Below are 57671 nucleotides of genomic sequence, written 5' to 3' on the forward strand. Positions count from 1 at the left end.
CCACCCGCCCCGACGCCTACACCCCCGACCTCGCCGGCGCCCTGAACAACCTCTCCAACCGGCTGGCCGACCTCGGCCGCACCGAGGACGCCCTGGCCGTCATGGACCAAGCCGTCGCCCTCTACCGCGACCTGGCCGCCACCCGCCCCGACGCCTACACCCCCGACCTCGCCGGCGCCCTGAACAACCTCTCCAACCGGCTGGCCGACCTCGGCCGCACCGAGGACGCCCTGGCCGTCATGGACCAAGCCGTCGCCCTCTACCGAGACCTGGCCGCCACCCGCCCCGACGCCTACACCCCCGACCTCGCCGGCGCCCTGAAGATGCACGGCTATGTCCTGACCCAGTTGGGCCACCACCAAGACGCCCTCGCCACCAACCGGGAAGCGGTGCGCCTGTATCGCGATCTACGCGCTAACCATCCCAACTGGTACCGCGACGAACTGGCGACCGCCCTGCACAACCTGGCGATCGACCTGCGGAACCACAACCTGGATGCTGAATCCGAGGAGGTCGAGCGCGAGGCGGCAGAGCTGACGGAGTGAGGGGGGAGGTCCCGCCCTAGAACACCTTCAAAACTCGTGCGACTCGTCGTGGGAGAGGACGCCGCACCTTGTGTGCACTGCGGGCGACTCGTCGGTGGGCAATCGCCCACGTCGAGGTGTCGAAGTCCCCCCTCGGACACTCCTTTGGGTCGGTTCGTGTTCAAGCGGTCGTAAAGACACGCTGGTCACGAGCCGAAGGAAACCGCATGAGGTTCTCCGCCCCCGTCCCGGCGGCATCTGAGCCGCCCACCTCCGTGGCGTCATCCGAACCGCTCTCCCTGCCTCCCATGCGAGGTCAGGTGTTTGAGGCGGTCGTCGATGCTTCCGGGCGCCTCACGGAGGCGCTTCCGCTGCCGCCTGGTGCGAGGGTCCGCGTGTCCGTGGTGGCACCGTGAAGCTCGAGGAGTTCTTCGTCGACTGCTTCGCCTTGACCAATACCGATGCCACGCAGCGGCTGTACGAGCCGTACTGGGAGCTGCTGGTGAGGCTCCTCGGTGACCAGGAGCTGAAGGACATCACTCCGGGGAACATCCGGATCGCCTCCAAGATCGCCCGGGACCAGCAGGCTGGGAGCCGGCGCCGCAACCACCAGAACGGGCTCTACGCGCAGGAGCACCTCATCGCCGCCGCCCGCATGCTGTTCCGCCGGGCCGTCGAAGAGGGCTACGCGACGAGCAACCCGGCCCTCCAGGTGGAGAAGCCGAAGCGCCCTGACGTCAGCCGCCACGCCCTCTCCCACACGCAGGTCCGAGAGCTGTTCGAGAGCTGCGAGCGGGACGAGGACACAGTCGTCTTGCGGTTCCTGGTAGAGACGGGGTGCCGCCGAGAGGGCCTCCTGAACCTGACGCGTCGAGACGTGCGCCCAGCTCGCCAGACCGTGTGGCTCGACGAGAAGAACAGTGCCCGCCGTGAGCAACCGGTCAGCCGGGCGATGACGCTCGCACTCCTCGCCGAGGACTGCCCCCTGTACGACCTCACTCGCCGACAGATGGACGGAGTCTGGAACCGCGTGCGGCGCCAGGTCCCCTGGGCTGAAGATTTGGGGGTGTCGAGCCACTGGATGCGGCACTACGCCATCTCCAGCATCGAGCAGGTCGCCGGCTATGCGACGGCGGCGGCGTTCGCTGGGCATCGGCTGGTGCGTGGGGCGACCGCCTCGTACGTGAAGGTGGGCCTTCCCGAGGTCGCCACTGCGTTCTCGCACCTTTGGGGCGAGCCGCATCCGTGCGCAACGCCCCACTCGCCCGAGGCACCGGCGTCTGCGCAGGTTGCCGCCGCCTCATGAGCGAAGCCTGTGCCTCTGAGCCGTCCGTTGTGCGCCCAGTCCCCCACATAGATTGCTCGCCGTGGACGTCGTTGTAGAAGTAGGCGGCTGGGAGCACGAGTGCTGTGGGGACGCCATCGAGCGCAACCAGCTCGTGGACTTCCAGTGCATCCGCTACAAGGGGCCGGACGGCCAGATGCGACTCGCCGAGAGCCACCACGGCGGCCTTGACGTCTCCGCAGATGAGCGCGTCCGGGGCCGGGTGACCGAGATACAGGTGGTTCACGACGGAGGGGGCACGCAAGCGATCCTCCGCTTGCCGAGCGGGGAGGCGCTGCGCGGCTTTGACGATGATGACGACGGCCACCTGGAGGACCCGTGGACCGGGGACGTGGTCACTTCGGCCAGCTTGGAGTTTCTTGTGACGGTCCGGACGTCCTCCTAACAGCCGCCTCGAAGCCATCGGGGTGGTGCTGGGCCGTACCGCGAGTGCGCTCGGCATCAGGTCGACTGTCCTCTGTCCTTGCTCCGGCTCAAGATCCCGGCGGCTCGCCGTCCGCGGGTACCTGGGTCACCCACCACGGTCGCCGAACCGGTCCGAGGTCCTCGCCGTCCAGCCCAACGTCCCGTGCCGGCACGAGGATCTGGCTGGGCCGTCGTGGGTCGTCGACTCCGAGGTCTCGAAGGCGGTCTGCGATGGCACGTGTGCGGACGACCCAGAGAACGGCCCGAGCGGCGTGAAGTTGCTCGCAAGCAGCTTGGCAACGGTCGAGCTTGTGACGGAGGACGGGGGTGTGCTTCCCGCTTTCCTCCACCTCCAGCGTGTAGGTGGTCTCAGCCAGGTCGTCGTCATCCGCTGGCGCCCCACCGCAAAGCCGGGCATGAAGGGCAGCGCCGTGAGGGCCGAGCGGGAATGACTGCACCACCAGACCGTCCGGGATGAGGCCTCCGGTGAGGCTGCCGATAGCCCCGTCTGCGTCTCCGCTTGTCCGTAGGGCCGCCCACGCCCGAGCGGTCACCTCTGCGGACCATCGCCGGCAGGCGGCTCCCTGGGTGGACCGAACTGTGATGCCGTGGCCGCCTAGGGTCGCCGCCCGCCGCTGGAGCCATCGGCCGATGGCCGCCGGTGCGGTGGCGTGGGCGACGCTGTCAGCGGAAGGAATGACCTCTCGGCCACTGGCTCTGCCGGTCGCCTGCCAGCCGGTCGCCGTGAGCCACACGACGGGTGCTCCCCCGACGAAGCCGAGCCGTGCGCGCTGCTTGCGGCGCTTGTCCGTCGCGTCTTCGGCGACCAGGTGAGCCACGACGTCACGAGGGGCGCCAGCGGTCAGGAGCCCGTCGAGCGGTAGGGCTCCGTCCGCCTCGGCGAGGATGCGCAGGACCTCAGCAGCTGCGGCATCCATGCTGCGCCGCTGTGCATGGGCGATACGGGCGGTCTCGACCAGAGCATCCAGGTCCGGGGCAACGTCGCTCACGTACCCACCTCTCGGGCGCCGCAGGCGAGCGTCAGGCGCCGTTCGAGCCGACCGGTAGGGGTCCCCAGCCGCCCGCTCCTGGCGGCTGGGGGGACCGGACGACGAGTGAGGCGCCGGGGTCCAGGGGCGCGCCCCTGGTCGGGCGCCGAGGTCGGCCAGGGGTCCCCGGCGGCTGGGCTCCGTCGCGAAGCAGGAGAGCAGCCGTGGGGGTGGGCCGTCGCCGGTGGGCGAGGCGGCTCCACTGCGGACAGTGCCGTCCCGAGCGCCAGCGAGGGCCGAAGAACAATCCGCGTGGAGGTAGTCGGCCCCTCCGTCTCGTGTAGTTCGAGGAGGGGCCGACTACCTCCATGCGCAGCGAGGAGCCGCCGGGGGTGTCGGGGGCTCGCCCCCGATGCGTCCGCGTGAGCGGACAAGGGGCGGGTCCAGGGCAGCGAGCCCTGGCGTCGCGCAGCGGCGGTGCCAGCGCATGGGCCGATCACTGGGCGGCTTCCGGAAGGTCGAGCGCAGCGACGGAGAGGGCCTCGGCAATCGTCATCCCTTCGTCGAGGTAGGCGGCTGCCCGGCGGCGCTGCGGGGTCGTCAGAGCAGCGGCCTCCTCCACGAGCCACAGCACGGTGACCCTCAGGTCGTCCAGTGCGGTGGTGGGTCCGACGGCGTCTCGGAGTGTGCGGACGGCGGCGGCCAGGCGGCGCAGTTCGTCGTCGACCGGGTCGCCGATGGGCGGCTGGGGCGGGGTGGTCCAGGTGTTCAGAGTCATGCCACCCGACCGTCCGACCGGCGGCGGAAATCGCCCGGTATCTGGGGGCGGCCTCATGAGGGGCTGCGCAGGCTGAAGCCGAGGGCCTTCGCCAGCTCTCCCACCAAGTCGCCGACCTCGCCCTGCGGCAGCACGTACGGCTCTCTAGTTCGGGTCCGTGAGTCGCGTGCTGGCGGCACCGCTTCGTGCCCCGTGTCGAGGCGCAGGAGACGCTTGTAGAGCCTCGGTCCAACGTCCGCTCCGCTCAGCGGGATGGCGGTCAGCTCAGCCACCAGGTCCACCGCGGTCCGGACGCCGTCCTCGCGTGGCCGGCTGAGCGGATTGCACCCGGCAAGATCGGTGAGCCGCCAGCAGAAGTCCCACGCTTTCTTCAGCGGCCAGGTGGCCCTGAACAACTCCGCCTCCGCCGACGTAACGCTGGTGAGCAGCAGTGCCAGGACCGGCTCAGCAGCCCGCCACAGGGCATCCGGAACGTCGTCGGGCTGTGTCAGTGCGCCTCCCTCGGGTGATCTATGTGCTGTTCCTCTTCCCGAGAGTGTTGGTGTGCACGTGGCGTCGTCCCCGCCGGTCGCGTGCTGCACCTCATCAGGGCCGGAGATGCACACATCGGCGGCCGCTCGTGCTCGCCCAGCGGCCTTGGCCGCTGCGGATTGGGCGTCCTTGAGCGCTTGCGCTGCGATCTGGCTCGGACTGCCCGGGACGTGCAGCACGTACGACGTCGCCTTGCCCTTGTGCCCCTTCTCGACCCGGGTGAGCCATCCCCCCGACTCGAGGGCGGCCAGGGCGTGGTTGACGCTTCGCCGTGACCAGCCAGTCCCCCGCCGAAGCGTCTCCTGGCTGGGATAGGCCTCACCACGTTTCCCGGCGTAGGTGGCCAGGGTCATGGCGACGTGTCGCGCGAGCGCCGGTAGGTCGGAATCCCGGATGGCTCGGTTGTAGGCGAAGGGGCTGAAGGACGGCGATGTGGTGGTCATGCGGCTGGACCGTCCGGCCTCCCGCCGAAGTGTCAGGAGGCCTGCATCCAGCCGTCGGGCACCATGCCCCTGTGAGCAGTTGGGACCTCCTCCCGCCGGGGCACGAGCCTGAGTCGGACCCCGACACCTCGACGCCAACAGGTCTGCTGGACTTGCTCGACGCCCAGGCGGCCTTGTTGGTCGATGTCGCAACGGGCGGGTCGCGCATCGACGACGTCAACGCCCGGTACAAGCGGCGCCGTCGTCTGCTGGACGCCGCCCTGCGGACGCACGGTGTGCCCAGCCCCTTCCCCTTCGAAGACCTGTGGTCCTGGCGGGGCTACTGGCAGGCACACGACCTGTCGAAATACCAGAGCCGGCGTCAGAGGGTGGCGGAGCTGGCGCGCCCAACCCGTGAGGCGTTGGAGGCTCTCGTGGCCGGCGTGCAGGTGTCTGACCCCGGAACCGGGGGCTTGCCCAGCTGGGCTCAGCTCGACCAGCGGATCAGCGGCATCATCGCCGAGCTGTCCGGGGCGCAGAGCCGGGACGATCTGCAGGACGTCGGACGACGGTGCCGCGAGGTTCTCATCGACGCCTCGAAGCTGCTCGCCAACCCGGACCTGCTGCCCGCAGGCACGGAGGCACCGAAGGCCGCCGACGCGAAGGCATGGCTTGACCTGTTCCTGGCAGCGAATGCGCCGGGGCGGACGCACCGGGAGCTTCGGGCGTTCGTCCCTGTGGCCTGGGACCTTGCGCAGAAGGTGACGCACGGGGACATCGACCGGGTCGACACCTACGCAACTGCCCAAGCCACCGTGCTGATCATCCGGGTGTTGCAACAACTCGCGCCGTAGCTGCCGTGCCCGGCCAAGCGGTAGCTCGCCGATCTCGCGAACCACGTGCGGTGCCACGCCCTAGGGTGGCGTCAGGGAAAACCTCACAAAATCCTGGCGCTACTCGGCACTACCCAACGACGCGTTCTCGTGCTCGATGTGCCGCTCCACGTCGCGGGGCGAGCCCAAGAACCCACAGGTGCACTTGATCTTCTCCGTGCGCTTGTGAGGGTCGTATGTGACGTTGGGATTGATGGCGTGCCGTATGTCCGGATCCATGCCGCCAGCGTGGCCTGTCGCCGGGCGTTGCGCCTGCGGAGACACTAGGTCTTCAGCGTGTAAGGCCACGGCGGCAATGCTGCATGCGCATGAACCAGTTGGCCTGCGACCTCTATGAGGTCAGGCTCCAGGAACCGACCGGGTGGCGAGTCATCGACCGTGCGGATCCCCTGCTTCCCATCGGTGGCAGTGAAGGCGACCGCATGGATGACCTTGTTGCGTCGGTCAACGGCAGGCCGGGCGACGCGAGCGCACCATTCCCGCACGTGGCCTCGGTCAGGCTCGGCGAGCCGGTGGTCCGCGAGCTGTTCAAGCTGCGAGACGACGCCCCCTAGGGTGGGCTCGAAGGGCTTGTCAGAAGGCGTGCCCTTGATCTCGTTGATCGCGTCCCGGACACCGTGGTGCAGTCGCGCAGCTGCCCAGTTCACCCGCCCGATGAACGGTAGAAGCGACTCGTCGCACGGCATCGTCATCGCCAAAGCCGCGTAGTCGGTCACCTCGTCAGTCTGCTGGCCGGCGGCAAGAACCGCTGATTGGAGGCGCCAACCACGCCGGCCCCGAGGTGGCCGCTCAGTGACCTAGGCCAGTGCGTGTCGCCGAGTCCAGCGTGTCGCGCCCCGAACTGTCGGATCTGTTACTCACCATCGCACGAGCACGGTCAATCGGAAGCTGAGTCTGCGGAGGCAACGGGGATGTCGGAGAAGCTAGAAACTGAGTGCCCTGAGTGCGGGGGCAAGGTTCGATTCGCACTGGATGACGTTGCCAAGCAGCGCACGGTGCGCTGCTCCCGCGGCCACAGTGTGAAGCTGAAGGACGAGGGCGGTGGCGCTCGAAAGGCCTCCAAGGCGCTAAATGACCTTGATAAGGCCCTTAAGCGCTTCGGCAAGTAGCGACGCTCCAGCTTGGTTGGCGCAACTGCACCGCAGCGCCTGCAAGCCAGCGGTTTTGAGCCTGGGGGCTCCCCAACAGAGGGCGACTTCTGGATTGGTCATGGACCCGACGCCGATGCACCGCGCTCAGCGCCTGCCGTTGGGGCGGCACCATGTCTCGGGCCCGTGCACTGGGTCGCTGATTTGCGCAGACCCTGTCGATTTACTCTCTCGGCCTCTTCAGCGCAGCAAGCCGCGCCATCAGGCTGTCGTACTGATAGACCGCCTTGAGCAGCTCCTTAGCAACGTCGAGAGCCAGGCGCACTTCGGCGACACCAACCTGTTCGTAGTCGCGAGCGTCCACGTGAGCCGCGTCATTGCCGAGTAGTCGAAGATCGTCGAGCGCTGCCAGGAGAGCAGCCGGAAGCACCGCTCGCTCACCCAGTGCCTGCAACCGCTTCACGAGCGTGCCGCCTCCGGCACCCTGATCCGCACAGACCAACTCCAAAGTCCGGCGGGTCATAAGGGCACTCGCCCGATGGCAGCTGTTGGCTTCGCAGAGGATCGCCTCCTGGAACGCCTCAAGCACTTGGTCCGGCAGGTTGGTGGCGTCCCAATCCACGGTCTCCGGCGGGTATGCGGTGATCAACTCGCCGCCGTCGGAATGTGCGACCACGAAGACAACACCGCCGCACTCCGGTCGAGGGCAGCGGCGCACGCCGTACGCAACCCAGTCCGTCATCGGCGGCATGTTCGACACGGGCTTAGGCCCGACGAAGCCGGCGACCACGTCATGCATGAGGGCTTGCATCAAGACTTGGTGACGGCAGTGTGGGCATCGCATGGCCACCTGAACGGCGGAGGTCATGTCTGCCTGGAACTGGCCGCGTGGAAGGAGGTAGTCCACCTGTTCCGTCATGCGGTCAGTCTGCTGGAAGCTAGCGGACTTGTTCGCAGTCTCTCTAGGGGCCGTTCGCCGATACCGGCGGCCTAGAGCCGCACGATCGGCGTGACGAGGTCCTTAGTAAGGCTCTTCCACTACGACTACCGGACGTCCGTCCGGGAGGCGATAGAGCAAGACGTCCCCTGCGACGTTGCAGTCCTTGCCTTCGTCATGCCGCGCCTTCGCTGCCAGCGTCGCTCTCTCCTCGTCGGGCACCCACTCGATCGTTGGCCCACACGGCCAGCGCCCGAGCAGCGCGTCACTGCGCTTCATCCAGCTTCGGGCTTCCCTGTATGTCATCCGGCGCCCACGCGTGAGCGGTTCGCCGTCCGGTCCTCGAGGAACGAAGTCGCCGCCGTCCGCAGTTTCCGGGGCGCTGGAGCGGTCGCCGGGCTCGCTCATGCCCGGAGGCTAACGTCGGAACGGTCAACAGGGCAGGAAGCACGCACGTCCCATGACCGCCCGCGCCTCTGTCTGCAAGCGGCGGCGCTGTATTGTGCCCCCCGCACCGCTTGGACACCGGCGCCCGATCCGATGGGGTCAAGATCCCCCCTCGGACACCGAGTTGAACCCCCACGGCTTTCGGGCCGGCGGGGGTTCTGCTGTCTCCGGTAATGGCGTACCCGCCGAGTGCCTGAAGGACTGCTAAGGCCGGCCGGCTGGCCTCAGCTCTCGGGGCCTAACGGCTGTCCGCTCATCGGCGGTCAGCTGGGCGCGGGACTTTCCCCTGGAGCCGGATGCCCGCCCCGAGCCCTAGCAACGTCATGGGCGGCGGCTCGCGGTTCGGTCAGGCATCGCCAGGCTGGGATCCGCAGCACCTGCCAGCCGAGTCGCTGTAGCACCAGATCGCGGACGAGATCCTGGCGACGCTGCCGGCCACGGGCGTCAGCGTGCTGTGTTCCGTCGCATTCGACATCAATCTGACGCCCATCAGCGGCGGTCACAGCGAAGTCGAGTTCGTATCCGTCTACGACTGGCTTCAGCTGTACCTCCAGGCCAGCTTCCGTTAGCGCCGCGTACAGCCGCCGCTCAGGCTCCGAGTGCAGACGTCGGTCTTCCCTGTCGGTCGGTGTCGGCGTCGGGTGTTCACGGCTGGCGGCGTCAGCCAACGCCGCCAGGGTCGGCGTCGGCAGCTGCGCCAATGCCAGGGCGTCACCTGCGACGACCAAGGCACGGCGGGCCCGGCTAACAGCAACGTTGACCAGATTGCGTTGTTCTTCCACCCAGCGCGCAGTTCCGTGTCGTGCATTGGAGGAGAGCACTGGGCTGAACAGCACAATGTCTCGCTCGCCGCCCTGGAAGCGATGCGCTGTGCCCACAGCGACCCCACGGGCCTTCCACTGCTCCTCGCCGAGGGCGCGACGCAGCCCGTCCTCGATCAACTCTGCCTGGGCAGCGAAAGGGGTGACCACGCCGAGACTGCCCCGCTCGCCGGGGTGGTCGAGCACCCAGCGGACGATCGCGTCGGCTTCGGCGTGGTTGACCGCGCCGCTGCGCGGGCCGGGCTCGGTATGTCCGGCGACCTGTAGCCAATGGAGTCCGCGGACCGCGCCGTCCTGCCGGGTGACGTCGGTGAGCACGCGGAGGCTGCCTCCGTAGAACGCCTCGTTGAAGTAGGCCGCGATCTCCGGGTGGCAGCGGTAGTGCTCGTCCAACAGGAACGGTGGCCGCCCTGCGCGGCGAGCGAACGCTGTGAAAGCGGAGTCTTGCCCGTAGGAGACGGCACGGGCGTGCAGGTCATCCTGGGTAGAACCGACGGAGGCAGCGATGGTGGCAACGTCGCGCGGCGCAAGGGTGACCACAGGGGTCAGCTGATTGGGGTCCCCGACGACGACCAGCCGCTTGGCCCGGTAGGCCAGAGGCAGCACCTCGGCCACGCCGCATTGGCTGGCCTCGTCGATGACAACGAGGTCGAACAGGCCCGCGGTCAAGGGGAAGTTCCGTCCGGCGGACAGGGCGGTGCAGGCCCATCCGGTCGCTGAGGGGAAGGTCTCGACGACGGCGGCCAGGCGCGCGGCCTGCGCACCGCGGCGCAGGCGGGCCAGATGCATCAGCGCGGTGGCCCCAGTGCTGATCCGTGTCGCGACGGTCTGCTGGACGGCGGTGAGACTGGCCTGCTCCCACACGTGATCAGCGGCGGTGAGCTGGTCCCGCTCCGTCTCAGGGTCTCGTGGGCCGAGCGCGGTGACTGCGGCCTGGAGGGCGTCCCAGCGCAGTTCGGCTTCCGCCCACCCCGCCAGGTCGGCGAGCTGTACCGCTCGATCGATCGACACTTCTGCTGCGGCCAACGTGTGGCGGGTGCGGGCGGCGGTGAACGAGAAGGAGCGCTCGACCCGTCGTGCACGGCGAGCCAGCTGCACGCGGCGGTCGTGCACCGGGGAGGGCCTCGGCTGGCCCCACAACAACGTGCGGCGGGCCTCGAGGTCGAGGGCGAGCTGTCCGAGCTCACCCTCCAGGGCGGCCCGTTGCGCCAGGGCGTCATGCAGCCGGGTCCTAGTGGCGACGGCGACCTCAAGCTGACGTTGGCTGACTGCCGGGGAGACCCCGGGAGGCACCGGACGTCCGGCGAGGGCTTTCAGAGTCGGCGGCAGGGCCTCGCGATGTTCCGCATTGCCCGTTCGAATGAGCAGCCCGTCGTCGATCGCGTGAGCGCGCTCGACGGCGACCTTAACCGCCTCATTGTTGGTAGAGGCGACGAGCACGGTCTCCCCGCGTAGCCAAGCCGCCGCAACGGTCGCCGCGACCAGTTGGCTCTTACCGGTGCCGGGCGGGCCCCTGATGACGGTGACCGGCAGGACGCCGGTGGCAGCCAGGGCCTGCTCCTGGGAGTCGTTCAGCGTCAGCGGCGCGACCTGCGCCGGTTCGTCGCGCAACGAGATCTCGGGAGCTGGCTCCAGCAGGTAACGAGCGGCTGTCCGCGACCAGTCCCGGCGGGTACGTAGCTGGGTGAGCTCCTCGACGAGCCCGGCGGTGGCGCCGTTCGAGGCAACCCGGTAGGCGACAGCTGCGTTATACACGCCCGGAGGGTGCGACCGAGGCGTGGCTGACAGCCGCTGGGGGTCGAGGGCGGCGTGGTCGTCGAAGCCGAGCGCCATAAGCACGTCGGTCAGCTGGACCGCCAGCCCCTCGGCGTCGCCGAAGGCAAGGCCGTCGGCCGCCACGGCGCGTGCCGCCGCGAGCGCCTCGGGTGGGAAGAAGTCTTCGGACAGCAACGTCGGATTCAGGTAGGGCTCCGTGTCTTTCGCAAGCGCGGCCGTCTCCTCGGCGGTGGGTGGCTCCAGCCCGGTGACGGCGAGGGGTGCGACGCGACGAACGCGCCGGCGGTCGAGAACCACGACCAATGGCCAGCCGTAGAAGACGGCCTCCTCGCGCCCTGCGCCGTCGAAGAGCTGCCTCAGCTCGGGCCCCACGGGGACGGAGTCAGCGGTGCCAGCGACGAACTGCTCCGTGGCGAGTGGAAGCATTGCCCACGAGTCGGCGGCGCTGTAGTCGACCGCCTGGGCCAGTCCTGCGCGTTGCACACAGGCGAGGTGGTAGCGGACCAACTCGTCCCACCGAGGGTCGAGCGGGACGGGAGGAGGCACGGGGCAAGCCGCGGCCGGGAGGGGCGGACGAGCGCCGGCGACCGCTCCGCCATGCGCTGCGGCAGCAACCCGGTCATGGGTCTGAGTCGAGCACTGCAAGCAAGCAGTCCACTTGGTGTCAGGATCCCAGCGAGCCCTCGTCCCCGCCGGCAGAGTCCGCCGACAGCGCTGGCACGTCGCCGCGTACTTCAACGAGATGCACCGCTCAGCCACTCGCCTCACCGTCCCCCGCCGCGAAGTACGCAGGCCGACCCGCCACGGCCAAGACTCTCTGTCCTAACGGAACGCTATGGCACGGATCTGACAGATAAGCGGAGGCAGAAGCAGCGACATGCTCATCGCCGTGGCGGCCAGTAGTCGAGGGAGGTGGCTCTTGTGGACCGCCCGCTAGCCGATTCCTGTCAGGGGACGCAACGAGAGTGTCACCCCGTGGCCGCTCCCCCGATCGACTCCGACGCCGTCATGACAGGGATAAAGCGCAAGCTCGCCAGAGCTCGCGCGCTACTCGACGCCTTGTTGGACGACGTTGACAGAGTTCTGACGGCGGGCAGCGAAGGACCAACCCGCCAGAACTCTGATGGCACCTTCAGCTCCTTCTACATCCCCCGGGAGGTGCCCTCTCCCGCTTGGGGCATCTGGGTCGGAGAGGTCGCCCACCACCTCCGGTCCGCGATGGACAACACGGTCACCGTGCTGACGCTGCGCAACGGCACAGCACCCGTCCGGGACAACGCCTTTCCGGTTTGCCTTAAGCCATCCGAGTGGCGCAACCGGGTGGAGAAGAAGTGGCCCAACGCCGGTCCACTGGCCAACGTGAGCCGCACCGACGCCGACCTGATCGAGAGCCTTCAGCCCTACCGAGGAGTCGACCTCAGCACAGACCCGCAGGGAGCAGCCCGGAAGCCGCTCGCCGCACTCACGCAGGTAAACAACGCCGACAAGCACGCAGCTCTACATGGGGCGGTGGCCTGCCTGGCCATGACTGGCAGTCACCGCGTGCTCTCCATCGAGCCGAAGGTGCCCGTCGAAATCTTGTGGACACGCGAGCCTCTGACGCCCTTGGAGGCAGGCATGGAGATGACCCGGTATCAGCTGCTTGGCCCGATCCCGTCCAGGTTCCGCGCCCTCATCAACTGGCCGTTGTCAGTTCGGTTCACAGATCACCTCGGGCGCAGCATCGGCTTCCACGAACTGCCTGACATGTGGGACGCCGTCCTGCATGTGGTCAGCCACTGGGACGAGGAGATCGCCATCGCTCTGAAGTAGCCGGGACCCGCTTGACGTTGCCAGCGTTGACGGCGGACGCCAGCGTTAGTCGACTCACGAGGCGGACCGCACGGGGACGGCGGCGCACAGGTCACGGGACCAGCGGTTGCGCCGTTCCTTTGGCAGTTCAGGACGCCGCGTCTCGTCGAGGCCGTGCGTACCGGGTGCGGCTCCGCACGTCTACGGGGAATCCGTCCGTAGACGCGGGCGCAGGCGTGTGCGTATGTAGCGTGTCGCCCTCGGACACCGAGATGAACCCCACGGCCTTCAGGCCGTTGGGGGTTCTCCCCCTTCTGACGTTGGCGCGTCTCCTTGATGCTTGAAGTGCTTCGGCCTGCCGCCGCTCGAGGGAAACACGAGGCGCCCCGGGCTCGGGGCTCCAGGAGGGCCGTCTGAGTGCGTTACCACCAGGAGCGCAGGGCTGGCCGCGGTGGACTCGTTGCGAACGGAACGGTGACGGCCCTTCGTCCAACCGACCGACAGCCTCAGCCCTCGTTGCACAGGCCGTCGCCGTCGCGGCAGTACCCCTCGCCGCTGCCCTGCCGCCAGCGCCGGTCGTCTTCCTGGGCCCGTCGTTCGGCTTCCTCCAGCCACGTGCGTATGTAGCGTGTCCCTCTCGGACACCGAGTTGAACCCCACGGTATTCGTGCCCGTGAGGCTTCTCCCGTTCATGCCCGCACGGCTCCCGTGACCGCCAGGCGAAGCTCTGCTGGGGGCGTCCGCGGGGACCGGGGAATCGGCACCCTTCCACGGCGGCGCAACGCACGGGCCACCGCCCCTTCCACCGTTGCCGGTGGAAGGTCTGTGTCACACGTGTAGCGCCGTCCAGAATGCCCTCCGGACGCCGCCGGCGCCCCAGGCGTTCGGCTCGATGAGGCGGCTGAACCACAGGTCACGCTCCGCTGGGCGCGCCTCGGGCCGCGCAGGATCTCCGGCCCGAAGCCCGTGACCATGGAAGATCCCCCCGATGTCGGCCACCGCCGCACCGTGCCTCCCGGCGACGCCGCGCAGCGCCTGGTTGAGCTGGTCGATCGCCGCGACTGCATCCGGCCACGGCGGCAGCCCCAGCCTGACGGCGTCCCCCGTGCCGTCGCTCGGGTCGTAGACGGTCCCGACGACGATCCGACCGCCGGGCGCCACAAGACTGGTGAGTTGGGACAGTGCTCCGTCGACGGCCGCCTCCACGCGCGCGATGACCTGCTCAGCGCCGGCGCTGTCCCCGTACACCGACAGCAGGTCGTTGCCCCCGATCGTGAGGGTGACCACCGTGGGCCGGTTCGGCACCGCCCCGAGGCGAGGGAGCTGCACGTCCAGCAGGGTCCGGGTGGTCGCACCATCCATGGCCAACAGTAGGAAGTCGGTCTCGGGGTCGACCGTGAGGAGGTCGCGGCCACGCCAGTCGGGGAAGTCGTCGTCGCGGTTGCGGTAGAGGAGGCTGGCCCCTCCTCTACCGGGGCCGCCCGCGTAATCGTCGATGGAGATTGAGTCGCCCAGGGCGACGTAGAACGGTCGCGCAGCATCGGACATGGGGCCATCCTGCTCGTCATTCCGGGGCGCCACCGCCTGCCGGGCGGCTGTCGCGGACGCCGGAGGCGAGCTCGCCCGACCTCCTGCTCCGGTGACCCGCGCGGCCGGCCGGCGCGGACCGGCCACCCTCCCGCTCACCGCGAGGCGGCAGCGTCCACGGCCTCGGCCACCAGGGCGATGACCCGCTGCGGAACGTCGGCGATGCTGCTGTGGCCGGCGAAGGGCAGCAGTCGGAACCGGGCGCCCGGCACGAGGGCCGCCAAGCACGCCGACTGGCTTCCCGCGATCACGTCCTGGGTGCCCTGGGCGATGACCACCGGGCAGTCGACCATCCGGTAGTCCAGCGTCGCCTCGGGCAGGGCTGCGTACCGCAGCAGCCGCCAGAAGTCCTCCGCGGTCGCGAACTCGCGGACCAGGGCCGCTGCCTCGTCCGCCGGTGTGCGCCATCCCCTGACCCTGAGAAACCCCAGGACGGCCGTGCGGGGGACGGCGAAGCGCAGCAGCGGGCCGGCCACCGGGGCCAGGGCGCGGGTGAGCAGTCGTGCGCTGACGAACATGGCGGCCTGGTACGCCCGCTCCGGCGGGGTCACCGGCCCGGTCGGCGCGATGGCGACCACGGACGCTGGGCGGTGACGGCGGGCCAGCTCCAGGGCGATGCGGCCGCCGAGGGAGACCCCCAGTACGTGTGGCATGGACATTTCTTGCCGATCGAGCTCCCGCTCCACGGCGTCGGTCAGTGTCCTGACGTCGGGCCGCAGCGGCGCGGGCAGCGCTGGGGATCCGCCCTGGCCGGGGAGGTCGAGCGCCAGCACCTCGTACCGCCGGGCCAGCGCTGGCAGCACCGTGCCGAACTCGTGGATGAGACTGGCGAGGCCCGGCAGGAGCAACAGTGCCGGTCCGGTCCCCTGCCGGTGCACGTTGAGTCGTGGAAGCTGTGCCGACTGGTTCATCCACACATTGAACGCGAACCACGAGACGTGCCCGCCGCCAGCCTGGGTAGTGCCAGACGATGCACCTGTCGCTTCCCGGTCCTGCGGACCTGCTCGGTCTCCCGCGTTCTGTCGTCGACTCCTTCCGGTCAGCGGCCGCCGCCCTCCCCCGGGCCGAGGCGCTCCTACCCCGTGCCGACGACGTCCTGACGCAGGCGTTGGCGCTGCTCGACCGCGCGCCGTCCGTGGCCCGGGCGGTGCCACCGCTCATCGACACGGCCGCCGAGCTGCTCGAGAGGCTCGCTGCCGTCCTGACCCCTGAGCGGACCGCCGCTGTGAGCGGGCTGGTCGACCGGCTCGACGCCGCGCTGACCCCCGCCCGCGTGGAGGCGACGGCGCAGGCACTGGACGGCCTGGCGTCGCGTCCGGAACTCGTGCCCCGAGCGCTGGAGGCGATCGACCGACTCGCGTCCTCCCGCCGGCTGGACCGGATGACCGATGCCATGGAAGGGGTGCTGTCCAATCCGGGACTGGACCGGCTGTTGGACATCGCTTCCGACGACCGGATGGAACGACTGCTGGACCTGGCCGCCGACGAACGGGTCGGGCGACTGCTGGACCGCCTCGACTTCCTGCTCGTCGGCGACCGCGCGGGGCGCGTCCTCGACCGTGCCGCCGAGGTCCTGCACGACGAGCGACTGAGCCGGGTGGGCGCGCGCCTGGACCAGGCACTGTCCGCGGCGGGGACCGAAGCGCTGACATCCCTGCTCGAGCGGCTGCCGGTGCTGTTCACCGAGGAGCGGACCGCGCACCTGGCCGCGCTGGCCGACCGGGTGCCGCGGATGATCTCGGCAGTGGACGACGACCTCCCCACCGGCCCGGAACTCCGTCGGATGCCGGCTGACCTGCACGCGATGCTGGAGGTGCTCGACGACCTGCACCAGGTGCTGTCCGGGATGCCCGGTGCCGCCCGCGCTCGGGCACGTGGCGAGGACCCCCACCCGCAGGTCTAGCGATACCGGACGGTCGCGCCACCGTGGCCAGCGGCCGAGTTCCCTGGGATCGCTTCGGCGAGGCTCGCCGAGCACACCCCGGCCACACCAGCCTCGGCTTCCCGACCCGCGGCCCCACGCTCGGCAGCAAGCCAGGCGTCATGAGCCCCCAAGCCGTGTGCGTATGTAGCGTGTCGCCCCTCGGACACCGAGTTGAACCCCCACGGCCATCAGGCCGATGGGGGGTTCACTTGTCTCAACTGTCGGCACGCTCGTCTGATGCCTGAACACCGGCACCGGCACCGGCACCGGCGAGCCTGCTCGCCGGGCGGACGGGGCGTTTCGAAGCGCTTGCCCTGCACGTAGCGCCTGGTGCATGGCACGGTCGCGGTCATGACGTCGCCTGCCACCCCACCGAGCGCCACGCTCACCGCCCGCGCCCATGCTCAACCCGCACCGCGCCCTGAGATCGTGCAGGTCTCGACCGAGGCCCCTGTCGCCCACACGGTCCCGCCGCTGCGGGAGGACGTTTGGACGGTCGCACCGTGACGTCCCCGCTCGGCCCGACCCTCGAGCACCGGGTGAGCCGCGCGACCCGCTACATCGAGCAGCAGCTCGACACCGCGGGCACCGCCACCTGGGAGGACACCCGGGAGCACCTCGCCAAGACCCTCGGCATCGCGCCGGCGCTCACCATCGACCCCGTCCTGCGGGCCGTGATCGACCTCGAGTCGACCGGCGCGCTCGCCCACGACCTCGAGACCGAGGAGTACCGGCGGGCTCGACCGACCGACCCGCGGGAGGCGCCGCTCGCCGAGGTCGCCGATGCCGTGCTCGCCCTCGGCTGGCCGACCAAGGCCGACGGTGGGCACCGGACGATCTACCAGACCTTCGTGGCGCTCGACGGTAGATACCGGCACGCCGACGTCTACCGGGCGATGCACGAGCGGCTCAAGGGGCGCGAGCTTGAGCTGTACGCCATGAAGTGCTGGCGCGCCCGCGGCGAGCTGGCACTCGCAGCGACCCGGCTCGCGGATCCGGACACCACGGTCGCGCAGGCTCTCGCCGATGAGAGGAGGCTCGAGGCCCACCTCGTCGCCTCCTACATCGCGACGCTCGGCTACAGGCCGAGGCTTGAGTACCGGATCGGGAGGGACGGGGGCACGGACCTCGTCGCGGACATCTACGACGAGCGTCGCCGCCTGATCGTCGAGGCGAAGGCCACCGTCGACGGACTGTTCCCGGCGATCGGGCAGGTGCACCGGTACCGATACCTTGTGAACCTCGCCGCCGACCGGACGCTCGTCGACCGAGTAGCCGTACTGCTGCCCGGCGAACCTTCCCAGGACGACCTCTCGTGCGCCGCGTCGATGTACCTGGATCTCGACGTGATCTGGCAGGACGGCGAAGACTTCGAGCACCGGGTGCTCAGGTGACCACGGCGGCACAGTCATCGTTGCCACATGGATCCCTCGGGCGGACTGCTGACCGAGGTTCCGCCGGGCAGCATCGTGCCCGACTACCGGACCGCCGAGCCGCGACACCCGACCGTGCCAGCCGGCCGCACTACGCCGCCGTCAGCGTCATCGACGACTTCGAGCTCGAGCTCGAGCCGCCGTCCAGCACGAGTGACGTGGCCTCGTCGCTTCGTCGGAGTAGGGCTTCCTACCTATTCGCGACCGGACCCGCTGCGGCCCAGCGGCGGAAGCGGCGGGGTCCCGGGACTGCCCATGGTTCGGTTGGCTCAGACCGAGCGCAGGGGTGTGCGTATGTACCGTGTCGCCCCTCGGACACCGACCTGGAACCGCACGGCTCCCAGGCAGTGGGGTTCGTCGTTGATGGGGTCATCGGAACGGTGACGCCATCGCTTGAGCGGACGCTGCGTTCCGTCCCGTTGCTATGCCGCTTCGAGTGAACGCGGCAGCGATGCCCCCCCCCCCCCAGCCAGGGGTGTGCCTGACCGCACGACTCCCGCGCACTCGGTGCCGAGCCGTCGATGAGGCCCGAGGCCTGCCCCGATGGGGTGTCGCGGAACGCGGCATACAACTCTGACGTTATAGGATGCGCCCGTGTGGGAGGTGGTGCTGCTCGACGAAGTCAGCGAGTGGTTCCTGGGTCTCGACGGGACGACCGCCGAACTCGTCACCGCGGCCAACGACCTTCTCGAAGCGGAGGGGCCGACGCTCGGGCGACCTGTGGTGGACAGGGTCAAGGGCAGCACCCAGCACAACATGAAGGAACTGCGACCCGGATCGTCCGGACGCACAGAGGTGAGAATCTTGTTCGTCTTCGATCCCGAGCGGAAGGCGGTCCTGCTGGTCGCCGGGGACAAGTCGGGGCGCTGGAGGGCTGGTACCGCACCAACATCCCGGTCGCTGAGGCGCGCTACGAGCAGTGGCTGGCCGGCGACCGATCAGAGGAGGTCTGACATGACCAGGAATTGGAAGCACGTTCGCTCGGACGCCGTCCGCACTGGTTTGGTGGACGAGGAGCGCGTCAAGCATGCGACGAGGGCCCTCGCCGATGCGGTGCAGGCCCAGCGACTGGCCGACATCCGCAAGGCGCAGGCACTCAATCAGCAGACGCTGGCGAAGCGCATGAAGGTCAGCCAAGCGCGGATCAGCAAGATCGAGCACGGCACGCTCACCCACACCGAAGTGGGAACGCTCGAGTCCTACGTCGAAGCTCTAGGTGGCCGGCTCCGGGTTGTCGCCGAGTTCGACGATCAAAGCATCGCTTTGCACTGACTTCGAAATCGTAGCGGGCTCCTGCAACGGATGATCTGGCGGCGAGAACCAGCCGAGCAGCCATCGTCATCAGGGCCTTGATGAGTAGCCACCAAGCTCAGGCGTTCCATCCTCGACGTCCGATGAGCCAGCGGGGCCCCGTCCGTGGTCGTCGCCAGGAAGGAGCTGCCTCTTCAACTCTTGGTGTTGTGCCTTCGCTGCCGCCATCGCTTCCCGCTGACGGTGATCGGCGGCATCTCCATCTCGCACGAACACGGCCATCCCGCCCCGACCGCTGTTCTGGAAGCGCCCCTCGGACACCGAGTTGACCCCCACGGTCCCCAGGCCGGTGGGGGTGCCTCCCTTACGGGTATCGACGTCCTCCTCGACGGGCTCTGACAGCCAGCGACGCACAGGGGCTTGCCGGGCGAAACGCGGCCCGGAACCCATCCGACTGACCGTAGGCTGCTGGGTGTGGCAGGTATCGCGCGCTGGCGGCGCTGGGTGCCCACTCCCCGGGCGGACTCGGCTCCAGTTCCCTCCCCTGTCGCTCCGCCTCCAGCCACGGACGTGCTGTACGCCGTCCTGCTGCCCGACCCCGGGCCGCACCCGGACCGCGTCGACCTGCTCGCCGGGTTGCTCCGCGAGCACCAGGACCTGTTGGCCGCCGAGCGGCTCGCGGCCGGCGTCGAGGCTCAGACGTTCTGGCTGCAGCATCTGGACGAGGCCGACGTTCTCCTGGTGCACCTCCGTGCCGCCGATCCGTGGGGCGCGGCGCGCGGGCTGGCCCAGCCAGCCGACGAGGAGACGGCGCGGGTCCACGCCCGTGTCACCGCCGCCCTGGGGGCCGATCCCTGGCACGCCGGTGACGCCCTTCCCGTCGAGGTGCGCCGGTTCTCCGCTCCCGGCACCGCAGACGAGTTCCCGGAAGTCATGGCGTTCGCCACCGTGCTCCTGCCGGGGGTTTCCGCCGGCATTCCCGAGCGACGTCGCGCGATCGACCGGTTCGACGACGTCCGCCACGAGCTCACGGGCTCGCGGCAGGAGGCGCACTTCGTCCAGCCCACCCGGATCGGCGAGCTGTACCTGATCTACGCGCGGGGCGAGGTCTCCCGGCTCCTGGAGGTCATCCGGACCTCCGACCACCCGTTGCTCCAGGCCGAGCGTGACATGAGCGTGTTCCTCTACGGGATCGATCTCACCCAGCGGTTCATGCCGATCCCCTCACCACTGCACGCGTGGACCGCACCGGCGCCCCAGGCCATTCCCCGCTCCTGAGCCGGACGCATCGAGGGGCACCATCCGTCCGGATGGCGCCCCTCGGGCGGCACGATCAGTCCCGGCTGCGGAGCAGTTCCCCCTCGGGCTTGCGCGGGGCAGGCAGACTGACGACGGGTGCTGCGTCCGGGGCCACCTCGTGCCGCAGGATGGGCAGCCAGTGCAGCCAGCGTGGCAGGTACCAGTTCGCATCCCCCAGCAGCTGCATCACCGCCGGCAGCAGCACCGCCCGGACGACGGTGGCGTCGAGCAGCACCGCGATCGCCAGGCCCAGCCCGATCTGCTTCATGCTCGTCAGCGACAGGGTCAGGAAGGTCGCGAAGACGAAGACCATGATCACCGCGGCGCTGGTGACCACCCCGGCGGAGCTGGTGATGCCCTGGGCGACCGCTGTCCGGGTGGGCAGGCCGCGGTCGTGACCTTCACGGATCCGGCTGAGGATGAAGACGTGGTAGTCCATCGACAGGCCAAAGAGGATGACGAACAGGAACAGCGGGATCCAGTTCACGATCGCCCCAGTCCGGTCGACGCCGACCAGGCTCAGCCCCCAGCCCTCCTGGAAGACGAGCACGAGTGAGCCGTAGGCCGCCGCGACGCTGAGCAGGTTGAGCAGGATGGCGGTCACGGCGACCACAACCGAGCGGAAGGAGACCAGCAGCAGCACGAAGGCCAGCGCCAGCACGAAGCCGAACACCCACGGCGTCCGATCGGCCATGAGTTCATCGAAGGCCACCGAGTACGCGGTGCTGCCGGAGACCAGCACCGTGGCGTCCTCCAGGTCGCCGACCGTGGCCGGGATGATCTCCCCGGTCAGGATGGCCAGGGCGTCGCGTGAAACCTGCTCCTCCCCGTCACCGACCAGCGGGACGCCGACGACCGCGACCGTGCCGGCCGGGTTGGCCTCGACGGTGATCGGGTCGTTCATCTGCCCGCTGGCCAGCGCCCGCGTGCGCAGATCGGCGATCGCCGCCTGCACCGCGGGAGACGTGACGTCGGGCGCCTCGATCACCACCCGCGCCGGGGACGGCCCTCCCGGGAACGCCTCGGTGATCCGCTCGTAGGTCTGCATCACTGCGAGGTCGTCGGGGATGTCCTCGACGCCTTCGTTACGCAGGTCCATCGACAGTGCGGGGATGGCCAGGCCGATCAGCGCAACCGCCGAGACCACCGCGGCCACCAGCGGACGGCGGAGCACGGCACCGAGCACCGCGGGCCAGAACCGGCTGGGCCGGCCCTCCCGCCGGCGGCGCAGGAACGGGAGCCGGCCCTTCTCCACCCGGTCACCCAGCCAGGCCATCATCGCCGGCAGCACGGTCAGCGAACCCAGGACGGAGCAGGCGACGACGAGGGTCGTGGCCGAGGCGACGCCGGTGAACACCGAGAACCCGGTGAGGAACATGCCGGCCATTGCCACCATGACGGTGATGCCGGAGATGAGCACCGCGCGGCCGGAGGTCGCGGCGGCGATGTCGAGCGCGTCGACCGGCCCGGCGCCCTTGGCCCGCTCCTCGCGTTCGCGCTTGAGGTAGAAGAGCGAGTAGTCCACGCCGACGGCCAGGCCGATGAGCAGCATCACGATCTGCGCGGTCTGGTCGACGTGCCAGATCTGGCTGGTGAGGCTCAGCAGGCCCAGCGCGCCGACGAACGCCGTCAGCGCGAACACCAGCGGCAACACGGCGGCGACGAGTGCGCCGAAGGTCAGCAGCAGCACCGCGAGGGTGATCGGGATCGACAGCAGCTCTGCGCGCTGGAAGTCGGCGTCGATCGTCTCGTTCAGCGCCAGGTCGGCGCTGATGTCGCCGAACTGCTCCACCCGGACGTCGTCGTGCTCGCCCGCCACCGCGGCGACGGCGTCCTGGATCGGACCGATGCGCTCGGCGGCGGTCTCAGCGTCCCCGGCGACGTCCAGCGTGACCAGGGCGGACAGGCCGTCGGCGGACACGAGCGGGGCGCCGTCGAGGGGGCTGACGACGTTCGTCGCCTCGGGGACGGCCCGCAGCCTTTCCACCACGTCGGTCAGGGCCGCGGTGGCGGCGGCCTCGGGCACGCCGTCCGCCCGCTGTACCAGCACCATCTCCGAGGCCGGCTCCTCCCAGCCGTTCTCGTCGAGGATCCGCTGCGCCTGGGCTGCCCCACCCAGCAGCTGCTCGGCCGAGGTGAGTTCCCCGCGCGGCAGCAGGCCGCCGAGGACGACGGCCACGGCCACGAAGGCCAGCCAGCCGAGCACCGCAGTCCTGCGGTGCCGGGCGCTCCAGCGGCCCATGCGGCCGGCGATGTTGCGTGTTGTCTCCACTGTCGTCTCCCGAGGTCCGGATTCGACGACAGAGCCTGCCGACGGGGGACGGCGTTCGCGTCGCCCGGCGGTCTGATCCGCGGGGCGGCCGTGCTGACCCGGCCGGTGTACGACCCACGGGTGAGACCGCACCGGTCGGGTGCTGCGCCGGCCTGGTCTACGCGCCTGCCGATCCGGGCCTGAGCAGCCCGCTCTCGTAGGCGACCACCACGGCCTGCGCCCGGCTGGACAGGTGCAGCTTGGCCATGACGCGGCCCAGGTGGGTCTTCACGGTCGCCTCGCTGACGAACAGCTCCGCGGCGATCTCCTGGTTGCTGCGCCCGGTGCCCACCAGCCGCAGGACGTCGACCTCGCGCTCGGTCAGCTCGGCCAGCTGCCTCCCCGAGGGCCGCGCCGACGGGGCCGGCTGGCGGGCGAACTCGGCGATGAGCTTGCGGGTGATCCCCGGCGAGAGCAGGGCCTCTCCCCTCGCGATGATCCGGACGGCGTTCAGCAACTCGACCGGCCGGGTGTCCTTGAGCAGGAAGCCCGCGGCGCCGGCCCGCAACGCGGCGAAGACGTAGTCGTCGAGGTCGAAGGTCGTCAGCATCATGATCCGCGGCGGCTCGCCGCCGTCGGCCGGCCAGTCAGCGAGGATGGCGCGGGTTGCCTCGATCCCGTCCATGACCGGCATCCGCACGTCCATGAGGACGACGTCGGGCCGCAGCCGGCGGGCCAGTTCCACCGCCTCCTGGCCGTTCCCGGCCTCGGCGACGACCTCGATGTCGTCGTTGCGCAACAGGGCGCTGAACCCGGCCCGCACGAGCTCCTGGTCGTCCACCACCAACACACGGGTGGTCACGACCCGCTCCCGGCGGTCGCGCCCTCGGGCGTCAGGGGCAGCCGGGCGCGGACCCGGAAGCCCCCTCGGGGATCGGGCCCCGCCTCGAGTTCACCGCCGACGGACGTGGCCCGCTCCCGGAGCCCGATCAACCCGTACCCGCCGGAGGCGCTCCGGCTCTCCCGCCCTCCGACCGGGCCGCGCCCGTCATCGCTGATGTAGACCTCCAGGGAATCGCCCCGCCAGGTGAGCACGACCCGGATCTCCGCCGGGCCCGCGTGCTTGGCAGCGTTGGTCAGCGCCTCCTGCAGGATGCGGTAGGCGGCCAGGTCGAGCTGCGGTGGCAGCGCGCTCGCGGTCCCGTTCACGGTCAGGGTGACCACCAGCCCGGTCGCACGCGCACCGGCGAGGAGCTCGTCGAGCCGGTCCAGCCCCGGCTGGGGGCCGCGGTCGGCGGCGGCAGGGGTGGCGACCGCGCCACCGGAGCCGGGACCGTCGTCGACGCGGAGGACACCCAGCAGCTGGCGCATCTCGGTGAGCGTCCGTCGGCTGCTGTCCTCGATCACCCCCAGCGCCTTGCGCGCGGTCTCGGGATCCCGGTCCATGACGTGCCGCCCCACCCCTGCCTGGACGGCGATGACGCTCATGCTGTGGGCCATCACGTCGTGCAGCTCACGCGCGATGCGGAGCCGCTCCTGGGCCACCGCCTCCCGACCGTGCGCCTCGCGGTTGGCCTCGGCCTCCCGGGCCCGCTCCGCCAGAGCCACGGCCTGCAGCCGGCGGGTCCGGGCGGCGTCGCCCAGCGACCAGGCCGCGGCGGCCAGCAGACCGTCCTGCAAGGCCGAACCCCAGGTGTACTCCGCGCGCCACTGCAGGTAGACGACCAGCATCGGCAGGGCTGCGAGGATGAGACCCGGTACCGACAGCCGCCGCGGGCACTCGGCAGCGACCCCGTAGAGGGCGATCAGCACCGCGTAGCCGGAGAGCGAAGGCGGGTAGTCCAGCGCGACGAAGACGACCATCGCCGACGAGGCCAGGAGCAGGACGGTCCACGGCGCCCACCGGCGCACCAGGACCGGCAGCGTGGCCACCGCCGCAAGGAGCCAGGCCAGGGCGTCGATCGGCCGCTCCCCCACACCTGACGGCGAGGCCGCCAGCAGCCGGCCGGCGTGCAGCACGGCGAGGGCCGCCGTGAGCACTCCGTCGACCAGCCACGGCAGCGCGCGGCGCATCCGTTCAGGCGGTCGTCCCGGCACCGGGCCACTGTAGGAAGACCGATGGCCGCTCTGCCTGCCCCGTCAGGAGGAGACCGGCCTACACCTGGAGTCTGACTTCGCGCGCGTGGCCGCTGCCCGCCCTCCCGGTGACGCCGCCGTGGGCTCGAACCTGGCCGCGGACCCGGCGCTCGGATACCACTGCCGGCGCAGCCGCCGGCGTGCTCTACCCCGGCAGGCGGGCCCCGGGGACCCGACCGCTGGGTGATGCCCGACGCGGCCGCCCCGTCCTAGCGTTCCGGCCCGACGACGAACGAGCGACGAGCGGGAGGAGCGCGGCGATGGCGGTCATCGAGGTGGCAGGGCTGACCAAGCGGTACGGGGAGGTGACGGCGGTGGAGGACGTCACCTTCACCGCCGAGGCCGGGCGGGTGCTCGGATTCCTGGGCCCCAACGGAGCGGGGAAGACCACGACGCTCCGCATGCTCATGGGTCTGGTCGCCCCCACCGCGGGGCACGCGACCATCGACGGCGTCGCCGTCCGGGATCTACCCAACCCGGTCCGCACCGTGGGTGCGGTGCTCTCCACGGGAGCCTTCCACCCCCGCCGGACCGGACGGGGTCACCTGCGCGTGCTCGCCGCGATGGCCTCGCTGCCGGCGCGCCGGGTCGACGAGGTCCTGGAGCTGGTGGGGCTCACCGACGCCGCCGATCGGCGGGCCGGCGGCTACAGCTTGGGCATGCAGCAGCGCCTCGGCCTGGCCGCGGCCCTGCTCGGCGACCCCCGCGTCCTCGTGCTCGACGAGCCCGCCAACGGGCTGGACCCTGACGGCATCCGCTGGCTGCGCGGCTTCCTGCGCTACCTCGCCGCGGAGGGGCGCACCGTGCTGGTCTCCAGCCACGTCCTCGCCGAGGTCGAGCACACCGTCGACGACATCGTCGTCATCCGCTCCGGACGGCTCGTCGCCCAGGGGCCCCTGGCCGACCTGGTGCGCACACCGGAGCCGGTGGTCACCGTTCGCACGCCGCAGCCCGACCGGCTCGCCGCGCTGCTGTCCGGCGCCGGAGGAACCAGCACCACGCTGGCCGCCGACCGGCTGGAGATCCGCGGCCTCGCCCAGGAATCGGTCGCCGAGGCAGCCGCCGGCGCCGGCATCCCCCTCTACGCCATCGACTCGACCACTCCCTCGCTCGAGGAGCTCTTCTTCTCCCTCGTGTCCGACCAGGACACCGCCCGAACCGGAGGCATCCGATGACCGCTCTCCTGCGCGCCGAGCAGATCCGGCTGCGCACCGTTCCCGCTCCCCTGATCGCCGTCGCCGTCGTTGTCACGATGACCGGACTCCTGGTCGGACTCGCCTTCGGGCTCGCGCCGGCCGATGTCGCCGAGGATCTCGCCGAGGCCGTGCGCGTCCCCGGCGTCCTGGCGGCGGTCACCATGCTGGTGCTCGGGATCCTGGGCGGCTCCAGCGACCACCAGCACCGGACAGCCGAGTCGACCTATCTCGCCCGGCCCCGCCGTGTCGACGTCTTCGCCACCCGACAGCTGACCTACGCGGTCTTCGGCGGAGTCACCGGCGCCCTCACCGGGCTGATCTCGTGGCTGCTCGCCGGCGCCATCGGCTCCGCCCGGGGACTGCCGGCAGGACCCACGGCCGACACGGTCGGCCTGATCACCGCACCGGCCCTGGCCGCCACCCTCGCCGCCGTCCTCGGCGTGGGCGTCGGCTACGCCGCACGCTCGACGGTCGCCGGGATCATCGGGCTCATGGCCTGGGCCGTGGTCGGCGAGAACCTCGTCGGCCTCCTCGTCCCGTCGGCCTACCTGCCCGTGGGCGCCATCAACGCCACCATGGGGCTCTCCGACGCCGGCCAGCCCCTCCACGGCGCGGTTGCCCTGGCCGCCTACGCCGCGATCGCCGCCGTCGTCGCCGGCCGGCTCGTCCTCCCCAGGGACATCACGTGAACGGGTGCCCCGCCACGTCTCCCATGGCCCAGCCCGACCTGTCCGGGCGGGTGGTGCTGGTCACCGGTGGCACCTCGGGCATCGGGTTGGCCACGGCCGCCGCATTCCTGAACGCGGGGGCAGCCGTCGCCGTCGCCGGGCGCGATGCCGGCCGCGGTCAGACGGCTCTCCGGCAGCTCGAGCCTCATGCCCGTGAGGCCGGCATGGTGATGTTCCAGCCCACCGACGTCACCGAGGAAGGCGAAGTCGAGGAGCTCGTCCGCGCTGTCCAGCGTCGCTTCGGCGGCCTGGACATCGCGGTCAACGGCGCCGCCAACGCCGAAGGGCCGCTCGGGAAGGGAAGGCCTGCTGCGCAACCTTCCCGACGCCCGTCAGCCCTCCTGCGAAGGGACCGATCCCGCCGGACCTCGGCACCGACCTACGGATGCTGAACGGGGCGAGGGGGCCTCACCGCAGCCTTCACCGCCGGAGCGATCGGGTCCACGCCATGAGCCAGGCGGCCTCCAGGACCGCATCCAGGAGATACATCCGGCTGATCCGGTTGCGGCTCCCGTAGTAGATGTCCACGGCAGCCAGCACGAGCGCCGTACCCATGCCGATCCGGCGAGCGGCCGCGATCCCGTCCGGGGAGGGTTCGGCCCGGAGTTGGGCGACACCGTTGACGACCATGAGCCCGCTGACCGTCCGCACCAACCAGCGGTCGACCTTGGGGCCGGTGACCGCCTCAAAGCTGGCCATGTGGACCAGCGGCCAGGAGCCGCCGACCACGTTGAACAGGCCGTGCGCCCGCGCGAGCCGTACGTCCGCCGACGAGACTGCCCTCATTTGTCCTCCCCCTCCCGGCGGGTGCGAGGCCCGCAACGTCCGGCGGGGCTGCCGACCCGCACCGCTCACTGACTCAGGGCTGGCACCACAGCGACGACCGAACTGATGGGCGGGCCAAGCCTTCAGTCATCGGTCAGTTCGGACGACCGGTCGGGATCATCCAGGCGGTGCACACCTGAGTTCGGCCCTCCGTCGAGGAGCTGGCCGTCGGTGGACAAGGCGATGTCCTCCACCCGGTAGTGGATCGTCTGCACGCGGATCCAACCGCGGGTTCCCGAGGAGGGACGCGTCAGGTCTTGCTCTTGCCGGCGGCGCTGGAGTGCTCGTGCCGGTCGTCGCTGTGGGGCACGTGGTTGATCTGCTTCGAGGCGCCGGTGGTCACCCCGGCGGCGCTGGGTGACTTCCCTTCCCTCTTCGCCTCACGGACCGCGGCTCGCTGGGCATCTGCATCGTTGTTCTTGGCCATGGCTCATGGTTTCCCGCAAGAGAGCAAGGCACACCTCCGGGAGGCCGCTGATCGGGGGCCGCGGGCCACTCGTGCACCGCCCAGGCCTCGACCGGGCCGCAGGCTTGCTCACCGTGCGCCGGGGATTCACGCGTTCGTAGACGCCGAGCCGTCGGCGCCCGTCGTAGACCAGCAGCCGCGAGACCACCTCGCCCCGCCTTGTCACTGGCGATCCACCATCCAGACGTCGTCGGCGAGCGGGTCTCCCGGATCCCCGTCGTCGACTCCACGCCCACCATGCGCGGACCGCGCGAGCTCCTGACGTTGATCGAGCAGCTCGCCGCGGACCAAGCTGGTGCAGCTCAACCCCACCCACGGCGTGGTGATGATGAGGATGAGCATGTTCGGCCGGAATCCCGCCCTCGGCGACGTGAAGGACCTCCGTGCCAGGTGGTCCAGGTGCCCACTGCGGACCCGCGCGGCGTTCGCCGCCGGGCTGGCCGGCCAAAGCATGGCCGGGGAGCCGAGCCGGGGTGCCGTCCCGGTCACCATCGTCCGGGGCACCCGCGATCGCGTGTCCCCCGCCCAGCGGAGTGGGTTGATGCACGACCGGCTCCCCTGCGCCGAGCTGGGGCGTCTCCTGTCCCTGGAGCCGACACGTGCGTCGTGCTGATCGCTAGGCCGGTGAGCGTCAACCGTCAGGCGCCGACGACCACGACCTGACTGATTCCGGGCGGCGCCACTCTCGACGAGCACGCGCAGCTGCTGGTCCCCGCGCGGGACTCGCGTTCCCCCGCCGACGTGGTGCGTCTTGGCCCGATGCATCGGAGGAGGCACACAGTGCGGCAACAGCGCCACCCCCGAGACCCGTGCCGGTGCGCCGAGAGCACGGTCCCTGCTGCCCACGGTGAATGGGGCAGCGTCCTGGGGGTAGCGGAGCGGAGGCAGAGCACCAACCCCTAGGCCGATGCGCTGGGAGATGAGGATGACCGCCAACACGGGAGAGCAGGACGTCGTCGACATCCTGACCACCGATCACCACGAGGTACTCGCGCTCGTCAGCCAGATCCCGACGGCTGATCCTGACCAACGGCGGGACATGACCGACACGGTCATCGCCGAGCTGATGCGCCACTCGGTCGCCGAGGAGATGTACGTCTACCCGGCGATGCGTGACCATCTTCCGGACGGGGACGGGAAGGTGCAGCACGACATCCAGGAACACCAGCAGCTCGAGGAAGTCATGAAGGAGCTCGAGGGTCTCGACGCCGCGGACCCGCAGTTCCTGGAGACACTCGCGCGTCTCGATGCGATCCTGCGCGACCACGTCTCGGATGAGGAGCGTGAGCAGTTCCCCATGCTGCGTGCACAGCTCTCCCGTGAACAGCTGGTCGAGATCGGCGAGAAGGTCGAGACGGCGAAGAAGGCAGCCCCGACCCGGCCGCACCCCGCGGCCCCGCACAGCGAGCTGTTCCACAAGCTCGTGGGGCCGGGTGTCGGTATGGTCGACCGGCTCAGGGACAGGCTCACCGGTCGGCAGAACAGCGCCTGACCGCCCGCGACGTCGATCGGCGGTCGAGAGTGGCAGCGGGTCGCTCGGCCGCCTGCCCTCCGACACATCGGCCTGGGCCGGCCGGACCACGAAGATGTGGTCGGCCGGTCCCTGCCGGGCTGAGGCGAGCCGGCGTGCGCGTACGCGGCGGCCCGAGCGGGTCGAGGGCGCTGCACGATCACCGCGCCGGAGGGCGGACCGAGGCCATGGGCGGCAAGGTCCAGCACGCACCCAACGCGCGGTCCAGAGTCCGGTCGAGCACGTCCAGGCCCCCACCGGGATAGGGCGTGAGCTCACCGAACCACACGGCGCCGTCGACGTCGTAGAGGTCCACCCTGATGAAGTCGAACTCCCGGCCCAACGCCTCGGCGACCGCAGTCATCACCGGCAGGGAAGCCGGCGGGGGCGTCGCGCGCCCCAGCGACAGGTGCGGCTCCACGACCGGCAGCGGTGACCAGTCCGGCGTGTACAGCCGTCGCCGGTGGCGGGCCCCGAACCGGTCGGTGTCGACCTGCACGAGCCGCACCCGGCCGCCGAACACGAGAAACTTGTAGTCGGCGAGCGGCTCCCCGAGGAACTCCTCGACCACCAACAGCCGACGGGCTCGGCTGTAGACCCACTCACCCCGGTCGCGGTACAGCGGCTCGTCGAGCCAGCCGGCGGTGATGCGGGCCAGCTGCTCGGCGTCCGGTTCGCCCGACCCGAGATGCACCCGCAAGGTTCCGTGGTTGGGCTTGAGGACCCACCTCTCCGGCAGTTCCGTCTCGGCCAGCCCACGCACGTCCGTTCCCGACCACAGGACCCGCGGCACCGACAGGTCCGGGCAGACCCGCGTGGCGTACTCCTTCATCCGCAGCTTGTCGCCCAGCTGCCCGATCAGCGGCCGCCGGTCGTTGACCACGCGCCAGTTGATCTTCTCCGTGAATGTCCGGGGACGGCGTTCCCGCGGCCAGCACCCGTGCGCCTCCCGGTACAGCAGGGCGCGCTTCGGCCGGTTCGGGAGCCAGCGGAGGACCGCTCGGTAGGCGCGGTGGGCCGCCGTCGACATTTCTCCTCCTGGCTGGCGGGCGGCGTCGACCCGCCGCCCGTACGGTCGGACCGGCAGGGACGTCGCCTCCATGCCCACCGCGCCCACCCGCGAACAGGAGAACGGCCCCTGAGCCCCACCGGAGTTCCCGCGCCCGCCCGGGTGGGCTTCCTCGCCAAGGACCCGTGGCACCCGGCGATCCGGCGCGAGCAGCACATCGCCGGGTAGCTGGTACGGCGCGGATCCCCGGATCCGCTTCGTCCAGGCACCCGCAGACGCCCACCGGCTGCGCACCGACCCGGCGAACTGGCTCCACCACCTGACGAGGGCGCGCTTCCTGCCCGCGGCACCGGGCGTGGATGTCACCGAGCGCTCCACCGTGCTGCCCGGGTCGCGTCACCGACTGGCCGAGCGGCTGGACTCCGCCCTCCTGGGCGGCTCCCTCCGCCGGTCGGGGTGGGAGCAGGACCTCACCGTGTTCACGCATCCCTGGGAGTGGCGCGCGGCCCGACGGCTGGGCGGGCGAGCCGCGTTCGACTGCACCGACGACTGGGCTCGCCCCCTGCCGCACGCACGGGGCCTCCCCGACCAGCTGCGACGGATCGCGGCCGAGGCCGACGAGATCATCGTGGTCAACCCCGCGCTGTCGGCGCTCTTCCCGGGGCGCCGTCCGGTCGTCGTCCCCAACGGCACCGACGAGGCCCTGCTGCGGGCCCCGCGCGCCGCCGGGCGTGTCCCTCGCTCCGCGGTGTACGTCGGCAGCGTCGCCGAGCGGTTCGACGCCGACCTCGTCCGGTCGGTCCTGCACGCGCTGCCCGACTGGACCCTCACCGTGTACGGCCAGCTGGTGTTCCCGCTGCGCGCCCGCCCCGCGGCCGACCGGTTCCTGCGCCTGCAGGCGGAGACCGGCGGCCGTTTCGTCTACCAGGGCCCGGTGTCACGGTCGGCGCTGCCGGACATCCTCGACGCGGCCGCCGTGGCGCTGGTCCCCGACGTCGCAGCCCGGGCGCTCGGGCAGTCGTCGATGAAGCTGTTCGACTACTGCTCGAGGGGCGTCCCGGTGATGGCGACGGCGGGCCACCTGGAGCACTCGGGCGACCTCCCGCCGCACACCTACCTGACTCGAGGTCCGGAGGAGATGGCCGCGGCGATCGTGGCGGCAGCGGACGAACCCTCGGGTTTCCCGGCGGAACGGATCGCCTGGGCGGCCGCACGCAACTGGGAACGGCGGACTGACGAGTGGCTGGTGGCCGCGCTCGGCGATCCGACGACCGCCCCGGTTCGGTTCGCCCGCGCTCGCCCGGGGAGGGCCCGTCCGGCTCCGGATCGCCGTCCGCCATGACGGCGCAGCCCACGGTTCTGACCCCGGCCCGCCGTGCTGGAAGCGGAGCACGAGTGCTGCGTCCTGGCGGCCTCGGCCGGTACGGGTCCGCGCTACCGGCCACGCGGCACGTCAGGGCAGGCTGGGTCCCGGCCCGAGGCGACGGACGACGCGTGCGGGGTTGCCGACGGCGAGCACGCCCGCCGGTACGTCCCGGGTGACGACGGCACCGGCGCCGACGACCGCCTCCGCGCCGACCGTGACCCCCGGGAGCACGACGGCGCCGCCCCCGAGCCAGGCGTTGTCGCCGATGGTGATGGGTGCGGGGGTCTGCCAGCCGGCGCGACGCTCCACGGGGTCGAGCGGGTGGGCCGCCGTCAGCAGCTGCACGTTCGGCCCGAACTGCACGGCCTCACCGAGGGTGATCGGTCCGCTGTCGAGGAAGACCGCACCCCAGTTCACGAAGCAGTAGGCCCCGATGGCGATCCGGTAGCCGTGGTCGCAGCGGAACTGCGGGCGGACCGTCGTCCCCCCGCCGACCGACCCGAGCAGCTCGGTGAGCAGCTCGTGCCGGCGCGCCGGGTCGAGCTCGGCGTTGTACCGGGCCAGCAACCTGGCCGCGCGTGCGCCGTCGGCCGCCAGGTCGGGGTCGTCGGGCCGGAAACGGTCGCCGGCCAGCATCCGGTCCTTCATCTCGCCGACCGGCGACCGCTTTCTTCGCCTAACGGCCCGTCCGGCATCAGCGTCGTCATTGCCACCCGTGACCGGCGGGAGGCGCTGCTGCGGACCCTCGCCCGGCTCGACTCCCCGGGCAGTCCACTGATCATGGTGCTGGACAACGGGTCGACCGATGGCACACCGGCGGCGGTGCGGACCGCCCACCCTCGCGTGAGGGTCCGTCAACTCGGGCGAGAACCGGGGAGCCGTGGCGCGGAACGTGGGGGTCGCGGCGGTGAGCAGCCGCTACGTCGCGTTCAGCGACGACGACTCCTGGTGGGCCCGGGTTCGCTCGAACGTGCCGCCGATGTCCTGGACGTGCACCCCGACGTGGCGGTGCTGGTCGGGCGGGTGCGGCTGGCCGCCGACGGCTCCGACGACGCGGTGTCGTCCAAGATGGCGCGCGCACTGATCGGGCACCGACCGGGCGCGCCGGGGCCTGACGTCCTGGGCTTCCCCGCCTGTGCCACCGTCGTCCGACGGGACGCCTTCCTCGCCGTCGGCGGTTACTCCCCGCTTCTCTTCTTCGGCGGGGAGGAGACGCTGCTCGCCCTCGACCTCGCGGCCGCGGGGTGGCAGCAGGTCTCCGTCGACGACGTCGTCGCCTGGCACGACCCGGCCGGTCCGGCCACGGTGGCGCCCGGTCGGTGGGCGCTGCAGACCCGCAACGACCTGCTCGTCGACTGGCTGCGTCGCCCCCTCCGCACCGCCGCCGCGGGCACCGCCCGGCTCACGGTACGGGCGCTCCGCGACCCGTCGGCCCGGGAGGCCCTCGCGGGCCTCGTACGCCGGTTGCCGGCGGCGTTGCGGGGTCGGCGTCCGGTGCCCCGGGAGGTGGCGGACCGGTCCGCGGCCGCGCACCGTCCCCTCCCCCGGCTCAGCTCCTCAGCTGCTGGGTGAACCAGTCCCGAGCCGTTGCGTTGCCCGCCCTCCCGAGCGAGGCGGCGGCGGATACCGCCCCGGACAGCTCTCCGGACAGGCATCGGTCCAGTGCGGTGTCCAGCGCGGCGGCGGTCAGGTGCTCCCCCGGGAGGACGACCGGCCAGCCCAGTGCTCGCGCCTGGGCCGTCACCTTGGCGCCGCCGGCCACGGGATCGACGGAGATCACCGGTCGGCCGTGCTTCAGCCCCAGGACGAGGGCGTGCAGTCGCATGCTCACCACGACGTCCGCCCGCTGGATCAGCGCCTCGACCTGTTCCGGCCGCCGGCGGTGGGGCTTCTCGTACAGGTCCATGTGAGCTCGAACCAGGGCAGACCGCGGGAGGCCGTCCACTCTTCGATGGTGTCGCGCACCTGCTCGGACCGGCTGCGCCCGCCGTACTCGCCCTGTGCTGGGGCGAACGCCACGGCGACCACCGGCCGCACCGCGCGCTCCCTGCCGGACGCCGCCGTGCCTTCGATGGCGAGGTCCGGCCGGGCGACGTCCGGAGCGTCCCGCTCCCAGACCTGGGACAGGCCGCGGCCGATCTCGTCGACGACAGACGGAGGGCGGCCGGCACAGGTCAGGAAGCCTTCTTCCCGGACTCCCGAGCCTCCTGCACGGCGTCGGCGAGTTCGTCTCGGGTCATCTTCGACCGGCCGGAGACATCCAGCTCCTGGGCCATGTCGTAAAGGTCCTTCTTCGACATGGCCGCCAGGCTCTCGTCCGGACGCCCCCCGGCCTTGTCGCCGCCGGACCCCCGGCGTGCCCGGCGCGTGGTCAGCTTCCCCTCGTCCGTGGCGTTCCCCGGCCGGTGGTCCTTGGCCTTCGCCACGCTGGCCCGCAGAGCCTCCATCAGATCGAGGACGTCCGCCTCGGTCTCGGGCTCCCCTTCCGTGACCACCTCGTCGCCCCGGCGCTTGGCCTCGATCAGCTCGTTCACGCGGTCCCGGTAGGTGTCCCGGTAGTTGCGCGGATCCCACTCGCTGGTCATCGAATCGATCAGTGACACGGCCATCTCGAGGTCGCGCGACTTGAAGGAGTGGTGGACCGGTAGCTGCTCGATCTCCTCCACCGGGTCGCGGACCTCGTCGGCGAAGAACATCGTCTCCAGGGTGAGCACCTCCCCCTGGGGCCGGATGGCGGCCAGGTACTGCTTGGACCGCATGACGAACGTGGCGACCCCCACCCGCCCGGCCCGCTCCATCGCTTGCAGGAGGAGTGCGTAGGCCCGCTGGGCCTGGTCGTCCTGCGGAGCCAGGTAGTACGTCTTCTGATAAAAAATGGGGTCGATCTCGGCGACGTCCACGAAGTCGGAGATGTCGATCACCCGGGACCTCCCCGGCTCGATCTCCTCCAGCTCCTCCGGGGTGACGATGACGTACCGGCCGTCGCCGATGTCCTCGCCCTTGACGATGTCGTCGTAGTCGACCTCTTCGCCGGTGTCCTCGTTGATCCGCCGGTAGCGGATCCGGGACGACGTCCCCCGCTCGAACTGGTTGAAGTGGACGGTCTTGTCCTCGGTGGCGGAGTACAGGCCCACCGGCACGTTGACCAGACCGAAGGTCAGGCCTCCTGTCCAGATGGCTCGCGCCACTGCTACCGCCTCCTCGATCGGCCTGCAGGCGCCCTACCCGCGCGCCCCTGTGTCATGCCCGTCGGGTGGTCACGGACCGCGGCTGGGGCGAGCAGGTCATCCCTTGCCGCCCCCTGTCGAGGCCTTCTCCAGTCGATCCACACGTGCGCGGGCACGATCGCGCACCGCGCCCGCGCGGTGGGCGCTGCGCTCGGCGGCATCCCGCCGCCGCTGACCCTTGCGCAGCTCCGCGGTCAACTCACCGGATTCCTTCTCGGCCCGGCGCAGCTCTTCCTCGAGGTCACCGATCCGTGCACGCAACTCGTCCCGCCGGGTACCGAGGCGGTCCAGCGCGTCCCGCTCCCTCTCGGCGTCGGACTCGGCTTCCGCCGCGGCGGTCTCGGCGTCCGCCAGCTCGTCCCGGGCACCGGCCAACTGCTGCTGCGCAGCCCGTCGCCGCTGGTCGTACCTCGAAGTGCGGCCATCGGTGGTTGGCTCCTCCCCGGCGACCGTAGCGTCATCTTCTCCCGACGGGACGGTGGCGACCGACCCGCGCACGTCCGTCGTGCCGACCCCGGAGTACGACAGCGGCGAGGTCAGCCTGCCCGACAACGTCGCCCGACCGGCGCTCTCGTCAGCGACCGCCGCTCGGAGCGTGTCTTGGATCTGACCGGCCACCGCGTCGCTCACCGGCCGACCCAGCTCCTGCGCCAGGGAGCGGGCCTGCCTGGTCAGGGCCATCACCACTTGCCGGCGCTGCCGGGTCAGCTCCTTCAGCTGCTCACCTTCCAGATCTCGTTGCGCCTCACGGAGGCCGGACCCCAGGGCCACGAGCTGGCGGAGCTCGTCGGGCTGCTGACGCACCAGCATGTTCACCACCCACGCTGCGGTCGACGGCTTCCGCAGCTTGCCGATGGCCTTCGCCAGTTCCCGCGCCCCATCGGCGCGAGCCTCTTTCCGGCGTGCGTCGCGAGCGGCGATGAACTCGTCAGGCGGCAACCCGTACAGCTCGTCCGCGACGTCGGAGAGCCTCACCGTGCCCCGCAGCATCCGGTCGGAGCTGGAACTCCGGCCTCGCTGGGGCGGGGCGGGGGCGCATCGGGCTGGTGGGGCTTCTGCATTTCTCGGTCCTCCCGCCACGGGTTCTGAGCGCGCTCCGCCAGGCAGCCGTGGGAAGGGCGGCCCCTGTCGCGGTGAGGCGGGCCACCATGGCTGCCACCGCAGTATGGAGGGGCTGCCGTGGAAACCGTCTGACCTCGCACTGCTGACGTCCACCCGGTGAAGTAGGACAAGATCGCTCCCGTGACCTCGCCCCGAACGTCGGATCGGCCATCCCAAACCGGGGGCGAGGTGACGGTCGTCGTCATCACGCGGAATCGACGTGCCGATGTGCTGGCGACACTGTCACGTCACGAAGCGCCGGTGATCCTGGTGGACAACGCGTCGACCGACGGCACGGTCGAGGCGGTGAGGGCCGCGCACCCCGAGGTCTCCGTGCTGCCGCTGGATCGGAACGAGGGCGCTCGAGCACGAACCTTGGGCGCCGCACATGCCGACACGCCCTTCGTCGCATTCGCCGACGACGATTCCTGGTGGGCCCCCGGCGACCTGGCCCGCGCGGTCATGATCATGCGGGCGCACCCGCGGCTCGCCCTGCTGAACGCGCGCATCGCCGTCGGTCCGGAGGAGCGGCTCGACACCGTCTGCGACGAGATGTCGGCCAGCCCTCTCGGCACGCTGCCGGACCTGCCCGGGCCCTCCCTGCTCGGTTTCGTCGCCTGCGCAGCACTGGTCCGAACCGAGGCGTTCGAGGCTGTGGGTGGCTTCGACCCCGTCGTCCGGTTCCCCGGCGAGGAGGAGCGGGTCGCACTGGACCTGGCTGCCGCCGGCTGGGGCATGTCCTACGTCGACGAGGTCACCGTCCACCACCACCCCTCACCACGCCGCGAAGCGCCAGAGCGGAGGCAGGCGGGCATCTGGCGCAGCCGGTTGCTCACCGCACTCATGCGGCTCCCGGTGGCCGATGTCGCCCGACTGGCGCTCCGCGCTACGCGGGCCGGCCGGCCCGGGCAGGAAGGCCTGATCCGTGCGCTGCCGCGGGTCCCGGCTGCGCTGTTGCGCCGGCGACCACTCCCATCCAGCGTGCTCGCGGACCTGCGGCTGCTCCTCCGCGATGGCGCATAGCCACGGGCCCTGCAGCTTCGGCGACTGCTTCAGGCGACCTCGTAGCCCTCGGGACCGACCGTGAGCTCGCCATCGCGTGGGTCGTTCGAAAAGACGAGCACCGCCGCCCGTCGGCTCTCCGGCGGGACGTACGCGATCGTTGCCGAGGCTTGCTCGACCTGACGCCCGTCCCGGCTCAGCTGACCGCCGAGTTGCACGGTCTCTGCCGTGGTCCCGCCGTCGTTACGCACCCGGAGGTGCACCTCGTAGCCGGAACCTGCCTGCTCGACCGTGGTGATGTCGACGGCCAGCTCGGGGCCGCTCTCTCGGACGGCGACGGCCTGGTAGCCCAAGAAGGCGATCAGCAGCAGGACCAGCAGTCCACCCAGCCCGCCCATGGCGTACTCGGCCGCTGACGTGCCACCGGAGCCCTGGCCCTGGGAGTTCTCGTCGGATCCGGACACGGGGGTTCCTCTCATCACAGGATGAGCCGGGCCGCCGCGGCGCCCAGGCTCGCGGGGAGGGCCAGGACCACCGTCTCAGTGACCACCATCAGCAGCCCGGTGTCCTCGAAGCGGCCCAGCGTCCACAGGAGGTAGGCCGAGACGCAGTGCGCCAGCGCGTACCCGACGGTCGTGAAGGTGGCGAAGGCCTTGATCGGCCCTTCGTCCTCCTCCTGCCCGCCGAAGCCGACCCCGTAGACGAACGCGTGCATCAGCGCCAGGCTGATGGCGACGAGGACCAGCGTGTGCCAAGGGGGCATCTTCGCCGCGAGCAGCACGATCTCCTCCGTCGGGGCCAGGTTCGCGGCGAAGACCACCGCCCCGGCCACCATCAGGAACAGCTCGCGGCCGTACCCGGGCTTGCTCGGGGAGGCGCTGCTCTTCCCGAGTTGGGCGCGGGCGTAGGAGGCACCGACCGCGGCCGGCAGCAGTTCCAGTCCGAGGATCGAGGTCGCGTCGCGCCAGTCCCGCAGCCAGTCCAGCACGTCGAGGGCGGTGAGGATGACCGCAGCAGCGACGGCCGCAGCCAGGAAGGCCACCCCCGCGTCCACCAGGCCAGGGCGCCACCCGGACGCCCCGGAGCCTCCCAGGTGGCGGGCGAGGCCGATGACCAGCAGCACGGTCCCGACCGCGAGTGCGGCCAGGCGGTAGCGGTCGACAGCCAGACCCAGCCGCCACACCTCCATCGTCATGAGGACCGGCATGGCGAACAGCAGCGCCCCGCCGACGGCCCGGCCGAACCCCTTGATCAGTTGGCGCGCTTCGGTCTGCTGCGGCATCGCGCTCCAGTCACGTCAGGTCACGCACAGTCCGCACGGGTGAGGAAGTTGGTCGGTTTGACAAGTCCTCCGACCAGCGTCCAGACATCCCTGGCAGGAGCGAGACGCTACCGAGAGGTCCGGGATCCGGTCGGGGACGCCCGCCGGGCAGGTCGGAAGAGGGGCAGTCCCGCCCGATCAGCCGCTGCAGTCCTGACGGACCAGAGCGAGCGACCGGCGTCGCTCAATGGGGCGGGGACACAGAAGCGAGCCGGTGGGCCGAGAATCCACGGACGTCTGCCGCACAGCTCAGCGGGATTCGAGTGAGGGTCGGCGTCCGGCCAGGCCGACAGCCTGCCACCCGCGCAGCGGCCCGCCGACAGCTTCCGCGGCCCACTCGTGCAACCGATGAGTGAGCGGGCGTGACCGCCACTGCCCGAGATCGACCCGCTCGCTGCTGGTGAGGTCCTCGTCGAACTGGTCGTCCAGCACATGCGCGACGGCCGGGTCTGCCATCACGAGAGATACCCGCTCGTCCAGCCCATCGACCGAACATCGAGGTTGGCGGTCCCGCCCCTGGCAACAGCGCCGTCAACGGTGATGACGTTCGAGTGCATGAAGCTGGATTGGTACCGCCAGATCTCGATTCCCGCGGCCGGAACTCATCGTAGTCCCGCTCGCCAACAGTGCTCTCCGGCTCCGACCTGACGGCTCCGGCTCCGATGCGGCCTCGCCTGGGGCCTCCACATCGAGGGCGCAGTAGCGCCGAGATGGCGTCATGGAGCAGGTGCGGTTGCGCGGTCCAACCGGCCGACCAACTTCGATCGACCGGGGACGAGGTGCGTATGCGGGAGGGCGTTGGCCCGGGACGGACGGCGGGGGTGGATCGCGGGACGGCTGGCGCCGGGGCTGCCCCCGTCATCCCTGTGGGGCCCCTCCCACCGAGAAAGCCATGCTCCGCCCTGCGGGCCGCCCCAGGGACAGCAACACTCGGCAGGCATCCATCCCCGTATCCAGGAGGACTGCCGTGCCGAGGGTCGACCGCATTGCCGAACCGTGGGGCAGCCGCACCCCGTATGGCCCAGGGGAGATCTGGCCGACCCGCGTGGACTCGTACCTGGCCGACGGGCTCACAGAGGCAGACGTGGACCGCTGGGTGCAGTCGGCGACGATCCTGCACTCCAACGGCGACGGCCTCGACATCGCCGTCAAGGACGAGCGGATCGTGGGTGTTCGTGGCCGTAAGGTCGACCGCGTCAATCACGGCCGGCTCGGCCCCAAGGACCTCTTCGGCTGGCAGGCGAACAACTCCCCCGATCGGCTCACGAAGCCGCTGATCCGCAAGCGGGGCAAACTCGTCGAGACCGACTGGGACACCGCGATGAACGCGGTTGTCGGTCGCGCGAAGGAGCTGCTCGAGGAGAAGGGACCCAGCGCGATCAGCTTCTACACCACCGGGCAGCTGTTCCTCGAGGAGTACTACACCCTCGGGCTGATCGCCCACGGCGGCATCGGCACCAACCACGTCGACGGCAACACCCGCCTGTGCACCGCCACCGCCGCGGCAGCGCTGAAGGAAACCTTCGCCTGCGACGGCCAGCCGGGCAGCTACACCGACATCGATCACGCCGACGTCATCGCGCTCTACGGCCACAACATGGCCGAGACCCAGACCGTGCTCTGGAGCCGCGTCCTCGACCGGCTGGCCGGGCCGAACCCGCCGAAGGTCATCTGCGTCGACCCGCGGGAAACGCCGGTCGCCCGCGCGGCCACCGTGCACCTGGCGCCCCGGCCGGGCACCAACGTGATGCTGATGAACGCGCTGATCCACGAGCTCATCGCGAACGACTGGATCGACCGGGCGTACATCGAGGCGCACAGCGTCGGCTTCCCGGAGCTGGCGAAGCAAACCGCGAGCTACACGCCCGAGGTGGCGGCGGAGGTGTGCGACGTCCCCGCGGAGCAGATCCGGGAGGCCGCCCGCATCATCGGCACCGCGGAGCAGCTGATGTCGTCGGTGCTCCAAGGCTTCTACCAGGCCCACCAGGCCACCGCGGCGGCCGTGTGCGTCAACAACATCCACGTGATCCGGGGCATGCTCGGCAAGCCCGGCTGCGGCGTCCTGCAGATGAACGGCCAGCCCACGGCGCAGAACACCCGAGAGTGCGGTGCCGACGGCGACCTGCCGGCGTTCCGCAACTGGTCGAACGACGCGCACATCCAGGACCTGGCGAAGGTCTGGAACGTCGACCCGATGCAGATCCCGCACTACTCGCCGCCGACGCACATCATGCAGCAGCTGCGCTACATGGAAGAGGGCTCGATCCGCTTCCTCTACGTGACCGCCACCAACCCCGCGGTCTCCCTGCCGGAGCTGCGGCGGATCCGGGACATCCTCTCCCAGCAGCGCCTGTTCCTGGTCGTGCAGGACATCTTCCTGTCCGAGACCGCCCAGCTCGCCGACGTCGTGCTGCCCGCGGCGACGTGGGGCGAGAAGACCGGCACCTTCACCAACGTCGACCGCACCGTGCATCTGTCGGAGAAGGCGGTCGAGCCGCCCGGTGACGCCAAGTCGGACCTCGACATCCTCATCGACTTCGCCGCCCGAATGGGCCTGAAGGACAAGGACGGCGCCCCGCTGGTGAAGTGGTCGACGCCCGAGGAGGCGTTCGAGGGCTGGAAGGAGTGTTCCCGCGGCCGGCCCTGCGACTACACCGGCATGAGCTACGACAAGCTCCGCGGCGGCAGCGGCATCCAGTGGCCGTGCAACGACGAGCACCCCGACGGCACCGAGCACATCTACGTCGACGGGCAGTTCTGGGCCCAGCCCGACTACTGCGAGAGCTACGGCCGCGACATGGTGACCGGCGCACCCGTCGAGGAGACCGAGTACAAGGCGCTGAACCCGACCGGCAAGGCGGTGCTGAAGGCCGCGGAGTACGTGGCGCCCCACGAGGTCCCCGACCAGGAGTTCCCGTTCCAGCTCATCACCGGCCGCACGCTCTACCACTTCCACACCCGGACGAAGACCGGCCGGGCGCCGCAGCTCCAGGCGGCCGCGCCGGAAGTGTGGGTAGAGATGTCGGCGAGCGACGCCACCGACCGCGGTTGGACCGAGGGCGACGTCCTGGAGGTGACCACCCCCCGCGGCCGGATGCAGGGCCGGCTGCGTATCAGCGGCATCCGCCCGGGGGTCCTGTTCCTGCCGTTCCACTACGGCTACTGGGACACCAGGGACGGCTCCCACCCGAGGAAGAAGGAGGCCGGCCGGGCGGCCAACGAGCTCACCCTGACCGACTGGGACCCGGTGTCCAAGCAACCCATCTTCAAGACGGCGGCGGCCACGGTGCGACGGGTGTCGGCTGCGAAGGGGCGCCCGTCACTCGCGCCGACTACGACCGGGTCGGCGCCGGTCACCGGGTCGGTGCCACCGACCACCGGCGGGGACACCGCCCACGCCGAGGAGCTCGTGGAGGGACGGCGATGAAGCTCGACATGGCGATCGAGGAGCTGCACCGCTCCGAGAACCACCTGGTCACCGTGCTGACGTCCATGTCGGACAAGCACAAGACCGACCACGAGGTCTTCTACGTCACCCGCGACATGGCGAAGTGGTCACGGCAGCATGTGGCCGACCTCGCCCACATCGGAACGGACTTCGGCCTGAATCTGGACCCGGAGGCGTCCGAGGACCCCGGCCTCCTGGCGAGCATGAAGCAGCAGGCCGCGCAGCTCATGGGGCGACGGTCGGCACCGGGGCTGCTGCTGCTCGCCGACCTCCGGCACCTCTACCGGGAGGCCGCCGGCACCTCGGTGGACTGGGAACTCCTCGCCCAAGGCGCGCAGGGCGCCAAGGAGAAGGAGCTGCTCGACCTCGCCGAACGCTGCCACCCGGAGTCCCTGCGGATCACCCGCTGGGCGAACGCCTACCTCAAGGTCACGTCGCCGCAGGTGCTCGCCAGCTGATGACCGCGCCCCCCGCCGCCCGCGTCGTCCTCCGACCGCTGGCGACGCCGCTACCGCTCGGCTTCCTCGCCCTCGCCCTGGCGACGACGGCCTTCGCGGCCCTGCAGCTGGGCTGGATCCCACCCACGCAGGGCCGGGTGGTCGCCCTCACCGCGCTCGTCGCCACGGTGCCGCTGCAACTACTGGCCTCGGTGCTCGGCTTCCTCGCCCGGGACCCGGTCGCCGGCACGGGGATGGGGCTGCTCGCCGGCACCTGGGGCGTCGCCGGCTTCACGACCCTGACCTCCCCACCAGGGGCGACCAGCAAGGGCCTCGGCGTGGTCCTCGTGGTCGCCGGCCTCGCCATGGCCGTCCCGGCCGCGGTGGCGGCAGCGAGCAAGGTCGTACCCGCGGCCGTGATGGCGCTGGCCGGAACCCGGTTCATCGTGACGGGAATCTACGAGATCACCGAATCAGCAGCGTGGAAGACCGCGGCGGGGTGGGCGGGCCTCGCCCTGGCCGTCGGCGCCTTCTACACCGCGCTGGCCCTGGAGCTGGAGGGCGCGCGAGAGCGCACCGTGCTGCCGGTCGGCCGACGGGGCGCCGGCGCGGACGCCATGGCGGGACACGGACCCCTGGACCCGGCCCACCTCGTCAGCGAGGCCGGGGTCCGGCCTCAGCTCTGAAAGGGGCCCGGACCGCCAGAGCTTCCGCCGTCGGACAACTGTGCCCGCAGCTCCCGCAGCGCAGCCCTGTCCTACCGACGTCGACGACCAGCCGGGTCATGAGCGGCGCGTCAGGGAGCGGGCTGCTGGCCGATGCGCACGCAGCAGCGCCCATTCCGCAGTCGTTTCCCCCGCCAGCTCCGGACCGCCCTGGGTTGCGGGTGGGCTGCTGACCGTCCGACGTGGCCGACAGGACCCCTCTGGACCCCTCAGGAGGAGGGAACTGCCCGACGACGCCCGTATCGTCAGCATTTCGCCGGCCCGCCAGGCCCGGCCCCGGCCCCCTCGGGGTTCGCGCACCGTGCCCCCTACTGCTTCGCGCCATAGACAATGGCTTGCGCAATGTCGCGGAGTTGCGGTAGGACCGCTGCGACGCCCCGGACAGGATGGCCAAAGCCTCCGCGGCGTCACAGCGACGCTGCGCCATGAGACGGGCCACGGCGTCCAGTTCGGCGAGGAAAGCCTGTCCCGCTGTTCCAGTCACCCGGGCCCGGACGTCACCGGCTACATCCCGGGGTCCATCGCGATGACGGTCACCGCACGGGTGGCATGCTCGCGGTACGAGACCGACGACCTCGCCGTCCTGATGATCACCGTCCCGAGCTGACGCGCCGTCACCCCGTCACCCCGTCTCGCCGGTCCCGGCGTGCGCGACGCCGGGTCAGTTCGGGATGACGGCGCCCGCGCCCGGGTGGTGCGCGCTGCAGCCGAGTTGCAGCACCGCACGCTGCAGGGTGGGTGATGCGCCCCGGAGGGTGAGCTGCCGGTGGTGCCGGGTGGCCCGGCGGTACGAGACGGCGATGGCGCGTACACCGTGGTGGTCGCCCACCGTCACTCGGCTCAGGTCGAGGGTCCACTGCGTGCACGGGGTAAGTAGGAGTGCGGAGATGGCGTCGTGGAGCAGGTGCGCGGTTGCGTGGCCCAACCGTCCGACCAGCTCCAGGCGGCCGGTCACGAGGTCCAGGCGCGCGAGAAGCCGTGAGACGTCGTCGCAGTGGGGATCGGTCGGAGGAGCGGACGGCAGGGCCACTGCGGTCACCTCGAGAACGAGGAGGAGTCGCCGGTGGCGGAAGGGAACGACCGGCACCCGCACCGGTGCGGGCAGAGGCCGCGTTTTCGACCCGTTGAGACGCTAACCCGCCCGCGGCGCAGAAGCCACCGGCGCAGCCGTCGCCGCGTGGCCGGCCGGCAAGCTGCGGCACGCGGGCGGTGTGCTGCACGAGGCTCCCCGCAACGCCGTCCATACCTTTCGGGTACGTCGGTACGCAACGACGGTTGACGCCCTGGGATCCGGGAAGGGGCACGCGCATGCCGAGGACCGTGGAGATCACCCTTCCCCCCGATCTGGTCGACGCCGCGGTGGAGGAGTTGCGCGGTCTCGAGCCGCTGTCGCTGCGTGTGCTGCGTGGCGTGTCGCTGCAGCCGCCGGGCGACGTGATCAGCGTGGAGGTGACCAACCGCCGGCTCGCCGCGGTGATGCGCCTGGCCGACCGGTGCGGCGTCGGTCAGGAGTCCTCGGTCTCGCTGTCCACGAGCAGGCCGGCCAGCGTCATCTCCGCCGGCCGGCAGGACGACGTGCTCCGGGACATCACCAGCGGGACGGCCGAGGAGATCGAGCTCGAGATCGGCCGGGAGAGCACCATGACCGCCGGCAAGCTCGGCGTGATGGCCACCGCCGGCCTCCTGGCGGGGCTCGGCCTGGCCAGCGGCACCCTGCACCTGATCATCGGCGCCATGGTCATCGCACCGGGCTTCGAGCCGTTCAGCCGACTCGCCCTGGGGCTGATCGAGCGCAGCCGCGCCTGGCAGCGCGGCCTCGTCGACATCGCCAGGGGGTACGCCGCCCTGGCCGCCGGCGCCGCCCTCAGTGCCGCCGCCTGCGCCGCCTTCGGCGCCGGCGCGCTGGCGGCGGGGACCGGCAGCTACCTGCCGTCGTCGGCCCTGATCGACTACTTCTCCACCACGTCCTGGACCAGCTGGGCGGTGGCCGTGGTGGCCGGGCTGGGCGGAGCGCTCCTGCTGGTGATCAACCGCCGGGTCCTGACCGCCGGGGTCATGATCGCGCTCGGCCTCATCCCCGCCCTGACCCTGGCGGCCATGGCCCTGGTCGCCGGCGACGTCGAGCTGGCCCTGCGCAGCCTGGGCCGGTGGAGCGTGGACGCCACCGTGGTGACGGCGACGTCGGCGGCGGTCTTCTTCTGGCACCGCAGGCACGACGGCCGAGCCGCCACCGGTTGACCGGCACAGGGACTCGGTCGGGGGCTCCGGCAGTGACACCCGAGCAGGCCGGCGCACTGCCTCGATGAAAGTCTTGGCGACGAGGACAGATGGTCCACGGTCACCGATCGGGCACGAGGCCCCGGTTGACACCCCCCCGGTTGGGACGGCGCTCGGGTCGGGTACCCCCCAGCAGTGCCAGACATCAGGGACGCCCTGCAGCAGGTGGCCGCCGACACATTCGGCTGGCCGGAGCTGCACCCAGAACAGCTCGAGGCGATGGAGCAGGTGATGGCCGGCCGGGACGCCCTCGCCGTCCTGCCCACCGGCGCCGGGAAGTCCGCCATCTACCAGGTGCCCGCACTTCTGCTGGACGGCCCCACGTTGGTCGTGTCGCCGCTGCTGGCGCTCCAACGCGACCAGATGGAGGGCATCGACGACTCGGCCGCCCCCGAGGCCGTGGCGGTCAACTCGGCCCAGCGGGCCGGGGAGACCCGGCACGCCTGGGACGCCGTCCGGGAGGGCGACGCCGAGTACCTGTTCCTCTCCCCCGAGCAGCTGGCCAAGGACGACGTCCTCGACGAGCTCGCCGCGCTCGGCATCAGCCTTTTCGTCGTCGATGAGGCGCACTGCGTCTCGGCCTGGGGCCACGACTTCCGCCCCGACTACCTGCGTCTGGGGACAGCGATCGAGCGGCTCGGGCACCCGCCGGTCCTCGCCCTGACCGCGACCGCGGCGCTGCCGGTGCGCCAGGACATCGTGGAGCGGCTCGGCCTGCGCGACGCGGCCGAGGTGATCGCGAGCTTCGACCGGGCGAACCTGCGGCTGGCCGTGGAACGGGAGAGCGACGACCGGCGGAAACGGTCCGCCGTCGTCGTCCGGGTGAGCGCGCTGATGTCCGACCCGGCCACCCGTGGCGGGCTGGTCTACGTCGCCAGTCGCAAGGACGCCGAGTACTACGCCGACGAGCTCGCCCAGCTGGGCCACCGTGTCGCGGCCTACCACGCAGGCATGAAGGCGGCCGACCGCACCAAGGTGCACGAGCAGTTCCTCGACGGCGAGGTGGACGTGGTGGTGGCCACCTCCGCCTTCGGCATGGGCATCGACAAGCCGGACGTCCGCTTCGTCGTGCACGCCTCGGCACCGGAGTCGCTGGACTCCTACTACCAGCAGATCGGCCGCGCCGGACGCGACGGCGAGCCGGCGGAGATCGATCTCTTCTACCGGGCCGAGGACCTGCACCTGCAGACGTTCCTCACCGCCGGCCGTGCCCCGCAGGAGGCCCTCGAGGACGTCGCGGAGGCGCTCGAGGAGCATGACGAGCCGGTGGGCGCCCGTGAGCTCGCCGAGGAGGTGGACGTGTCCCCGGGCAAGCGCACCCGTGCGGTCAACCTCCTCGAGCAGGCGGGGGCGGTGGGCACCACCGAGGACGGCCGCCTGGAGCTCCTGGACCCGGACGTCTCCCCCGAGGAGGCGGTGCACGAGGCCGTCGAGGTCTCCGAGAACCACCAGCGGCTCATCCGCTCGCGGATCGAGATGATGCGCGGCTACGCCGAGACCACCGGCTGCCGGCGCCAGTTCCTCCTCGGCTACTTCGGCGAGCAGCTCCCCCACCCCTGCGGCAACTGCGACACCTGCGAGGCCGGGACCGCCCAGGAGCACGCGGTCGACGACGCCCCGTTCCCCGTCAACAGCGCCGTACGGCACGCCGAGTGGGGGCACGGTGTCGTCATGTCCGTCGAGCCCGACCGGCTCACCGTCTTGTTCGACCAGGAGGGCTACAAGACCCTCGCCACCGCCGCCGTGGAATCCCACCACCTACTCGAGGCGGCCGAGTGATGAGTGCTCTCAGGCCGGGCTACGAAGTCGCGGCCGGGACCGGTGCACACTTGAGACCTTCTTGGCCTCGACGCCGACGGAACCGGGCACGCTTTCATCAGCTCGGGACCAGTCCGGCGCCCCACACCCAGTCGCGGAGTTGCCGGCATAACGATCCCGGTGGTGTCCGACCGCCGCGCTACGTTCCGACAATGACCACAAAGCCGCGCACACCGCGCTCCTCCCCCGCTGGGGATGCCGCCCGTGGGACGGCTCCGACTTCCCGGTGTTCAAGTCCCCCCCCTCGGCTCGGACACCGAGTTGAACCCCCACGGTCTTCTGGCCGATGGGGGTTCTCCTGTCTCTGACGTCGGGACGTCAGCCGTAGTCACCCTTTCCCGCCGGGGACGCCTACCGCCAGGCCCGATGCGGCTGGACGGTCTCGCGGCCACCGCGGCACGCGTACGGACGCCGTCGCCCCACTACGGGCCGACGCCCGCGCTGGTCGGCTCGACGGTGGGGCCCTGGAGATCGTGCTGGGCGCGATCGGCCGAAGATCGAGACGGGTCTCCGGACCGGCGGGTCTGACTCCCCGCGAGACCCAGGTGCTCGTGCTGATCGCCACAGGAGCGTCCGCCAAGCAGGTTGCTCACATGCTCGGCATCGCACCCAAGACGGCAGCGACGCACATCGAGCGCATCTACGCCAAGATCGCCGTCACCAGCCGTGCTGCTGCGACGCGCTTCGCTATCCACCACGGCCTGATCGATCCCGTCTGCTGAAACTCGCTCCCGGGTTTGCGCATCCAGTCGTGCGGAGTCCGAGGTGGGTTGGTCGGGGCGGATCACGACCGTAGCCGTGTGCGTATGTAGCGAGTCGCCCCTCGGACACAGCAGAGAGCCCCCGCGGTCACCGACCGTGGGGGCTCTGTCGTCGTGAAGCGCTCCCCCGTTCCGATCGCCTCTGCCGCCGAGCTCGGCATCTGGTGGGCCGAAGTGCTCTCCGAGCCCAATTCACCCGAGCAGGCGTTGTCGTTGCTCTGGTTCGACTCCGCCGGCCACCGGCTCGGTCGCGTGCTCTCCATCTCAGGGGTGGCCCCGCGGCCCGACCGGAAGGTCACCGGCTTCGTGCGCCAGTTGCACGACACACTGGTCGGCGACTCCGGCGACCCGGCCCACCTCGCACTCGCGCTCTCCCGACGGGGCCGCCCCTCGGTTACGACGGCCGATCGCGAGTGGGTGAGCACACTGCAGGCGTCGCTCGACTCGGACGACGGATCGACCTGAAGTCCGCACGTGGCGACGAGCCGGTAGATCACAACTGTCGTCGCCCCGCCGGCCGGTCGCTTCGATCCCCACCGCGTCGCCCGGCGGGCTCCCGCAGCACTTCTTGACCGCGGTTCGTTGGATGTCCAGAATTGAGGTCATGACGACACAGTCACTGGCGGCAGTCAAGGCTCACTTCAGCCGGGTGATCGACGAGGTCGCGGGCACCCACGAACGAGTCACCGTCACCAAGAACGGCAGCCCGGTCGCCGTCATCCTGGCCGTGGAGGACTACGAGTCGCTGGTGGAGACGCTCGAGATCCTGTCGGACCCTCGGGCCCGGTCGGAGATCCGGCAGGCCGAGACCGAGATGGCCGCCGGGAAGGTCTACGACGAGTCGCAGGTGCGGGAGGCACTCGCGGCCCGCCGCCGGTGAGTGGTTCCAGGAGCTACACCGTCGTCCTCTCGGCCGCCGCCAAGCGAGCGATCGAACGGGACCTACCCGAACGGGTGGCCGTGGCGGTCGTCGATTTCCTGTACGGGCCGCTCGCCGCGGATCCCCACCGCGTCGGCAAACCGCTGCGCTTCGAACTCGACGGTTACTGGTCCGCGCGGCGAGGCCAGTACCGTGTCATCTACTCGATCCACGACGACGAGGTCCTCGTCCGGGTAGTGCGCATCTCCCACCGCGCCGACGCCTACGGTTGACCGGTCCATCCCCGGGGGTGGAGGCGTGTGCGTATGTAGCGTGTCGCCCCTCGGACACTGTCTGGTAGGCGGTTGCCCACCAGCATCGCTCACTCATGGGCCGCATCCGCACGCCGGATGCGGCCTTCGTTCGTCGGAGAGGTCCGAGCCCCGACGATCCGGGCGGCCGGGACCCCGCTCGCGGACCAGGCCGGTGTTGCAACGACGGGCTGAACCCAGGCAGTACTCGTCGCTGCGATTCACCGAGCATCTGGCCCTGGAAGGGATCGCCCCGTCGATCGGCTCGGTCGGTGACGCCTACGACAACGCGCTGATGGAGAGCGTGATCGGCCTGCTCGAGACCGAGTGCATCCGCGCTCCCGTCTTCCCGCCGGGCCCTACAAGACCGTCTCCGACGTGGAGTACGCCACCGCCGGCTAGGTCGACTTGTAGAACCACCGACGCCTGCACGGCACCCTGGGAATGATCATCCCGAACGAGGCCGAGCAGGCCCACTACGCTGCCCTCACCCTGCAGGAGCAGCACGTACGAGAGCGGCACGAAGGCCGGGGCGCTTCACTGGGGCGTCGGCTGCACCGATCGCAACACCTGCCAGCAAGCCGCGGCCGCCGGCCGAGTGCCTTAGGACATCCCGGGCAACCACTCACCCGCCTTCGCGCCGGTCATCCAGCCGACCCGCGACACCGGGACGCAGGCACTCGTCGTCGCAGCGCTGGCCTGCCTGGGCGGCTGACGCTGCACTGGCCACAGGCCCTGTCTCCGGTCACCCGCTCGCAGCGGAGCGTCACGTGAAATGGTTCTCATTGCGTCAGCGATGGGAGGCGGAATCAGTGAAATCACCGGTGCCCGACTATCTGACGGAGATCCTGGACGCCTGCGGCGACGACGCGGGCGCCCTGGCGGGCTACATCCCCGAGCTGGCGTCGGCCGACCCGGACCGGCTCGCCGTGTGCCTGTCGACGATCGACGGGATGCTCTACCGCGCCGGCGACAGCGACACTGAGTTTTCCATCCAGTCGATCTCGAAGCCGTTCGTCTACGCCCTGGCCCTGGCCGAGCACGGGCTGGACGACGTCCTGGAGCGGATCGGCGTGGAACCCAGCGGCGAGGCGTTCAACGAGCTGTCGTTGGAACGGGACTCGAGGCGGCCCCGGAATCCCATGATCAACGCCGGGGCGCTCACGGCGCACGCCTTGGTCGGCGACCCCGGGGACGACGTCGACACCCGAGTGGAGCGGGTCCGGCGACTGATGTCGGACTTCGCCGGCCGTGAACTGCACGTGGACCGGAAGATCTACGAGTCGGAGATGTCGCAGGCCTACCGCAATCTGGCCATCGCCAACATGCTCCGCAGCTACGGCGTGATCCCCCAGGATCCGCGGGACGTGGTCCGCGGATACACCCAGCAGTGCGCGATCTCGCTGACCACGAGCGATCTGGCGACCATGGCGGCCACGCTGGCCGCGGGTGGTGTGCAGCCGACCACCGGCAAGCAGGTCGTGCCGGTGAAGGTGGCCCGACAGGTGCTGAGCGTGATGATGAGCTGCGGCATGTACGACGCCGCCGGGGACTGGATGACCACGGTCGGGTTTCCGGCGAAGAGCGGCGTCTCCGGAGGCATCCTGGGGGCACTGCCCGGGCAGCTCGGGATGGCCATCTTTTCACCGAGGCTGGACTCCCACGGCAACAGCACGCGGGGGGTCCGGATCTGCACCCGCATGTCTGCCGACATGGGGCTGCACATCATGCAGGCCCCGGAGCCGGCGCGGTCGACGGTTCGACGGGACCGGACGCTCCGTGGGTCGGACGGCTCGCTCGCACGCGTGTGCAGCCTGCAGGGCTCGATGCAGTTCAGCAGCGTGGAACGGGTGCTGCGGACGGTGGTCGACGGCATTCCCGTCGCGGTGTTCGTCCTGGATCTTCGGCGGGTGTCGTCGGTGAACGACGTCGCTCGACGGATGCTCGCAGAGATGCTCCGCCGCCTGCAGCTGGACGGCGCCGAGGTGGCGCTGCTCGACCCGGACCACGTTCTACCCCTGTCCGAGCGGGCGGTCGTGCGGCTCCCGGAACGATGGAGCTCACTAGCGCCGCTGGAGGGCTACGAACGGGTCTGACCTCGCTGCGCCCGGACGTGCCCCGACCGGAAGCCGGGGGCCGGTTGCCAGACGGTCTTCTGGCCGCATCCTCGCCGCGGGCGATCCCGGCAGCCGGTGAGCCGCTGCGGGGTCCACCCGGGACGAGGCGGGGCACTTGCCCCCGGACGTGATCTGCGTCACCATCTCGGGACCCGTCCGGCATGGGAGTCCTGATGCGCCTGCGACGACGTACCGCCCTGTTCCTCACCTTCGGCACCGCGGCGGCACTCGCACTGCCGGCTGGACCGGCGGCCGCGCATCCAGGCGGCCACGGGCCCGGCGACGGTCCGAGGAGCGTGGAGTGCACCCCCGACGACACGGTGCACGTGCCGGGCGCTGAGCTCGCCGTCACGGCCTGCTTGCCGGACATCACCACCGCCGGGCTGCTCCAGGCACCCGCGGGCCAGTACACCGACCAGGCGGACTGGCTCTCTCTCCATGCGCCCGGCACGGCCAACCCCAGCGGTGTGCCGGGGCTGCAGGTCGACGGCTACTTCCCGGACACCTCGAGTTTCAACACCACCCACGGCTGGAACCACGACAGCCAGTTCGTGCTGCGCATCCCGCACGACTGGAAGGGCGGCCTGGTGGTGACCGGCGCGCCGGGCAACCGCAAGCAGTACGCCAACGACTTCCTGATCTCCGACTTCGTCCTCGCTCAGGGCTTCGCCTTCGCCTCCACGGACAAGGGCAACAACGGTCCCGACTTCTACCGGGACGGCGACCGGCCTGGCGACGCCGTGGCCGAGTGGCACGAGCGCGTGACCCAGCTCGCGATCGCTGCGCAGGGCGCGCTGCGCGAGCGCTTCGGCCACACGCCCGAGCGGACGTACATGGCCGGCATCAGCAACGGCGGCTACCTGGTGCGCTGGCAGCTGGAGAACCGCCCGAAGCTCTACGACGGCGGTGTCGACTGGGAGGGGACCCTGTTCACGCCGGACGGGCCCAACCTGTTCACCTACCTGCCCACGGCCGTGCGCTTCGTCCTGGGCCAAGCCGACGCGGAGGACATGTACGCCGCCGGCTTCGCCCGCGGGTCCGAGGCGCTGTGGCCGTACCACCAGCAGGTGTACTGGGGTCTGACGCAGAAGATCTACCGGGCCGAGTTCGACCCGGCGTACGACCCGGACTGCCCGGGGGCGACGGCGGGCACGACGCTGCCCGAGATCCTGGCGCCGTGCGCGAGTGACGCGGCCTACGACGCGTGGTTCGCCGACCCGGAGTCAGAGGCGGTGCACGACGCACTGGCTCGGATCAGCCTGACCGGCAAGATCAAGAAGCCGCTGCTGACCCTGCACGGGACGCTGGACACCCTGCTGCCGATCGGCACCGACAGCGACGTCTACGCCCAGATGGTCGCCGACGAGCACCGAAGCAAGCTGCACCGCTACTACCGGATAGAGGGCGGCAACCACGTCGACAGCCTGGTGGGGCTGGACCCGGACACCCTGCGCCCGATGCTGCCCTGCTTCCGGACCGCCTTCGACGCCCTCACCGCCTGGGTCGAGGACCGCCAGCAGCCGCCGGCGAGCACGACCGTGCCGCGCCCGGCCGGCAACGGCGCCGCCGACCCGGAGCTGTTGAACACCTGCTCGCTGAGCTCCGGTAGCTGACCCAGGTCTACCTGTCAGGCGCCGCGCCGGTGGCGCACGAGTCCGGGCACGACACCGTCACGTGACGGCGCCCCTGCTTCCGCCACGTGACCGCACCTCACCTCATCGGGCATGCACCGAGGGGCAGCCAGAGACCGGCTCAGGAGTCGGCCGAGGCGAGCGGCCCCCGGGTGTCCCACTCCCCCGTCCTCTCGCTCGGCGCCCCGCCGCCGCGGCGCCGGGTCCGAGCCGGTTCGAGCGGCTGACCGCCCGCTATGCCAGGCTCCAGTCCCCGTCCTCCCCCGGGACCATGTCGTTGCTGCGCTTCTCGCCGCGCTCCCGGTGGGGACCCCCTTGCCGCCGCACCGACCAGCTGAGAGGAACACCTGATGCAGACCGCTGAGCCAACGGATCTGTTCGACCTACGCATGAGCGAGGAAGCCCGGCCGCTCTACGACCGCGTCGTCCGGTTCCTCCAGGACGTGGTCGCGCCGATGCAGGAGGAGTACTTCCGGCTGGGCGAGGGACGCACCGACCCGTGGACGTACGCGCCGGGTCAGCTCGAGGCGCTCGACGCGGCCAAGACCAAGGCCAAGGAAGCCGGTCTGTGGAACTTCTTCCTCCCCGACTCCGAGGTCGGCGGCCTGACCAACCTCGACTACGCCTACATCGCCGTCGAGCTCGGCAAGTACCCGCTCGGCTCCGAGACGCTCAACTGCTCGGCCCCCGACACCGGCAACATGGAGGTGCTCGAACGCGTCGGGACGCCCGAGCAGAAGGCCCGGTGGCTCGAGCCGCTCCTCAACGGCGAGATCCGTTCCGCCTACGCCATGACCGAGCCCGACGTCGCCAGCTCGGACGCCAAGAACGTCCGGCTCGAGGCAGTGCGTGACGGCGACGAGTACGTCCTCAACGGCGAGAAGTACTACATCTCCGGCGCCGGCGACCCCCGCTGCAAGATCATGATCGTCATGTGCCAGACGGACCCGACCGCGCCGGCGCACGCGCAGCAGTCGCAGATCCTCGTGCCGATGGACACGCCCGGCGTCGAGGTGCTCGGCCCGATGCGCGTGTTCGGCCGCGACGACGCCCCCCACGGCCACATGCACATCCGGTTCACCGACGTGCGCGTGCCCGCCTCCAACATGCTGCTCGGCGAAGGCCGTGGCTTCGAGATCAGCCAGGTGCGCCTGGGCCCCGGGCGCATCCACCACTGCATGCGTGCCATCGGCCAGGGCGAGAAGGCCCTCGAACTGATGATCCGCCGGGGCAAGTTCCGGGAGGCGTTCGGCAAGCCCATCCTGAACCTCGGCAAGAACATGGAGACGGTGTCGCGGGCGCGGATCGAGCTCGATGCCTGCCGGCTGATGGTGCTGAAGGCCGCCAAGGCGATGGACGTGCTCGGCAACTCCGAGGCTCGCGTCTACGTCTCGGCGGTGAAGGCGATGGTGCCGGAGAAGGTGTGCCAGATCATCGACCAGGCCATCCAGATCCACGGCGCCACCGGGGTGTCGCAGTGGACGCCGCTGGCCGACATGTACACCAGCCAACGCACCCTCCGCCTGGCCGACGGACCCGACGAGGTGCACCACTTCGTCGTCGCCCGCCACGAGGCCGGTCGCTACGCCGAATCGGCCCCCGGTCGCTCCGAGTCCCGCGGTCAGGGCGTCTTCGCCGGCCCCTGAGCGAGCGACGCCCGCGAGCGGAGCGCGCCGGACGGGTCGGCAGACGCATCCGATGCGTCGTCCCCCGAGCCCACCAGCAAAGGGTCCGGTCACCGTGGTGACCGGGCCCTTTGTGCTCACCGTGGTCGCGGTCGCCCTCGGTGGTCCCGAACCGGCAACCGTGGAGGCGCCCCGACGTCATCGGCGTCTCCCGGGCGCAAGGGGGAGCGAGCGACAGCGACGACCACCTGAGCGACGACGCCCACGCCGCCACCCACGCCCGCTCCCCTGCTCCCGCCCGGCTCGGCGGCCGGGCCCATTCCACTGGACCAGGCGGCGCCCGCCGACGGCGGACCGGGATGGTGTCGCGGGAGGACCTGCCGGCGCGGAGGGGCACGTGGACCACCGGGAGGCAACCCCCCTGCTCTCATGTGCCACAGGCGTACTCCCAGTCACACGGGCCGCACCTCACGCTACGTACATGGTTACCGTCGCCAAAGTTACGAATCGGTTCTTGGCATGTCCGGAGGCTCCTGTGCGTCGTGTCCCGTCCACCCATCGCTCTGCGCGGGACACCGAGACGCTCTCCCGGGGTGGTCGTCACTCCAGACGGGCAACCGGCCCCCGAATGCGGTCGGTCATCGCCCTGGGCGCCGCGGCGACGGTCACGGCGCTCGGCCTGTGGCTGCCGACGACGACCGGAGGCGGCGAGCCGGGCTCGCCACAGCTGTCGTCCGCAGACGACTCGCGCCAACTCCCCTCCGGCGGCCGGGAGGTGACCTCGGGGGCAGCTCGGCTGGAACCGGGCCACGCATCGAGGCGCGATCGCTCCGGAGGGGAGACATCGCAGCGTCGGCTCGGTCCCAACGGCTATGCGGCGACCACCCCAGCCCCTCCTGGGGCCACCGCCTCCGCCGGCCCGGGCACGTCGACGAGCACGCCGGTCGCCGGCACCTCCCGCACCGGCACGTCCGCCGCGGGCAGCTCCCGCACCGAGACCTCCCCCGCCGGCACGTCCGCCGCGGGCAGCCCCCGCACCGGCACGTCTCCCGCTGGCAGCTCCCCCACCGGCACGCGTTCCGCCGGCACGTCCACGGCAGGCGCCGGCACGTCCGCCGCCGGCGCGTCGCCCGCCGGCTCACTCCGACCGCCGGCGGACATCGCGACCGACTGCTCCGCAGACGTGACTGCGCCCCTGACCCAGTGGGTCAACTCGCTCCCGGATCATTCGGCGGTCCTGTTCCCGCAGAACGGCTGCTACCTCGTGAACGGCTCCATCACCGTCACGCGGAAGACAGGGCTCACCATCGACGGGAACGGCTCCACGTTCAAGGCGACTCGCCCGGTCCCGTCTCCCGAGGAGAACCGGGCCCAATGGCACTTCGACTACGGCGCCGATCTCACCGTCAAGAACATGACCCTCGTCGGGATCCATCCCACCACCCAGCCGTACGACGGGGCATACGAGTACGACCACAACCTGTTCATCCGCGGCACCAAGGGCGTGACCGTGGATCGGATCGCCGCGAAGAACGCGTACGGCGACAACGTGGCGATCGCCCAGGGCCGGGACTGGACGACGATCCCGAGCGACATCACGATCTCGAATTCCGTCTTCGATGGCGCCGGTCGGATGGGGGTGTCGTGCGTGGCCTGCCAGAACGTCACGGTGGACCGCAACCAGATCTCCAATACGGCCATCTTCTCGTTCGACCTCGAGATCGAAGGTGACAACTGGCCCGGGAAGAACGTGCGCTTCACCAACAACGTGATCAGCGGAACTCTCGGGGGCGCGATGTTCTCGATCGGCGCGCCCGTGAACTGGAGCGGGGTCGACGTCTCGGACATCTACATCGCCGGCAACAAGATGACGACGTTCGCCAACGCATCGTTCGACTGCCTTCCTGCAATCAGCTTGGGATACTCGAAGTCGCACGTCAACGGCATCACCATCGAGAACAATGAGTTGAACTCCATCTCCGACGGCGTCCTCGTCAAGGATGCATCCGACGTCGTCGTGAGGAACAATGTCTTGAACTACAGGAGCGGGTGTGGCGGTACGGCGGGCGTGCATTTCGTCTCCGTGTCCGGCGGCCAGGCTTCCGGTAACACGACCTCCGGGTTCCCGACGCCTTTCAGGGAGGACAACGGCAGGTAGGACCGAGACCTGTCTGTCGGCTGCGGAAGGTCCCGGGACCGGCGCTTTCGCCCGGAAGCACAGGACCGTGGGGACGGACCCACTTGACCCACGCGCGCCGCGGCGCGACCGTGCTCGCACGCCACTGTGTCCGCGAGGGGGCGCCGTCGTGCAGACTCGATTCACGGCACTGGTCGGCTGTTCGGTCCCCATCCAGCAGCCGCCCATGGGAACGGTGTCGTCGCCAGACCTAGCGGTCGCGGTCGCGGATGCCGCAGGTGTCGGCACCGTCTCCGCGCTAGGCGTACCCGCCGAGACCTTCGTCCGCCGGTTGGACGCCATGCGTCGCCGAACGAGCCGCGTGCTGTCAGCCAACGTCCTCCTCGAGGACACCGACGCAGAGGTCATCGTCGCCGCCGCGGAACGGGTACGGGTGGTCGACTTCCCTTGGTTCGCCCCCTCGCCGCGGCTGGCGGATCTCGTTCACCGGGCGGGGGCGCTGGGCAGCTGGCAAGTCGGATTCGTGGACGAGGCACGCGCGGCGGCGGATGCCGGCTGCGACCTGGTCACCGCACAGGGCCGGGAAGCCGGGGGCCACGTCCGGGGAGACCGGTCGCTCCTGCCCCTGCTTCAGGAGGTTCTCGACGTGGCGGCAGACGTGAGCGGCGACCTGGTGGTCGCCCTCCGCTCCGGCCGCGTGCCCGCACGCCAATGAACGCGCACCGCCGCCGGGACCGAGGCAGGGCAGCGACCCGTCCTGTCGGCCCCCGCTGTGCTGCCGCCCCGCCAGACGACGGGGCTTCTCGGACGCGTGTGCGCAACGGGCACCGTGCCGTTGCGGTGACCGGCGGCTGCCTAGCCTCCCTGATCCCCGCCGGCGCCCTGACCGCCGTCCACCGGCCCGCTGCTGCACGGTCGGCAGTCGAACGGCATTCCCCGCGCGCGGAGCGAGGGGACGTGACTGGACCGCGGAAGGACAGCTAGTCATGCCAGAGACATCCGACGTCCTCGTTGTCGGGGGCAGCATCAGCGGCTGCGCAGCGGCGGTCCTCCTCGCCCGGCAGGGTCTCCGGGTCACGGTGCTCGAGCAGCACCGCAATCCAGACCACTACAAGCGCGCGTGCACGCACTACATCCAGCCCAGCG

53 protein-coding genes and 2 pseudogenes (1 of these 55 running past the window's edge) are annotated in these 57671 nt (G+C 70.7%); 32 read left to right on the top strand and 23 right to left on the bottom strand.

Going from position 1 to position 57671, the window contains the following annotated elements; translation table 11 throughout:
- The 3 genes from ACI790_RS09165 to ACI790_RS09175 all read left to right on the top strand — a co-directional run.
- Positions 1–545: tetratricopeptide repeat protein (locus ACI790_RS09165; protein WP_456569471.1), on the top strand; the 545-nt coding region annotated here is incomplete at its 5' end.
- Positions 546–936: 391 nt separating this feature from the next.
- Positions 937–1830, top strand: coding sequence for a tyrosine-type recombinase/integrase (locus ACI790_RS09170; protein WP_456569472.1), 894 nt, complete (start codon positions 937–939; stop codon positions 1828–1830).
- A 61-nt stretch (positions 1831–1891) separates the two neighbouring features.
- Positions 1892–2254 (top strand): DUF6578 domain-containing protein, encoded by a 363-nt coding sequence (locus tag ACI790_RS09175; protein WP_456569473.1) that lies wholly within the window; start codon positions 1892–1894, stop codon positions 2252–2254.
- Between the two features lie 88 nt (positions 2255–2342).
- Here the strand turns inward: ACI790_RS09175 and ACI790_RS09180 are convergent, their stop codons facing one another.
- From ACI790_RS09180 to ACI790_RS09190, 3 genes are all read right to left on the bottom strand, one after another.
- Positions 2343–3284, bottom strand: a complete 942-nt coding sequence (locus ACI790_RS09180; protein ID WP_456569474.1) for a hypothetical protein — start codon at positions 3282–3284, stop codon at positions 2343–2345.
- A 475-nt stretch (positions 3285–3759) separates the two neighbouring features.
- Positions 3760–4041: a hypothetical protein gene (locus ACI790_RS09185; RefSeq protein WP_456569475.1), complete on the bottom strand. Its 282-nt coding sequence runs from the start codon at positions 4039–4041 to the stop codon at positions 3760–3762.
- Positions 4042–4094: 53 nt separating this feature from the next.
- Complete coding sequence (locus ACI790_RS09190; RefSeq protein WP_456569476.1) at positions 4095–5015, bottom strand: helix-turn-helix domain-containing protein; 921 nt, start codon at positions 5013–5015, stop codon at positions 4095–4097.
- 71 nt (positions 5016–5086) lie between these two features.
- Here ACI790_RS09190 and ACI790_RS09195 point away from each other — a divergent pair, with 71 nt between their 5' ends.
- Positions 5087–5848 (top strand): hypothetical protein, encoded by a 762-nt coding sequence (locus ACI790_RS09195; protein WP_456569477.1) that lies wholly within the window; start codon positions 5087–5089, stop codon positions 5846–5848.
- Positions 5849–6150: 302 nt separating this feature from the next.
- Here ACI790_RS09195 and ACI790_RS09200 read toward each other — a convergent pair whose 3' ends face one another.
- The 4 genes from ACI790_RS09200 to ACI790_RS09215 all read right to left on the bottom strand — a co-directional run bounded on the left by ACI790_RS09200 (position 6151) and on the right by ACI790_RS09215 (position 11463).
- Positions 6151–6603, bottom strand: coding sequence for a hypothetical protein (locus tag ACI790_RS09200; protein WP_456569478.1), 453 nt, complete (start codon positions 6601–6603; stop codon positions 6151–6153).
- Positions 6604–7198: 595 nt separating this feature from the next.
- Positions 7199–7894, bottom strand: a complete 696-nt coding sequence (locus ACI790_RS09205) for a DUF4145 domain-containing protein (RefSeq protein WP_456569479.1) — start codon at positions 7892–7894, stop codon at positions 7199–7201.
- A gap of 102 nt (positions 7895–7996) precedes the next feature.
- Complete coding sequence (locus ACI790_RS09210; RefSeq protein ID WP_456569480.1) at positions 7997–8320, bottom strand: hypothetical protein; 324 nt, start codon at positions 8318–8320, stop codon at positions 7997–7999.
- A 302-nt stretch (positions 8321–8622) separates the two neighbouring features.
- On the bottom strand, positions 8623–11463 hold the full coding sequence (locus ACI790_RS09215; protein ID WP_456569481.1) for an AAA domain-containing protein: 2841 nt from the start codon (positions 11461–11463) through the stop codon (positions 8623–8625).
- 468 nt (positions 11464–11931) lie between these two features.
- Here ACI790_RS09215 and ACI790_RS09220 point away from each other — a divergent pair, with 468 nt between their 5' ends.
- On the top strand, positions 11932–12768 hold the full coding sequence (locus tag ACI790_RS09220; protein WP_456569482.1) for a hypothetical protein: 837 nt from the start codon (positions 11932–11934) through the stop codon (positions 12766–12768).
- A gap of 807 nt (positions 12769–13575) precedes the next feature.
- On the opposite strand, the gene ACI790_RS09225 is transcribed toward ACI790_RS09220, so the two are convergent.
- Positions 13576–14295: an SGNH/GDSL hydrolase family protein gene (locus tag ACI790_RS09225; RefSeq protein WP_456569483.1), complete on the bottom strand. Its 720-nt coding sequence runs from the start codon at positions 14293–14295 to the stop codon at positions 13576–13578.
- Between the two features lie 134 nt (positions 14296–14429).
- On the bottom strand, positions 14430–15245 hold the full coding sequence (locus ACI790_RS09230; RefSeq protein ID WP_456569484.1) for an alpha/beta fold hydrolase: 816 nt from the start codon (positions 15243–15245) through the stop codon (positions 14430–14432).
- Positions 15246–15304: 59 nt separating this feature from the next.
- Here ACI790_RS09230 and ACI790_RS09235 point away from each other — a divergent pair, with 59 nt between their 5' ends.
- The 4 genes from ACI790_RS09235 (at position 15305) to ACI790_RS09250 (ending at position 20220) form a co-directional block, all read left to right on the top strand.
- A complete protein-coding gene (locus ACI790_RS09235; protein WP_456569485.1) occupies positions 15305–16237 on the top strand; it encodes a hypothetical protein in 933 nt (310 codons plus the stop codon).
- Between the two features lie 524 nt (positions 16238–16761).
- Positions 16762–17652, top strand: a complete 891-nt coding sequence (locus tag ACI790_RS09240) for a hypothetical protein (RefSeq protein ID WP_456569486.1) — start codon at positions 16762–16764, stop codon at positions 17650–17652.
- 633 nt (positions 17653–18285) lie between these two features.
- Complete coding sequence (locus tag ACI790_RS09245) at positions 18286–18963, top strand: type II toxin-antitoxin system RelE/ParE family toxin (protein WP_456569487.1); 678 nt, start codon at positions 18286–18288, stop codon at positions 18961–18963.
- A gap of 549 nt (positions 18964–19512) precedes the next feature.
- Positions 19513–20220 (top strand): hypothetical protein, encoded by a 708-nt coding sequence (locus ACI790_RS09250; RefSeq protein ID WP_456569488.1) that lies wholly within the window; start codon positions 19513–19515, stop codon positions 20218–20220.
- Positions 20221–20275: 55 nt separating this feature from the next.
- Here ACI790_RS09250 and ACI790_RS09255 read toward each other — a convergent pair whose 3' ends face one another.
- The 3 genes from ACI790_RS09255 to ACI790_RS09265 all read right to left on the bottom strand — a co-directional run bounded on the left by ACI790_RS09255 (position 20276) and on the right by ACI790_RS09265 (position 24589).
- On the bottom strand, positions 20276–22513 hold the full coding sequence (locus ACI790_RS09255) for an MMPL family transporter (RefSeq protein ID WP_456569489.1): 2238 nt from the start codon (positions 22511–22513) through the stop codon (positions 20276–20278).
- A gap of 157 nt (positions 22514–22670) precedes the next feature.
- Positions 22671–23354, bottom strand: coding sequence for a response regulator (locus ACI790_RS09260; RefSeq protein ID WP_456569490.1), 684 nt, complete (start codon positions 23352–23354; stop codon positions 22671–22673).
- Positions 23351–24589, bottom strand: a complete 1239-nt coding sequence (locus ACI790_RS09265; protein WP_456569491.1) for a sensor histidine kinase — start codon at positions 24587–24589, stop codon at positions 23351–23353. Before ACI790_RS09265 ends, ACI790_RS09260 begins: the two co-directional genes overlap by 4 nt.
- 299 nt (positions 24590–24888) lie before the next feature.
- Between ACI790_RS09265 and ACI790_RS09270 the strand changes: the two genes are divergently transcribed.
- From ACI790_RS09270 to ACI790_RS09280, 3 genes are read left to right on the top strand one after another with little or no spacing between them, the layout of a single operon-like run.
- Entirely contained in the window at positions 24889–25803 is a 915-nt protein-coding gene (locus tag ACI790_RS09270; protein WP_456569492.1) for an ABC transporter ATP-binding protein, read from the top strand.
- Entirely contained in the window at positions 25800–26513 is a 714-nt protein-coding gene (locus ACI790_RS09275; protein ID WP_456569493.1) for a hypothetical protein, read from the top strand. Before ACI790_RS09270 ends, ACI790_RS09275 begins: the two co-directional genes overlap by 4 nt.
- Positions 26514–26536: 23 nt before the next feature.
- Positions 26537–26944, top strand: a complete 408-nt coding sequence (locus tag ACI790_RS09280; protein ID WP_456569494.1) for an SDR family NAD(P)-dependent oxidoreductase — start codon at positions 26537–26539, stop codon at positions 26942–26944.
- A 28-nt stretch (positions 26945–26972) separates the two neighbouring features.
- Here ACI790_RS09280 and ACI790_RS09285 read toward each other — a convergent pair whose 3' ends face one another.
- From ACI790_RS09285 to ACI790_RS09295, 3 genes are all read right to left on the bottom strand, one after another.
- Positions 26973–27338: a hypothetical protein gene (locus ACI790_RS09285; protein WP_456569495.1), complete on the bottom strand. Its 366-nt coding sequence runs from the start codon at positions 27336–27338 to the stop codon at positions 26973–26975.
- A gap of 122 nt (positions 27339–27460) precedes the next feature.
- Positions 27461–27592, bottom strand: a complete 132-nt coding sequence (locus ACI790_RS09290; RefSeq protein ID WP_456569496.1) for a hypothetical protein — start codon at positions 27590–27592, stop codon at positions 27461–27463.
- Between the two features lie 413 nt (positions 27593–28005).
- Positions 28006–28185 carry a hypothetical protein gene (locus ACI790_RS09295; RefSeq protein ID WP_456569497.1) on the bottom strand — a complete coding sequence of 60 codons (180 nt, stop codon included), beginning with the start codon at positions 28183–28185 and terminating at the stop codon, positions 28006–28008.
- A gap of 583 nt (positions 28186–28768) precedes the next feature.
- Between ACI790_RS09295 and ACI790_RS09300 the strand changes: the two genes are divergently transcribed.
- Positions 28769–29335 carry a hemerythrin domain-containing protein gene (locus tag ACI790_RS09300; RefSeq protein WP_456569498.1) on the top strand — a complete coding sequence of 189 codons (567 nt, stop codon included), beginning with the start codon at positions 28769–28771 and terminating at the stop codon, positions 29333–29335.
- A 178-nt stretch (positions 29336–29513) separates the two neighbouring features.
- On the opposite strand, the gene ACI790_RS09305 is transcribed toward ACI790_RS09300, so the two are convergent.
- Positions 29514–30383 (bottom strand): ATP-grasp fold amidoligase family protein, encoded by an 870-nt coding sequence (locus ACI790_RS09305; protein ID WP_456569499.1) that lies wholly within the window; start codon positions 30381–30383, stop codon positions 29514–29516.
- Positions 30384–30717: 334 nt separating this feature from the next.
- Between ACI790_RS09305 and ACI790_RS09310 the strand changes: the two genes are divergently transcribed.
- On the top strand, positions 30718–31704 hold the full coding sequence (locus ACI790_RS09310) for a hypothetical protein (protein WP_456569500.1): 987 nt from the start codon (positions 30718–30720) through the stop codon (positions 31702–31704).
- Positions 31705–31815: 111 nt separating this feature from the next.
- Here ACI790_RS09310 and ACI790_RS09315 read toward each other — a convergent pair whose 3' ends face one another.
- Positions 31816–32376, bottom strand: a complete 561-nt coding sequence (locus ACI790_RS09315; RefSeq protein ID WP_456569501.1) for a sugar O-acetyltransferase — start codon at positions 32374–32376, stop codon at positions 31816–31818.
- 300 nt (positions 32377–32676) lie between these two features.
- On the opposite strand from ACI790_RS09315, the gene ACI790_RS09320 reads away from it, so the two are divergent.
- Positions 32677–33300 carry a glycosyltransferase family 2 protein gene (locus ACI790_RS09320; RefSeq protein WP_456569502.1) on the top strand — a complete coding sequence of 208 codons (624 nt, stop codon included), beginning with the start codon at positions 32677–32679 and terminating at the stop codon, positions 33298–33300.
- Here ACI790_RS09320 and ACI790_RS09325 read toward each other — a convergent pair.
- From ACI790_RS09325 to ACI790_RS09335, 3 genes are all read right to left on the bottom strand, one after another.
- Positions 33278–33634: a polysaccharide pyruvyl transferase family protein gene (locus ACI790_RS09325; RefSeq protein WP_456569503.1), complete on the bottom strand. Its 357-nt coding sequence runs from the start codon at positions 33632–33634 to the stop codon at positions 33278–33280. The genes ACI790_RS09320 and ACI790_RS09325 overlap by 23 nt on opposite strands.
- A gap of 268 nt (positions 33635–33902) precedes the next feature.
- Positions 33903–34916: a non-homologous end joining protein Ku gene (gene ku, locus ACI790_RS09330; protein WP_456569504.1), complete on the bottom strand. Its 1014-nt coding sequence runs from the start codon at positions 34914–34916 to the stop codon at positions 33903–33905.
- Between the two features lie 96 nt (positions 34917–35012).
- Complete coding sequence (locus ACI790_RS09335) at positions 35013–35930, bottom strand: hypothetical protein (RefSeq protein ID WP_456569505.1); 918 nt, start codon at positions 35928–35930, stop codon at positions 35013–35015.
- 315 nt (positions 35931–36245) lie between these two features.
- On the opposite strand from ACI790_RS09335, the gene ACI790_RS09340 reads away from it, so the two are divergent.
- Positions 36246–37079 (top strand): glycosyltransferase family 2 protein, encoded by an 834-nt coding sequence (locus ACI790_RS09340; RefSeq protein ID WP_456569506.1) that lies wholly within the window; start codon positions 36246–36248, stop codon positions 37077–37079.
- Positions 37080–37108: 29 nt separating this feature from the next.
- On the opposite strand, the gene ACI790_RS09345 is transcribed toward ACI790_RS09340, so the two are convergent.
- A complete protein-coding gene (locus tag ACI790_RS09345; RefSeq protein ID WP_456569507.1) occupies positions 37109–37522 on the bottom strand; it encodes a hypothetical protein in 414 nt (137 codons plus the stop codon).
- A 14-nt stretch (positions 37523–37536) separates the two neighbouring features.
- A pseudogene (locus tag ACI790_RS09350) lies at positions 37537–38259 on the bottom strand (TIGR02587 family membrane protein); the annotation flags it as partial.
- A 1087-nt stretch (positions 38260–39346) separates the two neighbouring features.
- On the opposite strand from ACI790_RS09350, the gene ACI790_RS09355 reads away from it, so the two are divergent.
- The 3 genes from ACI790_RS09355 to ACI790_RS09365 are packed head-to-tail and all read left to right on the top strand — an operon-like array spanning position 39347 to position 42950.
- A complete protein-coding gene (locus ACI790_RS09355) occupies positions 39347–41806 on the top strand; it encodes a molybdopterin oxidoreductase family protein (protein WP_456569508.1) in 2460 nt (819 codons plus the stop codon).
- The gene (locus tag ACI790_RS09360) at positions 41803–42285 is read left to right on the top strand and encodes a hypothetical protein (RefSeq protein WP_456569509.1); all 483 of its coding nucleotides are present in this window, start codon (positions 41803–41805) and stop codon (positions 42283–42285) included. Before ACI790_RS09355 ends, ACI790_RS09360 begins: the two co-directional genes overlap by 4 nt.
- Positions 42285–42950 (top strand): hypothetical protein, encoded by a 666-nt coding sequence (locus ACI790_RS09365; RefSeq protein ID WP_456569510.1) that lies wholly within the window; start codon positions 42285–42287, stop codon positions 42948–42950. Before ACI790_RS09360 ends, ACI790_RS09365 begins: the two co-directional genes overlap by 1 nt.
- Before the next feature lie 700 nt (positions 42951–43650).
- Here ACI790_RS09365 and ACI790_RS09370 read toward each other — a convergent pair.
- Entirely contained in the window at positions 43651–44019 is a 369-nt protein-coding gene (locus ACI790_RS09370) for an STAS domain-containing protein (RefSeq protein ID WP_456569511.1), read from the bottom strand.
- A 278-nt stretch (positions 44020–44297) separates the two neighbouring features.
- On the opposite strand from ACI790_RS09370, the gene ACI790_RS09375 reads away from it, so the two are divergent.
- The 13 genes and pseudogenes from ACI790_RS09375 to ACI790_RS09435 form a co-directional block, all read left to right on the top strand.
- Positions 44298–45227, top strand: a complete 930-nt coding sequence (locus ACI790_RS09375) for a DUF389 domain-containing protein (RefSeq protein ID WP_456569512.1) — start codon at positions 44298–44300, stop codon at positions 45225–45227.
- Between the two features lie 174 nt (positions 45228–45401).
- Entirely contained in the window at positions 45402–47045 is a 1644-nt protein-coding gene (locus ACI790_RS09380; RefSeq protein WP_456569513.1) for a RecQ family ATP-dependent DNA helicase, read from the top strand.
- Positions 47046–47557: 512 nt separating this feature from the next.
- Positions 47558–47806, top strand: coding sequence for a response regulator transcription factor (locus ACI790_RS09385; RefSeq protein WP_456569514.1), 249 nt, complete (start codon positions 47558–47560; stop codon positions 47804–47806).
- Positions 47807–47959: 153 nt separating this feature from the next.
- Positions 47960–48310 (top strand): hypothetical protein, encoded by a 351-nt coding sequence (locus ACI790_RS09390; RefSeq protein ID WP_456569515.1) that lies wholly within the window; start codon positions 47960–47962, stop codon positions 48308–48310.
- Between the two features lie 139 nt (positions 48311–48449).
- Positions 48450–48725 carry a type II toxin-antitoxin system Phd/YefM family antitoxin gene (locus tag ACI790_RS09395; protein ID WP_456569516.1) on the top strand — a complete coding sequence of 92 codons (276 nt, stop codon included), beginning with the start codon at positions 48450–48452 and terminating at the stop codon, positions 48723–48725.
- A gap of 80 nt (positions 48726–48805) precedes the next feature.
- Positions 48806–48997 (top strand): type II toxin-antitoxin system RelE family toxin, encoded by a 192-nt coding sequence (locus ACI790_RS09400; protein WP_456569517.1) that lies wholly within the window; start codon positions 48806–48808, stop codon positions 48995–48997.
- Between the two features lie 220 nt (positions 48998–49217).
- Positions 49218–49349, top strand: a pseudogene (locus ACI790_RS09405) (IS3-like element ISPfr13 family transposase); the annotation flags it as partial.
- Between the two features lie 490 nt (positions 49350–49839).
- Positions 49840–51111 (top strand): glutaminase, encoded by a 1272-nt coding sequence (locus ACI790_RS09410; RefSeq protein ID WP_456569518.1) that lies wholly within the window; start codon positions 49840–49842, stop codon positions 51109–51111.
- A gap of 317 nt (positions 51112–51428) precedes the next feature.
- Positions 51429–52745, top strand: a complete 1317-nt coding sequence (locus tag ACI790_RS09415) for a tannase/feruloyl esterase family alpha/beta hydrolase (protein ID WP_456569519.1) — start codon at positions 51429–51431, stop codon at positions 52743–52745.
- A gap of 407 nt (positions 52746–53152) precedes the next feature.
- A complete protein-coding gene (locus tag ACI790_RS09420) occupies positions 53153–54409 on the top strand; it encodes an acyl-CoA dehydrogenase family protein (RefSeq protein ID WP_456569520.1) in 1257 nt (418 codons plus the stop codon).
- A gap of 607 nt (positions 54410–55016) precedes the next feature.
- Positions 55017–56546, top strand: a complete 1530-nt coding sequence (locus tag ACI790_RS09425; protein ID WP_456569521.1) for a hypothetical protein — start codon at positions 55017–55019, stop codon at positions 56544–56546.
- Between the two features lie 148 nt (positions 56547–56694).
- On the top strand, positions 56695–57240 hold the full coding sequence (locus ACI790_RS09430) for a nitronate monooxygenase (RefSeq protein ID WP_456569522.1): 546 nt from the start codon (positions 56695–56697) through the stop codon (positions 57238–57240).
- A gap of 271 nt (positions 57241–57511) precedes the next feature.
- A protein-coding gene (locus tag ACI790_RS09435) for an NAD(P)/FAD-dependent oxidoreductase (protein WP_456569523.1) crosses the window boundary here: on the top strand, positions 57512–57671 show its 5' end (the start). 1040 nt of this gene lie beyond the right edge of the window; the window shows 160 of its 1200 coding nt (coding positions 1–160); the start codon lies at positions 57512–57514; its stop codon lies beyond the right edge, outside the window.

The sequence above is a fragment of the Blastococcus sp. SYSU DS0539 genome, from assembly GCF_054050855.1.

Bases quoted from the DNA above. Each gene is read 5' to 3' on its own strand.
- ACI790_RS09185 (WP_456569475.1), bottom strand. From the start codon at position 4,041: ATGACTCTGAACACCTGGACCACCCCGCCCCAGCCGCCCATCGGCGAC.
- ACI790_RS09190 (WP_456569476.1), bottom strand. From the start codon at position 5,015: ATGACCACCACATCGCCGTCCTTCAGCCCCTTCGCCTACAACCGAGCC.
- ACI790_RS09205 (WP_456569479.1), bottom strand. From the start codon at position 7,894: ATGACGGAACAGGTGGACTACCTCCTTCCACGCGGCCAGTTCCAGGCA.
- ACI790_RS09210 (WP_456569480.1), bottom strand. From the start codon at position 8,320: ATGAGCGAGCCCGGCGACCGCTCCAGCGCCCCGGAAACTGCGGACGGC.
- ACI790_RS09225 (WP_456569483.1), bottom strand. From the start codon at position 14,295: ATGTCCGATGCTGCGCGACCGTTCTACGTCGCCCTGGGCGACTCAATC.
- ACI790_RS09230 (WP_456569484.1), bottom strand. From the start codon at position 15,245: ATGAACCAGTCGGCACAGCTTCCACGACTCAACGTGCACCGGCAGGGG.
- ACI790_RS09235 (WP_456569485.1), top strand. From the start codon at position 15,305: ATGCACCTGTCGCTTCCCGGTCCTGCGGACCTGCTCGGTCTCCCGCGT.
- ACI790_RS09270 (WP_456569492.1), top strand. From the start codon at position 24,889: ATGGCGGTCATCGAGGTGGCAGGGCTGACCAAGCGGTACGGGGAGGTG.
- ACI790_RS09275 (WP_456569493.1), top strand. From the start codon at position 25,800: ATGACCGCTCTCCTGCGCGCCGAGCAGATCCGGCTGCGCACCGTTCCC.
- ACI790_RS09280 (WP_456569494.1), top strand. From the start codon at position 26,537: ATGGCCCAGCCCGACCTGTCCGGGCGGGTGGTGCTGGTCACCGGTGGC.
- ACI790_RS09285 (WP_456569495.1), bottom strand. From the start codon at position 27,338: ATGAGGGCAGTCTCGTCGGCGGACGTACGGCTCGCGCGGGCGCACGGC.
- ACI790_RS09295 (WP_456569497.1), bottom strand. From the start codon at position 28,185: ATGCTCATCCTCATCATCACCACGCCGTGGGTGGGGTTGAGCTGCACC.
- ACI790_RS09300 (WP_456569498.1), top strand. From the start codon at position 28,769: ATGACCGCCAACACGGGAGAGCAGGACGTCGTCGACATCCTGACCACC.
- ACI790_RS09305 (WP_456569499.1), bottom strand. From the start codon at position 30,383: ATGTCGACGGCGGCCCACCGCGCCTACCGAGCGGTCCTCCGCTGGCTC.
- ACI790_RS09315 (WP_456569501.1), bottom strand. From the start codon at position 32,376: ATGAAGGACCGGATGCTGGCCGGCGACCGTTTCCGGCCCGACGACCCC.
- ACI790_RS09325 (WP_456569503.1), bottom strand. From the start codon at position 33,634: ATGGACCTGTACGAGAAGCCCCACCGCCGGCGGCCGGAACAGGTCGAG.
- ACI790_RS09360 (WP_456569509.1), top strand. From the start codon at position 41,803: ATGAAGCTCGACATGGCGATCGAGGAGCTGCACCGCTCCGAGAACCAC.
- ACI790_RS09365 (WP_456569510.1), top strand. From the start codon at position 42,285: ATGACCGCGCCCCCCGCCGCCCGCGTCGTCCTCCGACCGCTGGCGACG.
- ACI790_RS09375 (WP_456569512.1), top strand. From the start codon at position 44,298: ATGCCGAGGACCGTGGAGATCACCCTTCCCCCCGATCTGGTCGACGCC.
- ACI790_RS09395 (WP_456569516.1), top strand. From the start codon at position 48,450: ATGACGACACAGTCACTGGCGGCAGTCAAGGCTCACTTCAGCCGGGTG.
- ACI790_RS09420 (WP_456569520.1), top strand. From the start codon at position 53,153: ATGAGCGAGGAAGCCCGGCCGCTCTACGACCGCGTCGTCCGGTTCCTC.
- ACI790_RS09425 (WP_456569521.1), top strand. From the start codon at position 55,017: ATGCGGTCGGTCATCGCCCTGGGCGCCGCGGCGACGGTCACGGCGCTC.